Source organism: Nostoc sp. CALU 546, assembly GCF_048836525.1.
On record NZ_JAWJTF010000040.1, the window covers coordinates 1 to 57,671 of the forward strand.

Here is a 57,671-nt window from a genome sequence, read left to right on the forward strand (position 1 = left end):
TTTGTTATGTGTGCCCGAAAAGCCATTTGTGTCTACTTTTGCCAAAAATAGCGTACTGATTGGGTGTTGTTCACCCGCCAGGGATTGTAAATCCCTGACTAATTGCTCAAGTCTACTGAAGTAGACTGAAAATTTTTGCGCTATGAAGTCCTCTTCAGAGGACTTTAGCGTACTGAGATTGGGTGTTGTTCACCCGCCAAAGATTGTAAATCCCTGGCGGACGTGCGGTTTCGCGTTAAGTTGACACCAGTGGCGTCTCGCCCGCCCTAAGCAAAACTGACTTGACAAAAACTTTGGGTACTTCTGGAACTCTAGCAAGGCAAAATGAAATCAATATAATAGCCAGGACAGGAGCAACATTGCAATTAAAAGAGTCCGCCAGAAGTTTTCGCAACGTTTTTGTTGCTCAGACTTCCTTTCGGTGGTAGATTTTACCCTGATGATTTTCTGGCTATACTAGTGACTTAAGCCGATTGATTGACAAATTTCATCTCCCAGCATGAAACATACAAAAACTCTAAACTTTGGACATATATTCAGTGTGCATTTACTTTTAAGTGACACAACAATATTGTCTGGTATTGGAGAAAAGTAATTTTCTTGGGGGACTAAAAAAAGTTTATCAATCAATCACTAGAGTGAATATACATCAATCAAATATCTTCCGAGTAAGCACCTATGAAAGAAGAATTGATAGCCAGAGTTGTGCAGGTATTGCAAATTAATATGAGATGGATGACTTGGAATTTATTTCTGGCTTTTATACCTTTGGCTTTGAGTGTGTGGCTATTTCGCATGAGACGCGGTGGCACTTGGCTTTGGTGGCTAGGATTCTTAGTTTTCTACGCTTTCTTACCAAATGCACCATATTTGTTGACCGATGTAATTCATTTGATAGATGATATCCGCACGATTCAATCGGTTTGGATAATTACTTTAGTCCTGATTCCTGTATATTTGCTAGTAATTCTCGGTGGATTTGAAGCTTATGTAATATCGTTAATTAATTGGGGTCACTACTTACATCGCATCGGTAAAAGCCAGTGGATTTGGCGCGTTGAGTTGATTACTCATTTTCTGTGTGCGGTTGGTGTCTATTGGGGACGATTTTTACGTTTCAACAGTTGGGATTTTATTACTCAACCGGATGCTTTACTTACCAAAGGGGTAGAAGAAATTCTTGGGAAACAGCCCTTGGTGATTATTGCTATCACCTTTGTGGTACTTGCAGGTTTGTACTGGATTATGAAACGAGTAACTTTAGGTCTTGGTCAACGAGATAGTAGAATAGGGATAAACTCAGAACGCGCAAACTCTAACACGCCAAACATTTGATAAATGTGGCTATTTTGGCTTTTAAATTTTGGGTTTTAATTAGTAATTCTCAAACATGAATATTGCCTATCAAAAGAAAGATGCAACTAAAGCCTCCTTGAGGTGAAATAAACTCAGAGGCAAAGGTTGAACTTCAACCGTCGCCATCTGAGAATAACGTCCCATCAGATCATTTAATATCGATGGTCTGATGCATCTGATCAGGTTGATAGGAGGGATATAATATGCAATTAATTTCTAGAGAGGAGATCAAGACATTAATAGAACAACCAAAAGGAAATTGTGTTTCAATTTATATGCCAACACATCCAGTCGGGGCAGAAGTGCGACAAGACCCCATTCGCTTTAAAAATTTGCTCAAGGAAGCGGAGAATCGTTTAATTGATGCGGGTTTGGAACAGAAAGAAGCGATCGCATTGCTAGAAAAATCCCATGAAATTGATACCCAAGAGTTTTGGGAGCAAAAAGGAGAGCAAGGGCTGGCGATTTTTATTTCTGAAAATATTTTTCGCTATTACACGCTACCAATTGATTTTCAAGAGTTGGTCGTGGTTACAGATCGATTTCACATCAAGCCACTGCTGCCAATTTTAAATGGCAATGGTCGCTTTTATATCCTGGCTTTGAGCCAACAAGATGTCAGGTTCTTTGAAGGAACACGCTACAGCGTCAATCAGGTGGAAGTAGAAAATCTTCCTAAAAGTCTAGATGAAGCTTTGCAAAAAGACGAGACTGCTAAAGAAGGTCAGTTCCGGCTTGCAACATCAAGAGGGGGAACCGCCAATTCCTTTTCGCAACCAGGTACGTTTCACGGACAGGGAAGCCCTGAAAAGGATAAACAACAAGAATACATACTACAATTCTTTCAGATTATTGATGGCGCATTGCACGAAAAACTAAAATTGCAAAAAGCCCCTTTGGTACTGGCTGGGGTAGAGTATCTCTTGCCTTTATATAGACAGGCAAATACTTACCAGCATTTGATGGATGAAGCTATCACTGGTAATCCAGAAATTCTCAGCGCCCAAGAGTTACATGACCAAGCTTGGCCAATTGTCGAGGCTGATTTCCAAAAGTCGCAGCAAGAGGTTTTGGAGCAATTTCACGAATTCTTTGGCGGTGATACTGGTAAAGCATCAAACAACCTCAAAGAAATTGTCTCAGCGGCTTATTACCAACGAGTCGATTCCTTACTAGTTGCAGTTGGTCAGCAACAGTGGGGTTTATTCGATCCGACCTCAGAAACGGTTTATTTGCATCCAGAAAAAGAAACTGGTGATGAGGATTTGTTGGATTTTGTTGCTGCTCATACTTTATTAAACGGTGGTACGGTTTACGCTGTTCCCTTTGAACAGATTCCATATAGCACAGCCGTTGCGGCGATTTACCGATATTGAACATTTTGATGGTGTTGTATAAAGTTGAATGTGCTGTATACAACACCAATGATAACTATTATTGCTCGTTGTATAATAACAAGGTAAAATGACCAAGATTCTACTTAATATACTTTAATTTATAGATTCAGGAGACCGACTTTTGAACAGGCTGCAACGATTAACCCTTAACGGATTCAAGTCTATTAAGGCTATTGATATTGAGTTGCGCCCTTTAAATATTTTGATTGGAGCAAATGGAGCAGGCAAAAGCAATCTCATCTCGTTCTTCAAGATGCTTAATGAGATGATGGCTGGACGCTTCCAACAATATATTGGTATGTCAGGGCGTGCTCAGTCGCTCTTGCACTTTGGGCCCAAGATAACTCCTCAGATAGAAGCAAAACTGGAGTTTGAAGTCGAAAACGGGGTGGATACCTATGATCTGCGGTTATTCCATGCCGCAGGTGATACGCTGATCTTCGCCCAAGAGACATTGAGCTTTCTGCAAATGGGTTGGACATCCCCAAGGATTGACCAGTTGGGTGCAGGTCATCAGGAAACAAAAATTAGTGAAGCAGCAGAGGAAGGTAAACAAACAGCCAGGACGCTTAAGTACTTGCTTGATCGTTGCCGTGTATATCACTTTCACGATACATCTTCTACGGCAGAAGTGCGGCAATCTTGCTACGTTGGCGATAACCGATGGCTCATGCCTGATGCCGGAAATTTAGCTGCATTACTTCTGAATTTCCGCGAAGACAATTTTTCAGTTTATCAACGTATTATCGGAACAATCCGTTTAATTGCACCATTTTTCGATGACTTTGTTCTTGAGCCAGATGCATCTAATCGTGTCATTCTGAATTGGCAAGAAAAGGATTCAGATCGGGTATTTGGACCCCATCAATTTTCAGATGGCACTTTACGCGCTATGTGTCTGGCAACACTACTCTTACAGCCAGAGGATAAACTACCAAAACTGATTGTTGTTGATGAACCAGAACTAGGTCTTCATCCCTATGCTCTAAATGTTGTGGCTGGCTTGTTTAGCAAGGCTTCGCTTCATACGCAAATTCTTATCAGCACCCAATCTAGTTCTTTCTTGGATAATTTTGATCCTGAAGATGTGATTGCGGTCAACCGAGAGGGTAAAGAGTCACAATTCAAGCGGCTCAATCCCACAGAATTAGAAGCTTGGCTCGACGAGTACACTCTGGGAGAAGTCTGGGAGAAAAATATCATTGGCGGAGGACCGCATTGATGGTGCGCCTCTACCTATTTGCTGAAGGACAAACGGAGCAGACATTCGCCGATAACATCCTTAAACTATATCTTGCTCAACATAGTGTTTTTATGGACAAGATTATGTTGATTGCTCATGCCAGAAAGAAAGGTCATGTGCATCGCGGTGGTGGTCGAAAGTACAAGCCTATGAAGGATGACATCGTGCGCTTTCTCAATCAAGAGAAAGGCTCTAAGGTGTTCTTTACTACGATGATTGATTTGTATGCTATTGCTCCTGATTTTCCTGGATTGGCTGAAGCTGAGAGTCTGCGCCAAAATCCTGTACAACGGGTCGAATTTCTAGAGCAACGCTTTGCAGAGGATATCGGTGATTACCGATTTATCCCGTACATTCAGTTACATGAATACGAGGCATACCTTTTTGCTGATCCAACGTGCTTTAAATATCTTGATGCTCTTCGTACAAGGGAGATTGAGGCTCTCCAGGTGATCGCTAATCAATATGAAACACCTGAGTTGATCAACGACGGACAGCAAACAGCTCCCAGTAAACGCATCATCGCTCAGTTTCCTGATTATGGAAAAGCGAAGTCTGCTTTTGGGCCACAGTTGGCTGAACAAATAGGACTAGAAGTAATTCGGAGTAGGTGTCCCCACTTCAATACATGGCTGTTACAGCTAGAATCATTAAATAATTACCGTAACAATTCTGCTGAGATAGTCTAAGTGATTGACTTACTCTTGCGTGAGGCTAATTCATACTTTCAATCAGCAACGCCAAAGTTAAAATTGCTGAACTCAAAACTTTAGCAGAAAATTTCCAAACTCATGGTCGCCATTTATAACGCGGAACCCATTGAAGGACTTCTTTAGCAAGTTGGGTGTTAATCAAGGCTTTGTAAGGTTCATTTTCATATTCACCACCTCCGCGCCAATCCACTTCAGGTAGTAGAGATTGAGCCATTTCTTTACTAGTTTGATGCGCCGAAGAAATGTCATCAGCGCATAGTAGCAAGGTAACATGACCAGGATTAGGACAGTGTAAAGCGTATCGTGCTGCTTCTGCTGCGTCTCTCACATCCAGAAAAGCGCCGTATTCCCAAAACGGATTCCACTCAAAATCGGGATTAGCTTGCCGATTAGAAATAATAAAATCGTAAGTTTCTTCATCAAAGACACCAGGTGGTCGCAAACAAATAGTTGGGATACCTGTGCTATCGGTAAAATATCTGCACATTTCTTCACTAAGCCGCTTGGAAACTGCATAAGGGGTAGTTGGATAACAAGGATGATAGTCATCCAAAGGAAGATAATCCGGTTTTCTTTCACCTTTAAAGATTCCTAATACATCAACACTGCTGAAGAAAACAACACGTTTGAGTTTTGCCTCTGCTGCTGCTCTTAAAACATGCCAAGTTCCGAGAAGATTGACTGACATTATTTCATCCGGCGTATCTTCAGAATTTCCAAGTAGTGCTGCAAGATGAATAACTGCATCACAGCCAACAAGTGCTGAACTAATTTCATTTGAATTCAGAATATTATGACCATTTGCTATATCAAAGCCAATCACTTCACATCCGTCAGCACGCAAAACTTTTTCAACAACTGAACCAATCATTCCTGCGTTGCCAGTAACTAATATTTTCATAACACTCAGGAGTATTTATCATATTTACTAATATGTATACTTATGCCAATTCAATTAATGCTTCAACACATCCTTGGGTAAAAGACGCGATGAATCGCGTCTCTACAAATGGTTTATTTGTTGCATTCTTTTTTAAAATTGGTGTTATGATTAAAAACATTTTCAATTTTTATATAACTCTGCTAATTTTAGATTTTTCCTTCAATCCAAAATTGAATCACTCTTAACTAATGCAGTTTTCGTCGTGCTGCTGCTAAAATCAGACGTTGTTCGGCACGAGCGATCGCTTGATATGTTCGCTCCACTGCTTCTGGTTCCACGGAAATGGAAGTAATACCCCATTCCACTAACTTATCGATGATTTCTGGATAGAGGGCTGGTGCTTGACCGCAGATTGAACAAGGGATACCGGCAGTTTGAGCCATTTGGATCAGTTGAGCGATCGCACTCATCACTGCTGGATGACGTTCGTTAAATACTCTTGCTAGCTGTCCTTGTTCTCGATCCACTCCAAGCAATAATTGGGTCAGGTCGTTTGTACCAATAGAAATTCCAGCTACACCTGCTTTGACATATTCTGGTAATAAAAATAGGACGCTTGGCACTTCTGCCATTATCCATAATTGAAATTGCGCCACCTCAGTTAAAAAAGCTTGCTCAACTTTACGACGACAAAAGACAAATTCTTCCACAGTCCGCACAAAGGGCAATAGTAGGTTGACATTGCTGTAGCCAGCTTGCTGTACATTCGCCAAAGCTTTCAGTTCCAACTCAAATACTGCGGAATTTCGTAAATAACTAAAAGTGCCGCGTTCACCTAACATCGACTGGGACGAAGATTCTAAATTATCACTCAATGATGGTAAATCCTGCGATCGCCAATCTAAAGAACGATAAAATACTGGTCTTGGTGCAAAGGCACGCGCAAACTGCATAATTTGCTCAGACCATAGCTCTAATAATTCTGGCTGACGCCCGCTTAAAATCCAACTATTAGGATGTTGCCCATTCAATATATTTAGTGCCATCAATTCTGAGCGTAACAATCCCACCCCATCCACAGGCAAGCTTTGCACTTGTTCTACTAAAGTGGACTGACTTAAATTAACCAGTAGTTGGGTAGCAATCATAGGTAGATGAAACGTAACAGCAGGATGGGGGACTTTTGGCTTGGGGTGATGGGGGGAAAGAAGATTTTCTTCTCTTCCTTTCTCCATCTCCTCCTTTGAATCTCCTTTGATCCGATAAACTTCTCCTCTGTCGCCATCAAGCAGCAGTCGTTCGCCAGTTTGAATTAAAGTGGTGGCAGATGTGGCGTTTACTACTGCTGTGATACCTAATTCTCTCGCCAGAATTGCAGCATGGCTGGTTAATCCCCCTTGTTCTGTGATAATACCAGCAACTTGTTGCAATAATGGCAACCAATCAGGTGTAATCGTTGGTACTACTAAAATCACTCCCTTGGGTAGTTGTTCGGGTTTCTGTTGCGGATTAATAATTACCAGGGCATTTGCCACAACACGTCCCCCGGCTGCTCCTAGTCCCCGAATGAAGTGTAAGTGGGGAATTACAGATTGGAGAGGACTAACTTGTGTGATGTAGAGTTTGCCAGATGTATTGTGCCCAGCAATAGTCCATTTAATGGTGAAGGTTTTACCCAGTTCACTCACCAGTTGAGTTCCTAGAGCAATTATTTGTTGTAAGTATTGTTCTTGTAAAGAGTACTGTTTTTGTTGCGCTTCCTGAATTAGATAGGTACTCAGACAAGTGTGATCTGTTGTTAGCACTGAGTTCGGCACGGGTTGCGAAAAAGCTCTAGGCGTTGCATCATCAACACCATAAGCCAGCATTTTATTGCCTAGTTGTTGCTCCAGCACAACCCCACTTTCTTGTTGAATGTAGTAGATATCTGGTTGGACTTCACCTTGAGCGATCGCAATTCCTAATCCCCAAGTAGCCTCAATTTCCCACCCAGAAGGCTTTGCTGTGAGCGAGCCACTGGCGATCGCATTCTCAACAGGTTGCACCAAAACGGCGAGATTAGTTTGTTGCAGATTAATTCCTGAATGCTGCCAATATAATAAACTTCTCGCCCGAAATATCTGGCTCCAGGTACGCTTTAGGGCAAAAGCGATCGCTTCGGGTTCGCACTCACAAAACACCGACTCCAGCAACCCAGATATATTCTTCATCCCTGGGTTAGCAGTTGATACTGCCAAAGTCGGTCGAAGAATCAAACAGCCAGTTTGCCATTCTCTAGCTGCTTGGAAAATTGTACTTACCCACTCTTGTGGCACAGTCGCAGTCAGAATTTCTTGGCGCAAACGACTAGCCACCTGCTGAAGTTGACGCCAATTAGTGACATCCAGGTGTAATGAAGAATGGGGTAAGTCAGCCACTAATGACTCTGAACTATTGAGATTTTCGAGAAATTGTCGTAAAGTTTCCGCTGAAACCACAAAACCAGGCACTACCGGATAGCCACGCTGGATAATTTTGCTCAAGTAAAACGCTTTGTCACCTACCTTGGCGCGGTCTTGTAATTTAATTTGGTCTAGCCAGTAGAGTTTATCCACTCAATTTGTTAGTTGTCAGTTGTCTATTTGTAGCCATAGCTATTTCCTCCTGGTACATTATCAGCCGTCAATCCACTGACTACTGAATCAGCACTCCTCAATAAGAATAGTTTCCAGCATTTACGTTGAATTTACCGATTTTGTTAGTGGCTAATTGCTAGTTACACGATGTATTAAGTAAGTCGGCGAGAAAAAAACAAACTACATTAAGTAATGTAAAATTTAATTGAAGTAGCTTGCAGTGGGGACTTTAGCCCTTAAGAGAGGACTAAAGTCCCCACTGCAAACCTTGAATTATTCACGCCGTTCTACTTACTGTAATTCCACTCCTTTGGAAATCAAATTTTTGCCTTCATTTTGCCTCCTTTCCCTAAAACTGGCACTTTAGTTCTTTTACGAGATTGTATATGGCAGGATCATATTTAATTATTAAATGTATGGGTTAAATCTAGCAATTTAAGGTAATATCTTATATTGTCAGTTCTTTTAAATAGCCCAAAAACTATTTAATAAACTTAAAATTCATGTAGTTTGCCTAAATTATGATCACTGCCATAATTTCGCAATGCAAACCTCAATTTATTGACAGAAAGAATATATTACTGAAAAATAATCCTAACAATGGAAGATATTAATTTAGCAGATTAAAAAACATTACTGAATTGATAGAATCCAAATACGAGATAGGCTATTGCACTAAACCCATTGGATTAAACTCCATTAATAAAAATATTACCAGTTAACCTAGTATATAGAATACTCTATACCAGACTAAGCATTGTCAAACACTTACTACCTTGCAACTAATGATTGGCTGAATATAAGCTTCCGGCTATGCATTGCATTGCTTGTTGGAGCAATAATCGGCTTAGACCGCGAAATTAAACGCAAACCAGCCGGTTTAAGAACTCACATGCTGGTGAGTTTTGGTTCAGCTATTTTTATTTTGACAATTATGCAAACAGGAGGACTACAAACCAGTCCTGATGAAGTTAGTCGGGTGATTGAGAGGGATGCAATTAGCCGGGTGATTCAGGGGATTGCAACTGGTGTAGGATTTCTCGGTGCTGGAGAAATTGTCCGCCAATCTTCTCAAGAATCACAGCGACTTGAAATTCACGGACTCACATCAGCAGCAGCGATTTGGGTTTCGGCTGCTTTGGGAATTGCTGCTGGCTGCGGTTTATGGCAGTTAGGATTAATCGCTTCTCTACTTACTTTTGTAGTTCTCAACGTTTTTAAAAGGTTAGAATAATTCAGAATTTATCGAACAGAATTCAGGAGTCAGGAGTCAGAATTCAGTTGGGTATTCTGTACGACTGGCGGATAGCGCCGGCGGCAAGCGAGTCTTGTCTGCGACACGCTACGCGAACGAGCGTCGCGTCTTGATTCTGACTCCTGAATTCTGACTTCTGAATTCTTATTCAAACATTACTGTTGGATTATTTCTCCTGATTTCACAAAAAGAATTTGTGAGGACTTCAACCATTGCGAATCAAAAGAACCCAAGTGAGTGGTAGTAATTAGGGTTTGAAAGCGATCTTGAATAGCATCAAGTAATTGATTTTGACGGGATAAATCGAGTTCGGCAAGAACATCATCAAGTAATAGCAATGGTGGCTCTTTGACGACTTCTTCAATTAATTGCAATTCGGCTAATTTTAAGGCTAGAACCAGCGTTCGTTGTTGACCTTGAGAACCGTATTGACGAGCGGGTGTCTGGTTAATAGTTAATTCTATTTCGTCGCGATGGGGGCCAACAAGGGTAGTGCCTTGGTGCATTTCAGCGATCGCTCGCTGCTGAATTTTTGCTAAAAAAGCTTGTTGCACTTCCTCTAGACGGTTATCTTCTAAGGGAATATTCGGCACGTAATTAATTTGCAGAACTTCTGTACTGCCGCTAATACTGGCGTGCCAAGCACTTGCAATAGGAGCTAATCTTTGAATGGCGCGATCGCGTCTTCTAATTACCCTAGTTCCTGTGGTCGCTAACTGTGCATCCCACACCGCCAATTCTGAGTGTAGAGATGTTGCATCCAAGGTTTCTACATGGCGTTTTAAAAAGGCATTGCGCTGGCGTAACACATGGTTATACTGCTGCAAAATGTGAGCATAAACTGGTTCGAGTTGAATTAAGAGTGTATCTAACCAGTTGCGACGACCTTCCGGGCCGCCGCGTACTAAGTCTAAATCTAAGCTGGAAAATTGGACTGCATTGAGAACTCCGAGAAAATCCATTTGACGGCGGATAGACTCGCCATTGATAGCAACGCTACGGCGACCATTGCGCCGGAGAGTTAAGGTCAGGTCACTAACGCCTGTTTGTCGCTCAAGGGTGGCATTAATTTGGGCTATGGCTTCCCCTTCTTGAACCAAATCGCGATCGCGGGCCATTCGGTGCGATCGCAATGTCGCCAGCAACTCCACCGCCTCCAACAAATTCGACTTTCCCTGAGCGTTATTACCTACCAAAATTGTTTTGGCAGCAGTAAACTCAACCTTTTGGTCTTGATAATTGCGAAATTGTCGGAGGTTTAGAGTTTTGAGGTACATGGTGAAGATTGGGCATGGGGCATTGGAGACGAGGGAGACAAAAGAGAAGCACGAGAGCAGAGAAGGGTAGAGGAGAATAGATTAATAACCAATGCCCCATGCCCCATGCCCCATGCCCAATTTACACAGCCTTCTTGCCCATAATCCGCAAAAATATCTTCTCCCCTTCAATCCACACAAACATTAAGGCACTGAAGCCAATACAAACCCCCAATTCTTCTAGAGTCAGGTAGTGAGTACCAAAGAAATCTCGCAGGGGTGGGACGTAAACTAGCATCAACTGCAAAATCGTGGTGACGACAACAGCCGCTAATACAAAGATATTGGAGAAGGGATTCATCTCGATAGTCAGTCGGTTATTGGAGCGAATGGCGATCGCATGGCCCATTTGAGCAATACACAAGGTAGTAAATACCATTGTCTTCCAAGTATCGGGATTTCCTTGATACTCAGGGGCATGGGTATGTTGATAAGCCCACCACATTAAGGCAATGGTGATAATGGCAAATATTATCCCAATGCGAATCATGTAAGAACCTAATCCCCTGGCGAAAATACTTTCGCGGGGACTAAAAGGCGGACGTTGCATTACATCCGGTTCTGGAGGTTCTACAGCTAATGCCAAAGCTGGTAAACCATCTGTCACCAAGTTCATCCACAGAATTTGTAAGGGGGTAAGGGGAACGCCTCCCAAACCAATTAGAGGTGCGGCTGCAATTGTCAGAACTTCACCAATGTTACTGCCCAGGATGTATTTAATAAAGCGGCGGATGTTGGTGTAAACAACTCTTCCTTCCTTGGTGGCGGTAACAATGGTGGCGAAGTTGTCATCAAGTAACACCATGTCACTGGCTTCTTTACTGACATCAGTGCCAGTAATGCCCATTGCAATCCCGATGTCGGCTTGTTTGAGGGCTGGGGCATCGTTAACGCCATCGCCTGTCATCGCTACAAATCGACCCCGGCGTTGCAGTGCTTGGACAATTCGCAGTTTGTGTTCTGGAGAAACTCTGGCATAGATGCTTACTAAGTCAACGTTTTGCTCTAATTCCTGGTCAGTCATCCGTTGCAATTCTTGACCTGTGAGAACGCGATCGCCTTCTTGGGCAATTCCCAAATCAGTAGCGATCGCTCGTGCTGTTAATTGGTGGTCGCCTGTAATCATCACTGGGCGAATACCTGCTTCTCGGCACTCTTGGACAGCTGCCCTGACTTCTGGGCGTGGCGCATCTAGCATTCCCACCAATCCCAGCCAAACCAAACCTTGCTCAGATGTTTCGTCTGAACCTTCTGCTGGGATGTCCGCCAGGGGTTTGTAGGCAAAACCTAGCACCCGTAAACCTTTACCGGCCATTTGGTCATTTTCTGCCAAAATTTTCTGGCGTTGTTCTTCGGTTAAGGGGGCTGAGTGATTACCCAAATGAATTTGAGTCGAACGTGCCAAAATTAACTCTGGAGAACCTTTGGTAAACATTAAGTAAGGCTCAGATTGGAGAAAATTAGCGATCGCTGGGTCAACGCCTCTCGAAGACGCGTCACCTGTGGCGACTCCCTCCACCTGAGAAATCACGCTCATCCGCTTCCGTTCTGAGGAGAAGGGGAACTCCACTACACGAGGTAACTTATTGTTCCACTGGTCTTTTTCGATTCCGGCTTTCCCCGCCAGGGTGACTAACGCCCCTTCTGTAGGATCTCCTAAAATTGCCCATTCGCCTTGTTCTTTTTGCAACACCGAATCATTACAAACAGCACAGGCGACTGACAACGCTGAGATTTCTGGAGACTCCTCTAGGGAAATTGTTTGACCATCTAACTGAAAGTCCCCTGTGGGAGCATAACCTTCGCCGGTGACGCGAAAAGTTTTGTTATTGGTGAAAACCGATTGCACCACCATTTTATTTTGAGTCAGCGTGCCGGTTTTATCAGAACAGATAGTGGTTACAGAACCCAATGTTTCCACTGCTGGGAGTTTGCGAATCAAGGCATTTTGGCGCACCATTCGCTGGGTTCCCAGAGCCAATGTAACGGTAATTACCGCTGGTAAACCTTCTGGTACCACGGCAACCGCCATACTCAAGGAAATTTCCAAGAGTTCTTGGATGTTGCTAAAACCTCTTGCTTGGATCACACCGCCGACGACGACGATCGCCACCAAAATCAAAGAACCCGTAACCAGGACGTTACCCAGTTGAGTCATTCGCTGCTGTAATGGCGTAGGTTCACTTTCCACAGCCTGCAACATAGTGGCAATTTTGCCTAATTCTGTTGTCATGCCGGTGTTAGTCACCAGAACCTTAGCGCGTCCTTGGATAACTTCGGTTCCTTGAAATACTAAATTTAGGCGATCGCCTAAATCTGTTTCTTCGGGCAATTTTAGGGTTGCCTGTTTATTCACAGATTGGGCTTCACCCGTCAATGCCGACTCACGCACTTGTAAATTCGACTGTTCGATCAAGCGTCCATCTGCGGCTATCTGCATCCCAGCTTCTAGCAGCATGACATCCCCTGGGACTAGTTCCTTGGCTGCTATCTCCACAAGTCTGGCGGCGCGGATGACTCGCACCAAGGGAGAGGTCATTTTTTTCAGGGCTGCCAAGGCTTTTTCGGCACGGCTTTCTTGGACGTAGCCGAGTATGCCATTGAGGATGACAATTGCCAAAATAGCGATCGTATCTTTAAATGGCACTTCACCGGGCTTCAAACTGCCAGATTGCAAAGCTATCAGGTCTAAAATCCCGGAAATCAGAGCTACGCCAATCAGCATCAACAACATAATGTTCTTGAACTGATCCAGCAGAATTTCCCAAGTGCTACGGCCAGCAGTTTCTTCGAGTTCGTTGGGGCCGTATTTTTGTAATCTCTGTTGAATTTCTTGGGGTGTTAAGCCACTGTCTGCGTTACTATCGAGCAGGTCTAACGCTTTATCAACTTCTAAACTATGCCAAACGGCGGCACCTTCAGGCAGAGAATTAGCAGACATCGTGTAAGTCACAGGAATAGTTACAAAATTCGATCATAATTTAGTGATGGCAGGAATTCCATCTTCTAAAGTTACATTAAGGCGATCGCCTAGTTGTATGAGTCTATATGTAATTTTTAACATTTGTAAATTTATTCTTTTTTTAAGATAGTATTATTTCTCACGAAAGAGTTTATTGGAACACATTTTACTGATAATTATGAGTAATAGAGCTTTGAAGCTTTGTTACAGAGGATATGCCACAATTAATTTCAGGCTGCCATTGCTTTCATTTACATCCCGTAATCAATAGTTAGGATGCATGGCCCGATTGCATTTCTTCATTTTTAATTTTGTCAAAAGTTGAGCCACTCGCTTGTGTATTTCCTCGCTCAAGCGAACTGGCGTGCCAGTAGGGTTACCCGATTTAGCAAACTTTTCAAGACGAATTTTTAATTTTGAATTGCCCAGGCGTGCTAAACCATTCAAGAAATATGCTTAATATAAGTTTTGCACTCCCCACGACCGCAAGCCAGATGTTTGGGCAAAAGACAATTCGACCGCTTACTGCTGCTACCCTGTGTGGCATTACTTTCATCAAAGATAGGCTACTTGCCATTGACAGTATTAAAGGCCATCTACTGGAGATTGATCCCACCTCTGACAACAGCAAAATTCTCAATCCCCATCAAGTTAAAGAATTTACTGATGTCACTGGTCTAGCTGCGTGGGAAGATACCCTGTGGGTGAGCCGAGAAAATAGTGTTTACTTGTGCAAGCTCAATGCTTTGGGTCTAGAACATTTTGTAACATTGCCTTATCCCGCTGATGGCGTTGCTGTTTGGGAAACAGCAGTTTATGTAAGTTGCCAAAGGCTGGGCTACATTCTGGTTTTTGACCGCGAAACGCGAAAAGAGATTACCAGATTTTATGCTCCTGGAGTTGGGATAGAGAATTTGGCAGTCAACCGAGAAATGCTATGGATTTGCGATCGCACTGAACAATCAGTTTACGCGATGGACAGAGCCACGGGTGAACTGCAATTCAGTGTCCTAACACCATTTGAATGTCCCACAGGTATTGCAATCCATAAAAATGACGAAACAGGACAAGAAAGTATTTACGTTGCCTACGCCACAGAGGAGCCTTATATTCGGGATAATCCCAATGCTGATCCGAGTCATGAGCTAACGTTCCGCGATCGCACTTTTATTCATCCCCTGTATTATCATTACCAGCCAGATAAGTGTTACGCCCTCTCTAATGGTTATCTCATTGAAATGTCTTATGCTGAGGAAATTGCACCCTTAGACGAGGTTTATTTACCTGATGTGGAATGGCGCATCGCCCTACCATCGGAAACTGAGCGTCAAAAGGTGAAACACGTTGAAGCCATTGGTATACCCTTTACCGAAGAAGTGATAGAGGGGCAACGTGTAGCAGTATTTAAATTTGATTCTCTTACCCCAGGAGAACGGCATATATTTGGCTGGAAAGCACTTTTGGAAGTTCGAGGCATTAAATATCGCATCACACCCAGAGATGTGGAAAACGTTCCTGCACTCTCCCCAGAATTGCAAACACGCTACCTAGTGGATGACGACGATTTAGCAATGGATACTACCATTGTTCGCCGTGCTGCTAGAGAAGCGATTGGCTCTGAAACCAATGTGCTGCGGAAAATGTACAGCATCCGCAACTACGTTTACGATCAATTATCTTACGGTATTAAACCTTACATTGACACGCCAGATATCGTTTTAGAACGGGGCGTTGGTTCCTGTGGCGAATATGTCGGTGTCTTACTTGCCCTAGCCCGTTTAAATGGCATCCCCTGCCGTACCGTAGGTAGGTACAAATGTCCTCCCCATAGTGACTTACTAGGAGTGCCACTACAACCCGACTTTAATCATGTTTGGCTGGAGTTCTACGTCCCGAATTTTGGCTGGTTGCCAATGGAATCAAATCCTGATGATGTGGGTGAAGGTGGCCCTTATCCAACGCGCTTTTTTATGGGCTTATGTTGGTATCACATTGAAATTGGCAAAGGTATCACCTTTGAAACCGTGACAAGTCAAGGTGCGCGACTAACCAAAGAAGATATCCCCATCGGTGATTTGGCGATTAATCATATTCGCTTCACAATTCTAAAAGAATTACCAGACTTTTGAATTAGGGTATTGAGCATCCTGGAAAGGCGCTGAAAAAGCGAGTAAGGTGTGTTATGCCGTAGGCATAACACACCTTAATACTCTCTGTTTAACCACAATTTTTGTCTATTTCTAAACTCTTATTCCTATTCAAGTATTCTTCAAATAATTCAAAAAATTTCTGTAGTGCCTCAGAGGTTGTTTGAAAAGTGTTTCGCTGTTATTTTAGGCACTTTAGATCCCTAACCCCCCTTAAAAAAGGGGGAACCGAAGTCAAAGTCCCCCAATTTATCGGGGGATTTAGGGGGATCTAAAACTTTTGATACCGACAAGAGGACTTTTCAAACATCCTCTCAGGCTCATCTACAGAATAGAAAAGGATTATCTTAGACCATGACTGACCTGAGTTAATCCCATATTTTTCTTCAATCCATGATTGAAAACCTTCAAATTCTCTTTCTGGCTCAGTTGGAGGTACACCAACTTCTTCCATTCTCATCTTTTTTTGAACTCTCGTCATGTCTTAAAAACCTTTGAAAAACCATATATTATTTTCTCCCAAACAACTTAGTGGTAAGATTATTGAGATTAATTATCATTAAAGCTTGATAATCGCTAGCAATGACAATCACCTTAACAATCAAAGACTACGAAGAACTATTGAAGGAAAGTAAGGAAGATAGTACATTTGACCCAACATTAGAACCAGATGAACATCTTGATGAAATGCCCAAACATCTCGGTAGAGGTTACTATCGAGCAATTGAAATATATCCTGAACTTTGGCTAATTATTGTTGATAAGGAATACGATCGTGATATTGCCCTGAAAATCCCTGAAAGTAATCATCCTCTCCAGTTTGGTGCTTTAGCTTTAGGGATGTATACAGATACTTATGGGCAGGTTGGGGAAGGATATACGTTTATTTCTGGTGGTGGAATTCAACGTAAAGCTGATTCGTCTTATCGCCATTCCCAAAGGATTTTGGGTGTTGATATCATCATGCCACCTGATTTGCTGAGGACTTTTTTCCCTGGAAAGGATGGGGAAATGCTGCCTCAGTTGCAATTTTTGGGAAAAGAAAGCGATTGGCAAACATTAATTTATCCCAAAACTAATCCAGTTATCCAAAGTGTGGTATTGCAAATTATTAACTGCTCTTATCAGGGAACTACCAAGCGGATGTATTTGCAGGGTAAGGTTATAGAATTGATGGCTTTACAGTTAGCTCCTTTTTTAGAAGATAATAAGGTAAGGCAATTATCACCGCGATTAAAAAGAGATACTATTGCTAAAATTCATTATGCCAAAGAAATTTTACAAGCACGTTTAGAGAATCCACCCTTATTGTCAGAGTTAGCACAAGAGGTAGGTGTGAGCGAGAGTACGCTGCAAAAAGGGTTTCAAATGCAGTTCGGTACAACAGTGTTTGGTTATTTGACGGATCAGCGTATGGAACAAGCCCATCAGCTGTTACACAGTAGTGATTTCACAGTTGCCGAAGTTGCTAACATTGTTGGTTACTCACATTTAGGACATTTTGCTGCTGCCTTCAAACGCAAGTTTGGCATCACACCCAGAGAATGTTTTTTCGGCAAAACTCTTGTTTCGGGACTATAACTATTGTTTTGGGATAGACTCAACTAGTTCAACTCCTCTACACTCTCGTTTATTGCAATTAAGAAATATAAGCAATAAGCAGTATTGTTTAATGGTGTAGGGAGTGGTATGAAAAGTTGGTGTTCTACTTCTGGTAACAAATATTTTACGCTATACTCCCCAAGGGAGTGGCGATCGCCAACCCTCGACATTTATCTTTGGTTAATAGTGAGTGTAGTTGGGATCATCGGTGGCATAGTTCCTCAACCTGAACAGGTATTGGCATCAGAAAAGGAGCAGGATAAAGTTGTCACCAGAATTAAAACACTCAGTGAAACCGAGTTTCCAGCGACTAGTGTCAAACACTTACTTTCGCAATCACCAACTTCTGGCACTCAATCAACTGTAGTAATTACGGGAGTCAAGGCAAATCCCACCGATAGCGGTGTCGAGGTAATTTTAGAGACAACCCAAGGGGAAAAACTGCAAATTGCCAATCGCAGTACGGGTAATAATTTTATTGCAGATATAATTGGTGGGCAGTTGCGTTTACCCAATGGCGATGCTTTCACGTTTAAGTCGGAAAAACCCCTGGCGGGAATTACGGAAATCACAGCTACGAATATTGATGCGAATACCGTGCGGGTAACGGTAATTGGCGAGAAAGCTTTACCTGCGGTTGAGTTATTTGACGATAATGTGGGGTTGATTTTTACAGTTGCATCTACAGCCACAACAGCACAGGAACCAGAACAACCAACCCAAGAAAAGCCAGTAACGGAAACACCCGAAGAACAACCCGCAGCCCAACAGGATGACCCAATTGAATTGGTAGTCACGGCAGAACAGGATGGTTATCGCGTACCAGATACCTCAGTGGGAACGAAAACAGATACCCCATTGCGTGATATTCCCCAGTCAATTCAGGTAGTGCCGCGACAGGTGCTGCAAGACCGTCAAGCAAGAAGCATTACAGACGCATTGGAAAACGTTAGCGGTGTCACCTCAATTTCTAGCTCAGGTTCAAGTAGAGACTATTTTACGATTCGAGGCTTTGAGGTATATTCTAACTCTCTCGTCAACGGACTTCCCGATCCACAAATTACTTCAGATGGCGGCTTTGTCAACGTGGAACGCTTAGAAGTGTTAAAGGGGCCTGCGTCTGTTTTGTATGGCGAAACTGGATTCAGTGGTATTGGCGGTACTGTCAACTTCGTTACTAAAAAGCCATTGCGCGATCCATTCTACGAAGTTAGCGCGACTATTGGTAGTTTTGACGAGTATCAGGGAGCGATCGATTTTTCAGGGCCGTTGAATGATTCTAAAACGGCTCTCTACCGCTTGAATATTGGTTATCGGAGTACTCAGAGTTTCATTGACTTTAACCAAGCTAGAAGGTTTTCTATTGCTCCCAGTTTGAGCTTTAACCTGGGTAAAAATACAGACTTAGTGGTTGAGGGTGATATCAACAGATTGGAAAGAAATGGACAGGGATCAAGCGGATTACCAGCAGTGGGTAGTGTACTGCCGAACCCCAATGGCAGAGTGCGTCGTAGTTTTAACGCCATAGGTCAATTAACAGATAATCTGACAATTCAAGGCAGAATTGGGTATAGCTTAGAGCATCGATTTAATGAGAATTGGAAGCTACGAAATGCCTTCCGCTATGTGTTCGCTAATGATGACGATCGCGGTGGAGTGCCTTATACTATTTCTCCCACTAGTCTAGCGGATGATAATCGCACGCTAAATCGAAGTGCTTCTATTGGCAGTCAATTTTACGATTTCTACTATCTAGATACGAATCTACTTGGTAAATTCAGCACTGGGCCCATCAATCACCAACTTCTATTTGGCTTGAGTTTGAGTCGAAATATAACCGATCTCAGTTTTGAATTTGGCATTCCTGCTGCCCCGGTAGACATTTTCAATCCAGTCTACGATCAAACTGTTGTTTCTAGTGGTCGCAACTTCGTTCAGTTAACAACCAGAGATACGATTGGTATTTATCTCCAGGATCAAATTACTCTGGCTGAAAACTTAAAGCTTCTGCTAGGCGGACGAGTAGATATATTTGATGAGGCCAAAATTGATCGACTTACGGATATAGAAACCAGCCAATCAGACACTGCATTTAGTCCGCGAGTAGGAATTGTTTATCAACCCATTCCGCCCATTTCTTTATATGCTAGTTTTGCGCGATCTTTTGCTCCGACAATCGGTACATCTGCTACTGGAGAAGCATTTAAACCAGAGCGGGGAACCCAGTATGAAGTAGGCATTAAAGCAGATGTGAATGACCGAGTTTCGGCAACCCTTGCCTTCTATGATTTGACCCGTTCTAATGTGACGACAGACGATCCCGATCCTAATACTCCTCCTGGCTTTTCGGTTCAAACTGGAGAACAAAAAAGCCAAGGGATTGAGTTAGATATCAGTGGCGAAATTTTACCGGGATGGAACATTATTGGAGGATATGCCTACACCGATGCTAGAGTCACGAAAGATAATACGATTCCAAGCATTGTGGGCAATCGATTATTTTCTGCTCCTGAACATTCATTCAACCTGTGGACAACTTACAGAATTCAACAAGGTGATTTGCAAGGACTAGGATTTGGATTAGGCTTCTATTATGTTGGAGAAAGAGCAGCAGATTTGGCTAATACTTTCGAGCTTCCCAGTTACTTCCGTACAGATGCGGCAATTTTTTATGAACGCGAGCAATTCCGCACTGCCTTAAATTTCCGTAATCTCTTCAATGTGGATTATTATCAAACTGGGTCTGGAACATTTGTTGATCCAGGCGAACCTTTCGCTGTTCAAGGAACGATTTCATGGAGATTTTAGGTTGTTAAGGAACAGAAACTTAAGAATCTACAATTTTTAATGGTGTGTCACGCCACTCTAACACAAAGGCAGTTTTGCCGCAAAATTGCCTTCCCTACATTTGCACTTTATTTAATCGATATGCCTAAATGCTCACGAGTATTTCTTTGCGCCGCCTCACCTATTTGATACTTTTAAGTATCTTAACAGTGATACTAGTTTCGGCTTGTAACACAACTCATGATATTAATATTACTAGCTATAAACAGTCTGTTGAGAATTGTCGAAACGTGCAACATGTAATGGGTAGCACCTGCATTCCTCGCAACCCTCAACGGGTAGTGACGCTTGATAGTTTTGAAAATACCTGGGCATTAGGTATCCGTGCTATTGCATCGACTCATGTTCCGGGTTTTCCTATGGCGAAATATCTTCAAAGTAAAGTAGAGCAAGTAGAATCTGTAGGAAGTTCTAATAACCCGAATATAGAAAAGATTTTGAAACTTAAACCAGACCTAATTATTTCTGGCTCTGACTTAAAAGGTATTTACAAACAGTTATCTTATATTGCACCTACAGTAGTACTCAATACACCCTATCCCTCACCCCCCTGGAGAGATATGTTAGAAGAACTTGCTACTATTTTGGGCAAAGAAGAAGTTAGTAAGCAATTGATAGATAAGTATTGGCAACGGGTGGAAAAACTTAAGCAAGCTTTGGGCGTTGGCGCAGCCTCTCCAAAAGAGAATCGCCGCAATACTATTAAGGTATCTATTGCAAATACATCTTCAGAATCAGGCATTTGGTCTTATGGAGAGAAGCATTTCTCTGGGTCAGTTTTGAAGGATATTGGTCTGCAACGTCCCAAATCACAAAGGGGAGATTTCTTCTATATAGAAAATATATCCAAAGAAAAAATATTTGATATTGATGGAGATGTTCTCTTCTTTGTATCTTGGGAAAGGGAAGATGATAAAAAGACGTTAAATAAGCTTAAACAAAGTCCTTTATGGTCACAACTCGAAGTTTTTCAAAAAAATAAAGTTTATTTTGTAGGCAGACATTGGCATAGTTCGGATATTTTTGCGATTAATGCCATCCTCGATGATCTGGAAAAATACCTTGTTAACAGTTATCAGTGAACAGTGAACAGTTATCAGTGCAATTGTCGTTGGCGTAGCTTGCGTTCTGCGCTTAGACCGCTCCTCCAGAGCAAACGAAGATAAAGACGTAAATCAGACGCATTGAAATTCCTGATTATAAATACTTGTCAGACAATATTTTCAGGTGTTTACTTGGAATGCGATGTCTACGAAAAGCGAACATTGTAAATTCTCTCTCCCTTTCCCCTATTAGCTATTAACTCTTAAACTGGGCAGTGGATATGATTGATGCTGCTTGAAATCAGCAAACTCACAGATGGAGTTAAATGGACAAAAGCGGCAGTGAGAGCCAGGATTAGGAGGGAAAATTTTACTGAAATTACTACTTTGTTCCTGATATTTTTGCAAGTCGTGTTGGTGCTTGTGAGCAATGTTCGCTAATTCAAATTTTAAGGATTCTAATTCACTATTATTAATGCTAATTAACTCAGACTTTTTACATATTTCTAAATTATAAAATGATGCCACAGCTTCTCGTCCAGGGTAAAGATAACGAGCTGCTAATAAATAAACTAATGCCTGTCGTTGGTCAAAAGCCGACTTACCAGTTTTGAAATCTAAAATATGTAAAGTGCTATCAGACTCAATGAAAACGCAGTCCATAGCCGCATATAAGCGAAAACAATAATCCTCTTGTTCAACTACTATCGGTTTAGGAAAGCCTTCATCACCCGGAGTTAATTGGATAATATCTTTATCCAAAAGCAACGGCGCATCGTGATATTTTTTCAAAATTTGCAGCACGCGTTGCTGGACTTGATCGCTTGAGTTGGCTAATTTAAGTAGCTGTGCAACTCTTTCTACACCATCTGCTTGCTTCAACAGATGCCTGTGATGATGAAATTCATAAACGCCTTTTTGGGCGAGTATCCCAATCCGTTGGGGTGCGGTGGCTTGCGCTAACAGCGCCTTGACTTGTGGTTCGTGTTGCCGTGCCTTGATAAACCCCCGTCTCATCTGGCAATGCCAGCGTTCTTGCCCGGTTGCTGGGGCAACTAGAGACCAAAGGTGATAACTGGCAAAAGGTCGATCGGGGGTTGACATTGCTCAGAAACAGTGAGAGAAAATACGGTGGGGAGAAGTTTAAGCTAAGGCTTTCTTAGAAAAGAACTTCGGAGGATACTTGCTGCTACACACGCTTTGCGGGAAGCTTTAATAGTACTGATAATGTACGGGAGCAAGTGGCAAAAATGAGCGCTAGTAGCAATTCCAGCAAGATAAAATTTGGTACCGATGGATGGCGAGGGATTATTGCCGATGACTTTACTTTTCCCAACGTGCGGAAAGTAACAAGGGCAATCGCCACTTACTTAGAAACAGCCTACACAAAAGATAGACCAGTACTTATTGCCTACGATACTCGTTTTTTAGCTGACCAGTTTGCCCAAACAGCGGCCCAAGTCCTAGCAGACTTAGGTTGGACTGTGAAAATTACTGATCGGGATTGCCCCACACCAGTAATTGCCTACAACGCCCGTCACCTAAATTCCGCAGGGGCGTTAATGTTTACTGCTAGTCATAATCCAGCACCTTACTGTGGAATTAAATATATACCCGATTATGCTGGGCCTGCCACTCCAGAGATTACTGATACTATTGTGGCAAATATAGAAAGTGCATCGGATGAGTTGCCTGGAAGCAACCCATCAGGTTCAATTTCAATTTTCGATCCGAAACCTGATTACCTGAAATTTATCTACACTCTACTTGATGTAGAAAAGATCAGAAGCGCTAATTTAAAGGTAAAGTACGATGCTTTGTATTCTACCTCTCGCGGATATTTAGATGAAGTTTTGCAACATAGTGGCGTTCAGTTAGAAAGTTTCCACGATTGGAGAGATGTTTTATTTGGGGGTGGAATGCCAGAACCCAAAGGAGAACAATTAGTTGAGTTAGTGGAAGCAGTAGTTCGAGATCAAGCTGATTTGGGCTTGGCGACAGATGGAGATAGCGATCGCTTTGGTATCGTTGATGAACAAGGAAACGTCCTCACTCCCAATACTGTACTGCTACTTCTAGCACGTCATTTAATCAAAAACAAAGGTAAAACTGGCGCTATTGTCCGCACTGTGGCGACAACCCACCTGCTGGATAATTTCGCTGCTAAAAATGGGCTGCAAATTTACGAAACAGCAGTTGGTTTTAAATACATCGGCGAAAAAATGCGGGAAACTGCTGTATTAATTGGTGGAGAAGAATCAGGCGGATTGAGTATTATCGGGCATATTCCCGAAAAAGACGGGGTATTAGCCGATATGCTGGTGGCAGAAGCGATCGCCTATGAAGGCAAACCGCTAAGTCAACTTGTCAAGGAAGCGATCGCTGAAGCCGATGGCCCACTTTACAACAACCGCCTAGACTTGCATCTCACAGAAGCCCACAAAACCGCCGTCATCGACTCCTTTACTAAAAATCCACCTACAGAGGTAGCAGGAATTAAAGTCAAGGAAGTGGGGCGTAAAGACGGTATTAAGCTCTATTTAGAAGAGGGTAGCTGGGTTTTACTGCGTCCTTCCGGTACAGAACCACTGGTGCGCGTCTACCTCGAAACCAACACTCCCGAAAAACTCACCCAAATCGCCCAAGAGTTAGAGAGTGCCATTGCTAAACTAGAGGCATAAGAATCAAGAATTAGGAGTTAGGAGTTAGGAGTTAAGAGTTGTAAATTAACAATTCTTAACCTCTAACTCCTTTTAAACAGTTATGAGTTCTAAATTAATAACTCCTAACTTCTCAATCGCGTCTCTGCTCACTTCGATCAAAGTATGAAAACTCTCGCGCCTTTTTTGACATCTCTAGTTATAGCGGTTTGGGTAATTGCGATCGCTATTATTTCAGTCCAAAATGCCACACCCGTATCGTTAAAATTCTTAACATTCCAATCAATTCAGATACCAATGGGTTTAGTGCTAGCTTTTAGTGCCGGTATAGGGTTAATTGGCATGGCACTGCTGCAACCTCTGTGGGGACTTGCTGGTTTTGGGCAGGGTGATTCTCGATTGGAAGACGATGCCGAATTTTTTGTCGATGATGAAGACTTTTGAGGTTTGAAAAAAAACACACAGAAGTACACCAGTTAAGGACTCTTCCTCTGTTAATATGCACGAATGTGCATACAATATATTTAGATGGCGTATCAGTGGGATAGGGATAAGGCAGCAGCTAATCTTCGCAAGCATGGCGTTGACTTTGCTGATGCAGTAACCGTATTTTCTGACGATTTAGCAATTACTATCACAGATGAACGTTTTGATGAAGAGAGATTTATCACTATTGGGATAGATGCTTTCAGTCGAGTTTTAGTAGTTGTGTATACATGGCGCAATGATGAGATTCGATTGATTTCTGCCCGCAAAGCTACGCGCTATGAACAAAAGCAGTATGAGGATGGATAAGTGATGGAAGCTGAGTATGATTTTAGCCAGGGCAAGCGGGGAGCGATTGAATCAACACCAACAGGCAAAACTCGAATTACAATTCGCCTAGATGATGAAGTACTAGCATGGTTTCGTGACCAAGTTCACGCAGCAGGTGGTGGAAATTACCAAACTTTGATTAACGATGCCTTGCGTGAGTACATTCAGCAGCGCCGTGAACCGTTAGAAGATACATTACGGCGAGTATTGCGAGAAGAACTTGAGCGTATTGGAAAATAAGGATATTTTGGCTTCCGTAAGATCGAGAACGGCTATGAGCGCAACTTATAAAGCAGATTTTAATTTGTGGATTGAGCAGACAGCCCAACTATTGCGATCGCATCACTGGCATGAAGTTGATGTAGAACATTTGATTGAAGAGGTTGAAGGCTTGGGCAAAAGTGAACGGCGGGCTATTGCCAGTCAACTAACTCGCTTACTGTTGCATCTGCTCAAGTGGCAATATCAACCCCAGCGTCGCTCAGATAGTTGGCTCGATTCTATCACCGATTCTCGCACCCAAATTGAGTTAGCAATAGAAGATAGTCTTAGTCTTAAGAGTTATCCTACAGAGCAACTTGAGGAAAGTTATCAAAGGGCGCGTCGGCAAGCAGCCAAGCAAACGGGGATACTTGTATCCGTGTTTCCAGAAGAGTGCCCATATTCTGTAGAGTTAGTGTTGGATGAAGACTGGCTACCGGAAGCAAGCGATATTTGATAACTGTAATTGTGACTGTGTGGAATGAAGCGCACTACGCAGCCACTTAATATGCATTGGTGAGTCTTGCAAAAGTTGCTTTTACTTCTTCATCACTGGCAAATTCTCCAGCATCCACTTCAGCAATTCCCTTTTGAATCTCCTCGATTTGCCACTGATGTATCTCTAGATAAACGGCTACCGCCTCATTAAGGATGTAGCTGCGATCGCAGTTGCAATGAATCGCGATCGCATCAAGTGCAGCTTTGCGATCGCTATCTATCTGAAACGTAATATTTTCTTAGCTCATCGTCTTGTGAAAGTTGTATTGCAACACAATGATAGTGGCGATCGCTATTTTATCAAAACGCTTTTAGCCTGAAGATATTGTACTAAAACATGAAAAAAGCCTGTGTTATCAGGCTTTTTTCATGTTTTAGTAGAGCGATCGCATTCTTATAAAATTAAAACGTCCATTCGTGGTCTGGATCATCTAGGGCGGCGCGAACAGAAGCTAAGTTAGCAAGGTCTTTGAAAGGGCTTGATTTAGCTATTTCTGTGATTGAGTTTAAGGTAAGGGCTAGTTGTTCATTATTGCCGGATGCGATCGCATTATCAACGACAGCAAATAAAGCGCGAAAGTTTTCTGCACGTTCATCAAAAGAGCGATCTAGATACGCCATCAGCAACTCTCGCTGGGCATTAATCTTGGTGATTGTTTCGTTTTCCCAAGCATCAATCTCTCGTCTCTTTGTCTGTTCTTGTTCGGCAACTTTTAGGTAATCGGTGTATGCTGAAACCATTTGCTGTAGAGATTCAGCAGGATTAATGACTTCTTTGACTACTACTTTGGTAACTTTCTTGATTGACATTTTTAATTGCCTCCAAGGGTATGGTATTTCGCTTTGATAGTTGCAGTAGCAGCGTTTAGATTCCCTTGATTATCTAGAACAGGGGTTTTCATAATTTCTGCAAGCGCCTTCACTAAAAGCCCTAGCTGCTGGAATTTACTAGCATCCCTGTTTTTGTCAAATGATGGCAAAGATTCAAGTTCATTCAGACCCACAACAGCAAGATTGTTGAGAGACTCAACCAAATCCATCAACTCAGTAATTCGCCGTTTCACTTGCTGCATAAAGTCTTTTGCTGCTTCAATTTTAGTGATTGCTGTGTTAACTTCAGCTTCATATTCCCGTGCTTTTGTCAATGCTTTCTCGCCTTCACCAGCCAGCACAAAGCCTCCAATTAGTACAGCCGGCCCAACAGTGATACCACCCAACACAAGAGAACCAAGAGCCATGCCTCCGCCACCGGCAGCTAATGAGCCACCGCCCAGCCATGCTAGAGTCGCATTCCAGGCGGCAGCACCACTGAGTCCTCCTATAAGTGTTCCAGTACTCGCTACCCCTACAGAGGTAGCAAGACCCATTGCGCCACTGTATCCTGCTGCTGCTGCCCCGATAGCCTTACCGCCACCTTTGAAAAACTGTTCAGCTTCCATTGCGGCAGTTTTGTACTCTTTGATCTGCTGAACTGAAATTCCGTCTAGCCCCTCTAAGAACTCCTTTTCGCTTTGTTTTGCTTTACCAATGTTTCGTTCGATAAAGTCAACAAAACTTCCAATTGTACGCATCATTACATCAAGCTGGAATTGACCATACTCTTCTGCCAGTTCGTTAGTTGCTTCCCAGTCTGTTTTTAATTGGCTGACAGCATCCTCATGACGCTTTTGAGCGCGTTTGCCAATTTCTTTTGCCTCATTCATATCCGCAACGCCCATAGCACCTGCACCTACACCAAAAACAGCGCCAGCTATAGCAACAGCACCTAAGATCAGTGGAATCATGAAATACTCCTGATGTGATTAGTATTTGTCTACGGGTTAAACATAAAAGCAAGGCATCACCTTATACTTATGTTTCCCGGAGATACTAACTAATGAACATTCAGAAGGTGTAAATTTGAGACTGCGATGAATGCAGTTGTCAATCCTTTTCATGTTGAGTGCGATCGCATCTGTGGGAGGCTAACACCTCAATGCAAAGGACAAGCGATGTCTACGACGGGCTACGCCTACGCACTCGACTTGACAATAGAATGTTAGTCGTAGTCTTGTGGAGATGATTGGCGATGAAAATTAAAGCAGTTATCTGGCAGGAAGACGGTGTATGGTGTGGTTCTGTACCTGCCCTACCAGGATGTCACACTTGGGGAGACAGCTACGAACATCTATTAGAAATGCTGCAAGATGCGATTCAAGGTTGCTTGGAAGTTGCTAGTCAACGGGAAGATCAGGTTGATTTAGCATTGTTTTCGTTACAGTACGCAGCTTCAATTTTTCCTGAAAGTGAGGAGACAGTTTAGTGACATTTAATCCCGATGATATAGTCACAGTTGATTTTTCCGGTGTCACTGGTATATTGAGTCCATCCTAAATCATTCGTGAAAAGTTAGATCCCCAACTTCTTTGAGAAGTCGGGGATCTGGACACCAATAATTTTCACAAATTAGATAGGATTACTTACTATACAACAGCATCTAAGTTGGGAAATTTTGGGTTAGAGCTAATTTGTAAACTCAAGTAAAGTACTTGTCTTGTAAGGGTTTCAGAAATTTAAACCAATCAAGCACTTATTCGCTGAAACTCAGACCTAGTAGCGATTTGGGTATCCTTAAGATTTTCTTTACGAATCAGCTCTTAGTTGTAGCTTCAGGTAATCAATAAAGTCCAGAATTTCTGTATCAGTGAGTTGTAGACGCGATCGCTTGCCATATTTCTGCTGCAAATAATCCCTTCCCTGCTCTGGAGTCCAATTTAACTGGGCTAAATATGTGTCACTTTGAGCTATCAAAACTGCATGAATTTCTGATGCTGTTGTATTAGCACATATTTGGATTTCATCTTGATGTAAATTTTGAATACAATTAATTTTTAAACTTACTTTTTGTCCTAAAGCTTGCCAGTCAATTTCCCTGTGTCCATTCCAACTAACACCTATAGAACGATAAGTGATTGGATTATAAATTGCACAAAATACAATTGTTCTCTCTCCAGGACTGACTGCGATCGTCAATGGATGATGCAATTGTTCAGAAGTCAAGGCATCAAGCGAAAGCAACAAACTTTTAGAGAAGTAAGATTCACTTCCTGAGCGGATAACATAAGGTTTATCTGCCAGAATATGCAAATCAGTTTTTTCTGCTTCTCCATGTGAAGTTTCCACTTTTTTGTTAATTTCTATCCCTGTAATCACCCCAGTCAAGGCTCTTTCATAAATTGGGATTTGTCTTGTATCGTCGGATAGCATATACCAGCAGTGATCCGATTCTTTGCTGACAAAGACATATTGAGGTTTTGGGACTGCTCCAAATCCTAATTTAACTTCCATATTTTTAATGCAGGTTTTGGTAAATATATTTATTGAGCAACAAGCCATGACGATTTGCATCATCAAGCAATGAGTTGCTTTATAGATATAATTCCCTAGCCAGGAAGCTAATTAACATTAAGGCAGCGAAAATTAGAAAATTTGGTGAATCTATAACAAAGTTTCTGGATCAACACCTAGCGCATTCAACCTTTCAATTAACATTTTTACTTTTTGTTCTGCTTCCACCCGTCGCTGTTCTTCAAAAGCTGTGCGTTCTTCCGCTTCTCTAATGCGTTCTTCTGGTGTCAGCAATCTTTGCCCTTCTTCGTCATACCAGTACAGCCACTCCCGCACTATACCTTGATAAATTCCCCGTTCTCGCCCAATTCCTAAACCGATTTCCGGTAGCCAAACGGGATTTCCTGACATTAAAATATATTCCCCATCGACTAGGCGATACACTTCCAAGGGTGTCTTTTTACGCCGAAGGGGACTATATACAACGTAGTACAAAATTCCTAATTCTTTAGCATAGAATTCTTTCTTGATGTTATATTCTTCCCGATATATTTGGGAAACAACTTCTAGTGCTAAAATTGGCAGTTGCTTTTCTTCCCATAACACATAACTTAGGCGTAAATCCTCATCAACGAAGCGTTTAACTCCTAAGCTGAGAAATCCATCAGGGACAATAGCTGATTTTTCTGGGTGATAATAAATACCCATATCAACACCAAAGAACCAATCCCAGCGATCGCACCAAACCAAAGCTAGTATCGTTTTTAGCAAGCCGGGAATTAAATTTTGGACTTCATTATCCACAGGGGTGTCATTAGAGTCCGGTAGTTCTTCGGAAGATGGCAAACAATGGAGCGGATTGTAGTTTAACATGAGCGGTTTTGCCAAATCTGATTCTAGATAGATTGTAGGTAATCTATTGATGTGCGATCGCATATCAAAAATCAAAAACCATTTTTAGCGTAGGCGTAGCCCGTCATAGACATCGCCTGATGTCGGGATCATCTCAGTATGTAAATACTTACGAGTGTAAATTTATTACATCAAATTCGTGGTTTTTCGGTACTGACTATCAGAGTATCTAACTGACAATAGCAAAAAAGGGCGGAACATTGTTCACATAGAACATTCCAGAAGTCGCAGAGTATTCAATTTCATGGTTAATTTGGTAGCTGGGCTGAATACCTATACCTACCAAGAGAAAAAATCTTCTCTCAACCTGGACTCCGAAAATGTAGCGCATCTGGAACTTAGCTAATTTTTAGCCCGATATTTGAGTTTTACTTAAGTAACAGATATGTCACTACAGATACATTCACGAGTTTTAATCAAAAACTTCCTAACGGTTTTTTTGCCCTTGTCAGCATTAGTTGGGGGTGTTATCGCAACTATCTACTACCAACAGGTACAAACTGAAAAAGTTGTATTAAAAACTAATGAAATCGGCAAGGTAGATTTACAAACCAAAGTAATCAGTGGAGATTTTCATTCTGTTATCTCAGATTTGATGGTTATCTCTAAACAAAACGAGCTACAAAGAGTTTTAGAGGGAGTGAATGGACAACAACAGGCACTTTCCCAAGAATTCTTATTATTTTCTCGATATAAAAAACTTTACGACCAAATCCGCTTTTTGGATCAATCAGGTAAGGAAGTTGTCAGAGTCAACTTTAACCAGGGTGAACCAGCGATTGTCCCCGAAGAAAAACTGCAAGTTCAAGCCAAGCGCTACTGGTTTAATGACACTTTGCGGTTAAACCAAGGACAAGTATTTGTCTCTCCCCTTGACCTCAACATCGAACGTGGTCAAGTTGAACAACCCCTTAAGCCAATGATCCGCTTTGGTACTCCTGTTTTTGATCGCCGTGGACAGAAACGAGGCGTTGTAATCTTAAACTATTTCGGCGCAAAAATGCTGGACAATTTTAATCAAACTTTTGCTAATGCTTCTAGCCAGGGAATGCTACTGAATGCCGATGGTTACTGGTTAAAAGGGGTGAAGCCTGAAGATGAATGGGGATTTATGTTTCCCGAACGCAAAAACCGCACTTTTGGCAAAGCTTTTCCCCAAGCATGGCAGGAAATTTCTCAAGAAGAATCGGGACAATTCCAAACTGCTGAGGGAATGTTTACTTTTACCACAGTCTATCCACTTGTGGAAGGGCAAAAATCTAGTACGGGAGCCGGACAAGCTTTTGCACCAAGCCAACATCAAATTGGTGCTAAAAAATCCTATTACTGGAAGATTGTCTCATGGGTATCGCCAGAGGCGTTGACGACCAAATCAAACCGATTTTTGAGTCAATTGCTACTGCTATATGCTGGGTTAATAGGACTAATTGGCATTGGTTCTTGGCTACTAGCAAGAGCTAGTGTCAATCGTCAGATGGCCAAGCTAGAGTTAAAACAGTCTGAAGTCCAATTGCGAGAGCTAGTTGAGCGGGAGAAAATTCTTAAAACTCGTCTATCTAGTCAAATTCGTAACTCGCTGGATCTAAATACGATTTTGAGTACAGTAGTGGTTGAAGTTCGGGAACTGCTACAGATCGATCGATGCCAGTTTTTTTGGTGTCATCAAGAAGATGAATCTACTAGCTTTGAACTGAGTCAGCAAGCTTGCGCTCCCGATTTAACAGAACCTTTAGGCTGTTCTCCTATCCAGAACGTGGAATCCCTGAGTGAAGCTGTCATGCAAGGGAATTTGCTTTGCTTTGATGACATTGCGACAGATTCGTGGCTTGATTTCAAGAGTCGGAATTTACTAGTGACATTGGGCTTTAAGTCTCTACTAATAGTTTCAATTCAAACCCAGTCGGGTTGTTTGGGTGTGATTGTCTGCGAACATAGTAGAGAGCTTCACCCTTGGAGTGATGATGAAGTGGAAATTATTCGAGGCGTGGCTGACCAGTTAGCGATCGCTATTGACCAAGCCCAATTGTATAATCAAAGCCGCGCTGCTACTGCTGCTGCTACTGCCCAAGCAGAACAACTCAACCAAGTTTTACACAATCTCAAAGAAACCCAAGCCCAACTAATTCAGACTGAAAAAATGTCGAGTTTAGGTCAATTAGTGGCTGGAGTAGCTCATGAAATCAATAACCCAGTTAACTTTATCTACGGCAATCTGACCCATGTAAATGAATATACACTCGGCTTATTGGAACTGGTAGAACTCTATCAAAAGTCCAATGTTAATCCAACATCTGAAGTACAAGCTCATATAGAAGCGATCGACCTTGACTTTATGACTGAGGATCTGCCTAAAATCCTAACTTCAATGAAAATGGGAGCTAATCGCATTCGTGAAATCGTTCTATCCTTGCGGAATTTTTCTCGACTTGACGAAGCGGATATGAAACCTGTCAATATTCATGAAGGTATTGATAGCACACTACTGATTTTACAAAATCGCCTCAAACAAACCTCTGGAAATGCCGGAATTGAAATAATCAAAGAATATGGTGATATTCCTTTAGTAGAGTGCTATGCCGGACAACTGAATCAGGTATTTATGAATCTGATCAGTAATGCCATTGATGCTCTGGATAGTTATAACAGTAAGCGAACTATTGAGGATATAGAAGCTAAACCCAGCCAGATTGTAATTCATACTCAGTTACGCGACTTGGATCGCATAACTGTACAAATTGCGGATAATGGCCCTGGTATGACCGAAGTAGTTAAGCAAAGATTATTTGACCCTTTCTTTACCACAAAAGCCGCAGGTAAAGGCACTGGATTAGGATTAGCAATTAGCGCTCAGATTATCACAGAAAAACACAACGGAGCTATTTGGTGTATTTCGGAACCCGGACAAGGAGCAGAGTTTTGGGTAGAAATTCCGATTAATCAAAGTTCTAAACTAGCTACTGCAAGTACTGCGACTCTATCCAGAATTTGATGCTATTCTGGACAAATGAAAAATGACATGACTAGTGATAGCGAACGCGCTGATTTTGATAGCCCTTGGAAAGAAATTCTAGAAGCTTATTTTCCCCAAGCCATGCATTTCTTTTTTCCAGAAACTTCTGCATTAATTGATTGGGAGCGTCCATATCAATTTCTAGATAAAGAATTTCAACAAATAGCTCGTGAAGCCGAACAGGGTAAGCGATATGCTGATCAATTAGTCAAAGTTTGGCCAATCCAAGGGGAAGAACTTTGGTTATTAATCCATGTTGAAATTCAGGCGCAAAAAGAAGATAATTTTTCTAAGCGGATGTTTACCTACAATTTTCGCATATTTGACCGCTTTGATCAACCAGCAATTAGCCTTGCAATTCTCTGTGATTCAAACCGCGAATGGCGACCAAACAATTACAGTTACAATTATCCCAATACTCGCTTAAATTTTGAATTTGGTAGTATAAAACTTTTGGATTACGAAAATCGCTTTCACGAGTTAGAAAATAGCGATAATCCATTTGCGACTGTCGTCATGGCGCATTTGAAAATGCAGCAGACACGCTCATCACCTGAACAGCGCAAAATCTGGAAATTTAGCTTAATTCGCAGACTATATGATTTGGGCTTAGAAGAGCAGGATATTCGTAATTTGTATCGATTTATCGATTGGGTTATGATATTACCAAAGGCATTAGAAAATCAATTTTGGGAAGAGTTTAAACAATTTGAACAGGAGCGGACTATGAGATATGTAACTACAGGTGAGCGCATCGGCTACGAGCGCGGAAAAGAAGAAGGGAAACAAGAAGGGAAACAAGAAGGGAAAAAAGAAGGTGAACAACAGCTTATTTTAAGGTTACTAAAAAGACGCGTGGGAGAATTATCACCACAATTGCAAGAACGCATCCAATCTCTTTCTTTAAATCAGTTAGAAACCCTTGGTGAAGCTTTGTTAGATTTTACTGCTATAGAAGATTTACTTAACTGGTTGCAAACAAATCAATCAGTTTGAAATCTATTTTTATGAAGATTGAGCAGGAGCGGACTATGAGATACGTAACTACAGGTGAGCGCATCGGCTACGAGCGCGGAAAACAAGAAGGTGAACAACAGCTGATTTTAAGGTTACTACAAAGACGAGTGGGAGAACTATCACCAGAATTGCAAGAACGCATCCAATCTCTTTCTTTAAATCAGTTAGAAAACCTTGGTGAATCTTTATTAGATTTTACTGCTATGGAAGATTTATTTAACTGGTTGCAAACAAATCAATCAGCTTAAAATCTATTTTTATGAAAATTATGAAAAACACCTCTACTCGCTTACCCCATAGAGTATTTTTTTAACTTAGTTCAATGAGTAACAAAAAGGGCGGGTTTTGTACCCGCCCTCGAAGCAATAAATATTTAAACTAAACTAGCGATCGCAACTTAATTACCAATTTCCGGCGCACTCAAAGAAACCTTTAGTGTTTCGTCTTTTTGTTGTGCTAATGTCGGCACGGAATCACGCAATCTTGCCGTCAATTGTACAGTTGTAGCGTCATACATTTGAGTCAGCAATTTGGGATAGAAACCAATACCAATAATTGGAATTAACAAACAGGCAATGATAAATACTTCACGGGGTTCGGCATCTATCAAAGCTTGGTGAGAAACTAATTCCTCGTTCTCTTTACCGTAGAAAATTTCTCGCAACATCGACAGCAGATAAATCGGAGTTAAAATCACTCCCACTGCCATCAAGAACACCACGATCACTTTGAAGGTAGAGCTATAAGCATCGCTAGTAGCAAAGCCCACAAACACCATCAATTCTGCCACGAAACCGCTCATCCCTGGCAATGCCAAAGAAGCCATCGAACAGGTGGTGAACATGGCGAAAATCTTCGGCATTCTCTTCGCAACACCGCCCATTTCATCCAACATCAGGGTGTGGGTGCGATCGTAAGTTGCGCCAACCAGGAAGAACAAACTCGCCCCAATTAACCCGTGGGAAACCATTTGTAATACTGCCCCACTCAATCCCAAATCGGTGAAGGAGGCAATACCAATCATCACAAAGCCCATGTGAGAAATTGAGGAGTAGGCAATTTTTCGCTTTAGGTTGCGCTGGGCAAAGGATGTCAAGGCAGCGTAGATGATATTAACTACCCCCAAAACTACCAACACTGGTGCAAAATAAGCGTGGGCATCGGGGAGCATTTGAGCATTCATCCGAATTAAGGCGTAACCACCCATTTTCAGGAGAATACCTGCTAATAACATGTGTACGGGGGCTGTAGCTTCACCGTGGGCATCAGGTAGCCAGGTGTGCAAGGGAATAATCGGCAATTTGACGGCGTAGGCAATCAGGAAGCCAGCATAGAGGGCTAGTTGAAAATTCAGGGCGAAATCTTTTAAGGCGATCGCTCTCATGTCGAACGTCACCGTATCGCCGTAAAATCCCATTGTCAGGGCAGACAGCAAAATAAACAGCGAACCGCCGGCGGTGTATAAAATAAATTTGGTCGCTGCATACTGCCGTCTTTTACCTCCCCAAATCGACAGCAGAAAGTATATCGGTACCAGTTCCAGTTCCCACACCAGGAAAAACAACAGCATATCCTGGACAGCGAACACGGCGATCTGACCGCCATACATTGCCAAAATCAAGAAGTAAAATAGCTTGGGCTTGAAGGTGACAGGCCAAGCTGCTAAAATCGCCAGCGTGGTAATGAATCCAGTCAAAATAATTAGGGGCATGGATAAGCCATCAGCCCCTACTGACCAATTCAAACCCAATTGTGGTACCCAGGGGTAACTTTCCACCAACTGCAAATCTGGATTGGAGAAATCATACCCAGTATAAAAAGCGTAAACAATTAGTGCAAAATCTATCAGCCCTACGACGAGGGAGTACCAGCGCACTGTTTTGCCTTCTTTGTCAGGGATGATGGGAAGAAGTAGCGACGCGGCTATTGGCAACAGAATAATCGTCGTCAGCCACGGGAAATTAGCTGTATTCATCACAATTTGTCTGCTATCAAAATCATGTTTGGCAAAAAGTCACTAGTTATTAACTAACAGCTTTTTCGGTATTTGGTCTTCCTCGTTAGGTTGATTTAATAAAAATAAAGAAAGATGAAGGTAGGTAAATCTATATCCTTGCCTTCATCTTTATACAACATAGTTATTGCCTAATCACTAATTGATACGCTATGTAAAACGTATGTAGAGACGTAATATATTACGTCTCTACGTTAGGTGACACCAAAGACAATTACTAAGCCCAAAACCGCCCCAAATACAATCAAGGCATAGAATTGAGCGCGACCGTTTTCTAGGTACTTCAGACCTTCACCGCTAACAAGGGTGAAAAAGCCTGTGAGGTTAACAGCACCATCGACAACGCGGAAGTCAACTTCCATAACTTGTCTAGCTAGGCGACGCAAGCCGAGGACAAAAACCCGATGGTAAATGTCATCAAAGTACCACTTGTTGAGGGATAGTTCGTAAAGTGGTTTGATTTGAGCAGCGATCGCAGCTGGGTCAATTTTACGGCGCAAATACATCAGCGAAGCCAGGGTAATCGCAATTAAAGAAATTCCGACTGAAGCACCCGCCATGATGTAAAATTCCGTCGGATTGAACTCGGCAGCCTTTTCTATAACTTCGGAGAGAGTTTCGCTAGGAGGAAAGATAAACTCTTCAAAATAATTGGCGTAAGGAGTTCCCACCAAACCAATCAAAATCGAAGGCACAGCCAACAGTGCCAACGGCAGCGTCATTGTCCACGGCGATTCGTGGGGGGAGTCGCTGTGATGCCCGTGGGAGTCATGGGAATCATGCTGCTGACTAGTTGCCGCTAATTCTCCTTTCTTCATCGCCCCAGGCCCAAAATTCGGGGCTAGTTCTTCTGACTCTAATTCCAGGACAATTGTGGCCGCAGCTTTCTTGAGTTTTTCCTTGATTTTCTCGTCAGTACCCCGGAATTTGCCTTCAAATGTCATGAAATACATTCTAAACATATAGAAAGCAGTAATCCCGGCAGTTAGCCAGCCAATCAACCAGAGGAGTGGATTAGCCTCAAAAGCCTTACCCAGAATTTCATCTTTTGACCAGAAGCCAGCAAAAGGCGGAATACCAGAAATTGCCAAGCAACCAATCAAAAAGGTAATTGATGTGACGGGCATATACTTTCGCAGTCCACCCATCAGCCGCATATCTTGAGCTAAGGCGGGGTCGTGTCCAACGACACCTTCCATACCATGAATTACTGAACCTGAACCCAAGAACAGCATCGCTTTGAAATAGGCGTGGGTCATCAGGTGGAATAGTCCAGCACTGTAGGAACCTATTCCCATTGCCATCACCATGTAACCAAGTTGGGAAATGGTGGAGTAAGCCAAGCCCTTTTTGATGTCGTTTTGGGTAATGGCAATGGTTGCCCCCAAAAACGCCGTAAACGCCCCAGTATAGGCAATGACATTCATTGCGGCTGGAACGTCTTCAAATACTGGGTACATCCGGGCAATGAGGAAAACACCCGCTGCCACCATTGTTGCCGCGTGAATCAAGGCAGAAATGGGGGTGGGGCCTTCCATTGCGTCTGGTAGCCAGACATGGAGAGGGAATTGGGCTGATTTTGCAACTGGCCCTAAGAAAACTAAAATCGCAAACAGGACAGCGAGAAAATTGCTGATAGAACCTGATTCGACGAGTTGGGCGAGGCGATCGCCCATGATATTAAAATCAAAGCTTCCTGTTGCCCAGAACAGCCCTAAAATGCCGAGTAACAAACCAAAGTCGCCTACGCGGTTGGTTACAAAGGCTTTTTGTGCCGCATCGGCCGCTGACTTGCGATCGTACCAAAAACCGACCAGCAAGTAGGAACACATTCCCACCAGTTCCCAGAATATATAAATCTGTACTAGGTTGGGGCTGACCACCAGACCTAACATTGAGGAGCCAAACAAACTGAGATAGGCGTAAAACCTCACGTAGCCGGGATCGTGAGCCATGTAGCCATCGGTGTAAACCATGACTAAACAGGCTACCGTTGTGACAATCACCAGCATTAGGGCTGTCAGGTGGTCAATAGTGTAGCCCATGCTCAGGTGAAAATTGCCAGCGGCCGCCCACTCAAAGGTGCGGAGATAAGCCGGGTGTCCTTGAATTTGACTCCACAACAAGGCAAAGGATAGCCCCATAGCTGCTGCCATCATGGAGATAATCACCACAGCGTTAAGCTGCCGTAGGCGGTTTGTCACCTGATTAAACGAGATTAACCCTAGACCGACCAGCATTGCCCCAAAAAGAGGGAACACCGGAATCAGCCAGGCATACTGATAGATTACTTCCATCACTGACGCCTACTTTTAGAATTCTTGAATAGCGTGTCGGAACTGTTAATAATTGTGACACACACCCTTTAGCATAAAATAACCCACCCAAAGGTCATTGGGTGGGGTGTTAAGCATGGTTTTAGATTTGGTCACTCGTCATTGGTCATTTGTCACTCGTCATTTATCATTGGTCATTTGTCATTTGTCCTATGCCTCATGCCCCATGCCCAATGCCCAATACCCAGTATCCATCAAGCTGAACGACACTCTAAGTCCACTGTTTTGGAACTTTTGTACATTTTGGGGTAATTGCTGTAGCTGGCTTTAATCTCTTCTAAAGCTAGACGTAAATCTTCTCTGCCGCGAAAGCATTCCAAGCGATGGCGAATGGTACCATTTTCAATCAATAGTAAAGTGGGTAGTGATTTTAGCCTATAAGTAGTAGACAATTTAAAATTTTGATCGGCGTTAACGCTAACTAATTTAATTTCTTCCCCGCATTGGGCTTGAAATTGCAACAACAGTGGGTGGATAATCCGACACAAGCCACACCAGGGTGCTTCAAAATTAACTAAAACAGGAATAGGAGATTCTAAAACTTCTTGAGTAAATGTCCGCTCACTAACCGACAACACCATGACGCCTCTTGGATTATTAAGGTTTTTATATCAAACTAGCTATCACCACTGAATTCAGTGGTGCTGAGTTCCGAGTCCTGTTCGCAGTAGGGGGCATTTAACCCGTGCTGAGTATAAGTCCATAACTAAAGTTAGGGGATTGAATGAGGAACTCGTTTCTTTTTCTTCTAGAGTACAAGGGGGCTTGGGACTAATTACCAAGCAATGAATACTAAATTGCTTGATTTTACTCAGGACTCAGGACTCAGCACTCAGCACTAACTTCGGTGAAGGATTGGCAAATCACTAACTGCCGATAGATGCTTTTAGGACACCAACTTTCAGGACACAGAATAATTAGATAAAAATTGAGCATAATGTGTCTCTGACAAAAAAGCTAACGTAGAAATAGCGTTGGCTTTTTTTGATGTTAAATTCCTGACTACCGTGGCTGCCTGGGGATTGACTGAATCTGCCATTAACTCCCAAGGAAAGGCAATTGACTAATGACTACCGACATAGAATCTTAAGCTGACTGAATGCACCCCCACTGATAGATATTTGAATTTATCCTACATTGATTTGGGGTAATTGATAAGCTTAAATTTCTATCTATTTCGGATTTTCTGCTGACACTGGGGATCACCTGAATTTACCATGCTATCCTACTGGTTGCTTCCAGTAACAGAGGGTGCGACCACCAAAGCAAAGCTATAAAAATGGCAACTCCCAAATAGGCAGGACGTAGAAATTCCTGCCATTTGAGAGATTGACGCCCGTCAATAATTGCTTTAAAGGGAATAATTGAAGTCCGCTGTTTGGCAAGTTCAAAAGTTTCCCCATAGCGATCGCTCAAACGGCGATCCCCGTGCCAAACCCCAAACAAGTGATGTAACACCAATCCAATGGAAGTCACAAGAGTAAAGGTAGTACCCAACCATAGAGTATGGGCAACACACCAAATTATTTGTCCTACCATCTGGGGATGACGGGTAATCCGAATAATTCCTGTTTCGTAGAGATGAACTTGGGGCTTTTGAATGGCAGCAATTTCTAGTAGATTGAAGGTAGCAGGATATAAAAACAAAAACGAGATTGCTGACAGCAGCCAAACAAATTCTCGTACTCCAGGCACTCCTTGTACCTGCCAAAGTTGCAAACCATCATAGCGGTGCCCAAAAAAGTAAATAATTAATATCACAGCCAACGGTAGGCTGACTAATGCAAAGAGAATGCGATAAAGCCTTGGGCCAATATACTTTTCTGCCCAAGGACGCAAAGCAGCGCCTCCACTGTGAGCGATCGCAAAAACTATTTGTAACCCCAGTATGACAAAATGACTGGGTGTCAACCAAGAAATCAGCAGCATATACACCGGTGAAGTAATTTAAAGAAAATTGAATTCAGTACAACCAATACCACAAAGTATTCAAAAGGGGACTTTAGTCAAGATGTTGTGCTACTGTCTTTTTCGAGTCAAGCCTTCAAGTTCAATATGCAACAAATCATGTCCGGCTGATTGCTGCCAAACCGGATTCATTGCGTGCATCTGCTCCTTTAAAAGTTTGTGGGTTGAGCCTTATGTCTGACCTTCCTTTCACTTTAGATCAGTTACGTATCCTGAAAGCGATCGCTGTTGAAGGAAGCTTCAAGCGTGCCGCTGATAGTCTTTATGTCTCACAGCCCGCCGTGAGTTTGCAAGTGCAAAATCTCGAACGGCAACTCGATGTCCCCTTATTCGACCGTGGAGGACGACGCGCCCAATTAACCGAAGCCGGGCATCTACTCTTAAGCTACGGTGAAAAAATCCTCAGCCTGTGTCAGGAAACTTGCCGTGCGATCGAGGATTTACAAAATCTCCAAGGCGGTACTTTAATTGTCGGTGCTTCTCAAACCACCGGCACTTATCTTTTACCCAGAATGATCGGGATGTTTCGACAAAAATATCCCGATGTGGCGGTGCAATTACACGTCCACTCCACCCGACGGACTGCTTGGAGTGTCGCTAACGGACAAGTTGATCTAGCGATTATCGGCGGTGAAATTCCTGGGGAACTGTCGGAATCTTTAGAAGTTATTCCTTACGCTGAAGACGAACTAGCGCTGATTTTACCTGTCTTTCATCCCTTTGCCAAACTTGAAAAAATCCAAAAAGAAGACCTATATAAATTACAATTCATTGCCCTAGATTCCCAATCGACTATCCGCAAAGTAATTGACCAAGTGCTAGCACGCTGTGAAATTGATACCAGACGTTTGAAGGTGGAAATGGAATTGAATTCCATTGAAGCCATTAAAAATGCTGTCCAATCTGGTTTGGGGGCTGCCTTTGTCTCAACAAGTGCGATCGCTAAAGAGTTACAAATGGGCGTTCTCCACTTTGCCAACATTGAAGGCGTCGTTGTCAAACGGACACTGTGGCTGATTTTTAATCCCAATCGCTATAGATCCAAGGCCGCAGAAGCCTTTAGTCAAGAAATTTTGCCCCAATTTGCTAACCCAGGATGGAATCAAGATGTGTTAAAATTAGCACAAAAAAACATAGTGTTAACTACATTAGAGATAGCAACACCCATCTCCTCCAGCGAAGAATAAAATTAGGTCATTTGACCAAATAATTCGTAATGACGCTCGCGGACTCGCTACCGCTGCGCTAACGTAATTCGTAATTCGTAATTATTAACCTATCGCTGTTCGTGCAGGGTGCTGTAGGCAAGCCAAGGGTTTAACATCAGAAAAAAAAGTTCCTGTTCCTCATTAAGAAATTTAGTTTCTCTGTAAGCTGAACTAATTACGAATTACGTTGCTTGCTTCTCGCTTTCTCTACGAGACGCTACGCGAATGGCGAGTATTATAAATTACGAATTATTTTGACTAATCACGAAAATGGAAGTTTACTGCACTCGTCCACGTTGTCCACGACCGCAAAACTATTTTTCTGATTTAGATGATGTTACGACACTGAAAACAACCCAGCAAAAGTATTGCACTACCTGTGGAATGCCACTGATGCTAGATGGTCGATACGTGCCAACGAAGCTGCTGGGAAGGGGCGGGTTTGGAGCGGCCTTTTTGGCACGCGATCGCCGAATACCGGGAATGCGTCAATGCGTAGTTAAGCAGTTCCAACCAGCGGGAAATTTAACCTTAACTCAACTGCAACAAGCACAGTTGATGTTTGAGAGAGAAGCAGAAGTTTTAGCACAACTTGGTAACGATCACGATCAAATTCCTGACTTATTTGCCTTCTTTCCAGTGATAGTTAATAGCTTGCAAGCAGGAGAGCAAGACCAATTTTTTTACTTGGTGCAAGAATACATTAATGGGCAAAACCTAGAGGAAGAATTAGTTCAACAGGGCAAATTTTCTGAGAAGCAGGTGTTAGAGGTATTGCAAGAAATCCTGAAGGTATTAGAGTTTGTCCATGACAGAGGCATTATCCACAGAGACATTAAACCTTCTAACATCATGCGTCGTCGTGATGGTAAACTTTTTTTACTAGATTTTGGCGCAGTTAAACAAGTCACAAATGCTGCATCTGGTTCTGCGGCTTCTTCCACAGGAATTTATTCTATGGGATTTGCACCACCTGAGCAGATGGCTGGGGGTCAAGTATTCCCATCTACAGATTTATACGCTTTAGCTGTAACTCTGATTACCTTGTTAACAAATCAGGAAGCAATTCAACTATTTGATGCCTATAGCAACCAGTGGAAATGGCGAACACAAGTTAGTGTCAATCCTCGCCTTGCTGACATTTTAGACAAGATGCTCCTACCTGCCGCTAATCAGCGCTTCCAGTCAGCCCAGGAGGTTCTAGTTGCACTTAACTCACAGGCGGCTCAAGCCTCTACACAACTTAACTCACCCTCTGTAACCCTCCCGCCACAACCACCCAAAAGTTCCAGTCCTGTCGTCCCCCGTCGTCCACCAAGTCAACCAGCCTTTTCTACACTGGAATTATTGGGTGGGGCGGCGTTTAGTGGATTTGAGGGTGCATTGATCGCGATCGCTCTCTTCAGTCTCGTAAAAGACCTAATAATTACTTTAAGTGTTGCGTGTGTAATTTTAGGGATACTGACATTTGCTCAAACCAGACGGTGGATTGAGAAGTTCGATTTATTAATTATTCCGGCAATTACTTTTGCGATTATTTTTTTTCTCCCCTTTTTACGAGGGGTTCTTGGGATTCAGGAGGTAGTTTTTTTAGCAGTTGCCGCAGGCTTAGTAGCCATTTCACTGACAGCCGTATTTCGACTTATTTATAAATTATTATCTCTCTTACTTTAAAAACTCCTGGTGCTAACAGCCACATAATGTCTCAGAAAAACGAAACACTTAGTCTTTTTTTAGCCGTTATCATCACTATTGGTTTAATATTTGGTGGTCTATGGTTTCTTATGGAACGGTGGGCGCAATTGAGTGGAACTGTTTCTAAACCTTCGGAGACTGGTAATACAAGTAATCCCATAAACCAGTTTGTCAACAGATGTAACGTGGCAAATCTTCCAGAGGGGACATTTAACTATGGTGGTAGCACAACCTGGGCACCCATCCGTAAAGACGTAGACTTCGTACTACAAACTCAATGCCCTCGGTTTATTTTACGCTACACTCAACCTCCTTCAGGTCAAGCAGGATCGGGAACAGGCATTCGGATGTTGATAGATAATCAACTGGCTTTTTCTCAATCTTCTCGCTCAGTGAAAGCTGAAGAAAATACAGAAGCTAAACAAAAAGAATTTAGTTTGAAAGAAATACCAGTGGCGATTGATGGCATTGCGATCGCAGTTAACCACAATCTCAATATCCCTGGTTTAACTGTCGCCCAACTCAAAGACATCTACACAGGCAAGATTACTAATTGGCAACAGGTAGGTGGGCCAAATTTACCAATTACAGTCTACTCTCGCAGCAAAGAAGCTGGGGGAACAGTAGAATTTTTTGTCGAAAATGTTTTAAATAAAGGGAATTTTGGTATCAACGTTAGTTACATTGGCACGACTACAGAAGCAGTACGAAAAGTAGCAGTGAATACTGGCGCAATTTACTATGCTTCGGCCCCAGAGGTTGTACCCTTTCAAGGGTAGGTATTTAAAAATCAGGCAGTAGAGAGGGTGATTTGAGAGACATGGAGTTGTGGAGTCAAGGAAGGCCAAGGTTCAGGGAAAAAGCTACCTTGAGGTAGGGGAAGACGATTAAGAACGGCAGCCTTAATCACTAAAAATCCACGACGGAAACATGAGAGACAACGATGGAAGACACTATTTTTCAAATTGCGTCGTGCAACGTGGGTTTGTGGTAATTCGTCTAAACTACTAATAGGCAAATTGGCATCAATAGCACCTCCAACACTAACCTGCCATAAAGTAGCGATTGCGATCGCTAACCAATGTCTCTCGGCTCGTTTGGTATCTGTCATTTTAGTTTGATGCCAAGCAAAACCACCTCTTTTACCGTCTTTAAATAGACATTCAATCCAAGAGCGCATCGAATACCAACAAGCATCCGCAACTTCGGGTTGTAAATCGGTGAGAATTAACCAAGGTTCGGCATAGCCCTCGTCATGACGGGCTAACAATGTACATTCAATCGGGTTACTTTTGAAACAAGTTACCAATGACTCAAATGACTGACCAACTTCTCGAACAAGAGTATTTAGAGGTAGCCAAGAAACAGTACCTTTAATTTGAAACTGCCCCTGAAGGTTAATCCGCATAAAAGGATGCCAACCACAGTTCAAGATTTGTTGATACAACCACTCAGCATAAAGCCCTCTATCTGTGGTGACAATTACAAACCAATCTGGTGGTACAGTTTTGTCTATATGGCGAAATAATTCTTCCCAGTGAGGTTTCCAACTTCCAGGAATGGTAGCTTCAACTATTTTCCAGGCAATTGGAATTCCACAGCCACGGTAAACAATGCTAATTGCTAATACAGTAAAGCGATCGCTTAAAGTTGAAGCATCTGCTGCCAATGCTAGACGTTTTTCACCTTTAGGCCAAAGACTTAGAATCCAAGATAGTAGTGGACTAAAACAAGATGTCACATCCAATGAAGTTCGACCAGTTTTTGTTTTATCTTCTGCGTCTCGATACCATTCCCGCAGTTGCTGACGTATAGTATTCTCCTTTTTACCCAGTAGTTCTGCTAAAAATACTGAAACCGTTGTCAGTCCACTTGATTGGGTCATTACTATCCCAAAAGTCCACATTGCCAGTACAACAGCTTGAGGTTTTGTGAGATTTGGCATTTTTTCAATTACTTTTCTAGTCCATTCTCTTAATTCCTCGCTTTTTCCTACTTGCATTCACCCTCCTGCACCCGTAGTAATTCTGCTGATAAAAGCTAGATAGTATTTTACCTGCAAAAATACGCCTTTATTAAATACCTACCCTTGAAAGGAGGTTGTACCCCAGTGTACGATTAAATCCCTACCACTAGGGCGGACAAGTGGTCAATTTGTGCCTCCCTACCAAGAACCCTTTGTACCTCAATCTGAATGTCCTAGTAGGCGTAATCAGTTGAATACTCAGGTATTTCGTAGTGGAGATTATGCAATTACCCGCAATTTATTTGTAATCGTTAAACAGAATGGTCAAACAGATCAGCAAGCTGGCGAAGCTTATGCAAATTGGCTGCTGACATCTCAAGGTCAAGAACTAATCGAAAAAGCTGGATTTGTCAGAATTAAATGATCAGAATGTTTAGATTTAGCTAAATAATCAAATAATAAACATATTTACTTTATTCAAATTTGTTCATGTCACAAAAGAATGAAACCACAATTTTAGCTTTGGCTCTGCTGCTGACAGTTGGAATAGTTGGCAGTGGTTTTTGGTGGTTTACTAACAACTCTGGGGTCAAAATTGGTAATACCATCACTCAAAACCCAGAACCAGAAAGCAAAGACCGCATTAGTTTTGGGGAACAATCCTTTACTCAGGGTGACATTTCTCCAGTTAAAAAAGAAGGAGTACAGGCGATCGCTAATAAAAGTTATGACAAAGCGATCGCCAATTTCACAGCCGCCCTAAAACTCAACCGTAACGATCCAGAAGCACTGATCTTTCTTAACAATGCCCGGATCGGTTCTTCCAAGAGTTACACTATTGCGGCTTCTGTACCATTCGGCACTGACCCCAATGTTTCTTTAGAAATTTTACGTGGTGTTGCTCAAGCCCAAAATGAAATTAATACATCTGGTGGAGTCAAGGGAGTGCCGTTGAGGGTAGGGATAGCTAATGACGACGACAATCCAGAAATAGCCAAACAAATTGCTTCTAGCCTAGTTAGCAATTCTGAAGTCTTAGGTGTAGTTGGGCCCAATACTAGCGATTCCACCTTAGCCGCAGGTACTATTTATACCTCTGGAAAACTTGTAGCAATTTCTCCTACCAGCACATCTGTCAAAATTTCTAACTTTAGCCGCTACGTTTTTCGCACGGTTCCCAGTGATTTTATGGCTGCGAGAAGTTTAGCCAACTACATGGTGAGAACCTTGCAGAAAAAAAATGCAGTGGTTTTCTTTAATTCTCAGAGTAACTATAGCCAGTCTTTAAAGTCGGAGTTTGTTTCATCTGTTTCCCTAGAGGGTGGACAGGTATCTAGCGAATTTGACTTATCCAAAGCGGATTTTAGTGCGGCTAAAAGTGTAGAACAAGCAACTAAGCAAGGCGCAGAAGTAATGATGCTAGCTGCTAACGCTGAAACTCTCGATAAAGCCCTGCAAGTAGTTCAGATTAACCAGAAACGGTTAACTCTGTTAGGAGGAGATGATGTTTACACCGTTAAAACTTTAGAAATTGGCAGAGAGCAAGCTGCGGGAATGATAGTGGCAGTTCCCTGGCATATTGAGGGCGATCGCAAATCAGATTTTCCTCAGAAATCGCGGCAGTTATGGGGTGGTGATGTGAGTTGGCGAAGCGCCCTCAGTTATGATGCCACTGTGGCTCTAATTGCGGCATTAGAAAGTAATCCCACGCGATCGGGAGTCCAACAAGCACTCTTGTCATCTGAATTTTCTACCAGCGGCGCTTCTGGCACAATTCGATTTTTAGCATCAGGCGATCGCAATGCGCCAGTCCAACTTGTAAAAATTGTTCCTGGTTCTCGCTCCCGCACTGGCTATGACTTTGAACCAGTGCGTTAATCAGCAATAAAAAATTAAAAATTAACCAATCGTTAACCTGGAAAAACCCTCAAGATGAGAAATTGAGCTTTATGGGGAAAATTCTTAGTATCAACTAACAACTTATCCTCACCACATATTTGGGTCTGAAGCTTCGTGCTTCTAGAACGGCTTTAAAGTAATGAGTAAGGAGTAATGAGTAATGAGTAATGAGTATTTACTTATTACTTATTACTTATTACTTATTACTCCTTCTTAAGAGCGCCTTTAGGTCGGTGAGGATGTCAACAACATTCAAGCCTTGAGAAAAGAGACGATTAATCCAGAGAAAATTTATTATACCTTGGCATCTATTGTAGTAAGAAGTGAGGATTTGTCAGCATTTTTAATAAAACACCCGTCTTCCAAAATACAATCTCAAGTAGCAAGCACTTATCAAGTCAAGCACTTATATTGAATGGACACGCGGGTAATCATACTATGTCCCAAAAAAATGAAACAACTATTCTTGTATTATCCATCCTAATCACCGTCGGGCTAATAGCTGGCGGTTTTTGGTGGTTTACTAGAAAATCTGGTGTCGAGCTAAATACAATTAATTCTGGTAACACCAAAACGCCCCAAACCGGATCGGAACAACCTAGTGGCAATACTTTCACTTCAGTAAAGGATGTTCCTACAGGATTATTCAATTACGGTGGCAGTACATCTTGGGCACCGATTCGATTGGTAGTTGATTCAGCAATTCAAGCCGCGCGGCCAGAGTTACGGCTGCGCTATGTAGAACCCAGCACTGCATCTCCTGGTTCTGGTACTGGCATCCAGTCGTTAATAGATGGTCAACTAGCCTTTGCCCACTCCTCCCGACCAGTTTTAGATCAGGAATTAAGTCGTGCCCAGCAGCGTGGGTTCAGTTTAAAACAAATTCCTGTGGCAATTGATGGTTTAGCAGTTGCAGTTAATCCCAACCTGAATATCCCAGGACTAACGATAGAACAGTTAAAGTCAATTTACACAGGCAAAATCAATAATTGGAGCCAGGTGGGCGGCCCCAATATCCCGATTAAGCCCTATTCTCGCCGCATTGCTGATGGCGGTACAGTGGAACTTTTTGTCCAAGACATCTTGGGTGGTCAAGCTTTCAGCTCCAATGTGGAATTTATCTCCACAACCACCCAAGCCTTGCAAAAATTAGCTGGTAGTCCTGGTAGCATCTACTACGCTTCTGCCCCAGAGGTGATTCCTCAATGCTCAATCAAAGCCTTGCCGTTGGGGCGGACGCAAGGGCAATACATTGCTCCATACCAAGAACCTTCTGTCCTCCCGTCTGAATGTCCTGGTAAACGGAACAAGTTGAACATTGAAGCTTTCCAATCAGGAAAATACCCGATTACCCGCAATCTGTTTGTGGTGGTCAAACAGAATGGTCAGACTGAGCAGCAAGCAGGTGTGGCTTATGCCAACTTACTGCTGACTGAGCAGGGACAGGAAATGATTACCCAAGCAGGGTTTGTCAAAATTCGCTGACTCCTGCGATCGCTTCCAATAGGGCGTAGCCCCATCGCACTCAAGACAGAGTGGCGGAAATCGCCGCTCTGAACTCTACCTTAACCAGCTCTATTAATCGATTCCGCTGGCAAGCAGATTAGATTATCCCCTTGAGTCAGGATTAAGCCACGTTGACGCAGCTTACCCATCAAGCGGGTGACGGTGACACGAGTAGAACCAATCGCGCTACCAATTTGGGCATGGGTGAGGGGGAAGGGCAGAGCATAGCCGCGAATCACATCAGGATCAGTGTCGCTCATAGCTGGCTCTCCATATTCCTCAATTAACAATGTGAGAAATCCTAAGAGTCGGTCAATTGTGCGGCGTTGTCCCAAGGCACTCAGCCACAGCAGCTTACGCTGGTGCTGATACCTAAAGGCATCCATAACTTCGCGACGGAAGTGAGGCCAATTGTCTAAATCGTGCCAGTACATCCACAGCACCGCAGTTTGATCAACATGGGCGTAAGCCTGGAGTGTGAATGGTGATTGAGCAACAATTTCAAATGGCTGTCCCGCTCCCACAAAACCCAAGAACGCTTCTTCTGGAGTTCTGTTAATTCGTCGAGACGTTAGCTGACTAGCAGTCGCACTAACTTGTGCGGTTCCTACCATGCGGATCGCACCCCTTTGCACCAAATACAGCAATCCAGGCCGGGCTGGAATGCGCTCATCTTTGCTAAAGGTGCGGCAGCGGTAGTGTTCTTGAGCCCAGTCAAGAATGCGTTGCCAAGTCAAAAAAGGCCGTGATGCCTCAGAAAAGGAGGATGGAGATTGCATAGGTAACAAAGAGCGTTCGGCTGAAGACAAAGACGTAAATAAAAGGGTGCAAGGAGTGTCTTTGTGTTGGCGAGGCAGGCTTAACGCCTAACAGCGCCAGCCAATCCAAAGAATAGAAAGCAAATTACTCTCTACTCTTTTGTTATACTTCCTACTGTACAATGATGGTAGTAAAGTTTACTTACTATTTATCGATTATTCATCAAATTTTATCCTCTTCTCATTTTTCTTCATCTAAATTAAATTTATACCGCAAGACAGATGACAGAAATGTAACAAATATATCTTACATGATGACTTAAGAAATATTACGTGCATTATAAATTACCAATTAGCAGATATACGTCAATCAAGCAGCTAATTTACAGTTATTTAATAAATTCACTAAGCATTGATACTTATAAAGCAGAAAATCAATGCATAAAAGATGAGAAAATTCCTCTACATAAAGGTAGAGATGATAATAGAGTTTTATACACCTCAAGTGTGTCCCTACGACTATCAAAATCTCAGAATCGAAAAGCGATGGAGCTTGCCAGTGCGATCGCTTCAGATATATCAGGAATCTGTGGCGACGTTTTTAGTGTCCAAATAGTTCCCCCTGGTTTGATACATTTTGAATTAACTCACTCAACATTAGCGACTTGGTTACAAAGTCTCGTAGCCGGGAGTTTGGGGGGATTGGGGATTGGGGACTGGGGACTGGGGACTGGGGGTGATGGGGGTGATGAGGGTGATGAGAGGACAAGGGGACAAGGGGGACTACTAAAGCCAATCCCCATTACCCCTTATCCCCAGAGGGGGCCCCGAGTTCCCCAATCTCTAATCCCCAATCCCCAATTTGCTGTTCAATATGCTCACGCACGCTGCTGTTCCCTAGTGCTTTTAGCTCATCGAGAGGGGTTGATTAAACTTAGAGAACCAGTTCCAAATACTAGTCCAGCTTTTTGGGATCTTATCTCTCCTAACCCTCTACCTTGGCTTAATTGTGACGGAGTACTGCGGCTAAATCACCCAGATGAACGGCGGCTAATTGGCGAGTTAATACAAGTGATAGACGATATGGAGTGCCCTGATGTTAACGGTTCTGTGAAATGGGAAAAAGTGGCGCTGAATTTGAGCCAAGCTTTTGAAAAGTTCTGGTCTAATTGCCGGATTTGGGGTGAGGTAAAAATTAAATCACCAGAGCTAGCCCAAGCCAGACTCGGATTGCTCATGGCTACTCAGTCAGTATTAAGATTTGTCCTAGAGGAAAACCTGGGTGTTTTTGCGCCTTTGGAGTTATAAATCAGTAATGTCGCTTAGGTAAAAATAAAAACTTTAATATAGCTATTGACTCAATGCACTACCTCGGCTACATTAGCAGGTGTGTGAGGAGCGAACCAGCTAGGGCACCGAGACGAAACACGGCCAGTCGTCGGTGTCCTTTCTGATTTATATGGGTTAGGTTTAAAAAAGTTCCCTCACTACAGTAAAAACTTTTCAATTGCTACTGCTGCCCCATCTTCTTCTACGCTAGGAGCTACCCACTTAGCGATCGCTTGTACTGCTGCTGGTGCGTTGCCCATAGCTACACCAAGTCCAACGTACTCCAGCATTTCCACATCATTGAAGTTATCACCAATCGCCATAACATTGGCTAACTGTAATCCTAATAATTCTTCGGCTAGGTAACGTACAGCTGTCCCCTTATTTACAGAGGCGTTCGTTGCTTCAAAAAAGGTAGCAACAGATGTTGTCAGATAAAGTTCAGCGGGTGTGTATTGGCGGCGCAAATTTCCTAATAGCTTGTCGATCACATCAGTGTCATCACACAAAGCAAGAATTTTGGTCGGTTCATTCGTTAAGGCTTGACGCAAATCACCCACAGGAATCGGCGTAATACCAGAACGTTCTGCATACATTTGGGTTTCTCTGGTTAACTCACGGACGTATAGCTGATCATTGATGTAAAAGTGGACAGATAGAAGCGATCGCAACTCAGGTTGTTCAAAATAGTCGAGTAACTGGTGGGCGATTTCTCTGGAAACAACCCAATGGCGATGAACTTTTTGGGTGATCGGGTCTTGAATCCAGGCTCCCTGATAAGCCATTAATGGTAAGGTAGAGCCGATGTCTTGGTGAAAGTGCAAAGCTGAACGATACATTCGACCGGTAGCGATCGCCACTTGAATTCCTCGTGCTTGCGCCGCAATAATAGCTTGCTTAACACCTGTACTAATGGTGTTAGAGTGTCCAGCGATCGTGCCATCTATATCCAAAACTAGTAGTTTAATGTCTTTTGCAACAGCCTGATGATCGGTAGATGCCAAATGTGTGGCAGATACTTTCTGCATAATTTCCTAGATTTTAACTTCCAGTAAGAGGTTAACAGGCTCTAGCGACCAGTGGGGAATAGTAGAAAAAATTGGCTTCTCTAGTCAACCAAATCAACAACCAAATTTTCATACTGTGAGGATGCTGAGTCACACAATGAAATTGTTAAAATTCTGGCTAATAGGCGCAATAAAAAACCCGATTCTCGAAAAAATCGGGCATTTTCATTTAAATTAAATAGACTGACTGATAAATGGAATGGTAAAAACCTACCTATTCAAAAAAATCTATGAATTAGGCATCTTGAGCCAGCTTTTTTTGCGTTGTGACAACAAACAAAGCCCAGCAATTAAACCAACTCCAAGTGTGGCAGAGGGTTCAGGTACTGATTTAGCCTCATCGTAGTTATAAGTTACTTTGATACCTGATTTGGCATAAGTATCAACATAGGATCTAATGTTGCCCGATCCTGCAACTACTGATTCAGCTAAAGCTGTGAACAAAAAGTCTATGTTGCCATTACCAATGAATGACTGCAAGAATTGCGTATTAGTGAAAGACTGTATACCCGATTGTGTGGCAGTTAAGTTAGAAACAGTCTTTCCAGAGGTGCCACTATAATCAGTGGTACCATCATATTTAGCAGTTTGGTAACTGTAACTATATCCTGGATTGAGTGCAAATAGAGACTGATTATTTAGTTGTAAGCTGAATTCACTGGTGAGATTTAATGCCACCAGGCTCGCAGTTTGACTCCTATTTTCAAAACCTGCATTTCCAAGGATGTCGCCAGTAAATTCTATTGTTACACCTTGAAGAGTGCCTAAAGATGAGTCAAACTTTTGGACGCTCAGGGATGCTTCAATGATATCCGTCAAATCGTAATCAAGGGAACTACTGTACGAGAGAGAAGCTGCATTAGCTACTCCAGAAGTCGCAACGATTCCTGCCAAAGTTGTGGCAGCAGCCAGAGTGTTGAATAGTTTTGTTGTCATGATCGGAGATGCTTTTCTGAAACGAATCATTACGGGATTACTAACTTATTTCTAACTCTGAAAATCTGCTTGTAGTCTTGATGAATACACGTAACTTTATGTAAAGTTATTATGTTTAAGTTCCTTCGAGAAATAGACTTTTTGATTGATATATATAAAGTTTTGCTAAGGCAAAGAGGCTTTTATAGGGTAATATTATGTCGAAAGATTAAGCGAGTTTTTGTTGGTTCCTGAAAAGTAAGCTAGGTCAACCTAATTAAATATAAAATGCTCAGGAGATAGATTCCCGACTTCTGGTGATAAGTTGGGGATCTGGTTACTATCTGGTTAGTATGTTTATACTCACGTACTTAATTGGGCTAGTATCCCTGCTAAAAGTTGGTTCTACTTGGCTTCCGTACTAAAGCTGCGAATACGTAGACATTGCTTTGTCTAAAATAATATCAATACCGATTGGTACGCAAAAATCGCGCTATTGTCGCCAAAGCCAAGCTAAACGAGCATCTGAAATTGCTAACTATGTGACAAGGCTTCTGGCTAAAATAGGGCTATGTCTGAAACTTTCAATTCTGCAACTGCAACACGCCCCACGTTCATCCTCGTAGATGGACACTCCTTAGCTTATCGTTCATACTTTGCTTTCGCCAAAGGGCGAGATGGAGGACTGCGTACCAAAACGGGGATTCCTACCAGTATATGTTTTGGTTTTGTAAAGTGCCTGTTGGAGGTAATGGCAACACAACAGCCTCAAGCAATGGCGATCGCTTTTGATTTGGCTGAGGCAACTTTTCGCCACGAAGCCGACGAGACTTATAAAGCCGATCGCCCGGAAACGCCAGAAGACTTCATTCCCGACTTAGCAAACCTGCATGAGTTGCTGAATGGCTTCAATCTACCCTTTTTCACTGCCCCTGGTTTTGAGGCTGATGATGTTTTGGGAACCTTAGCACAGCGAGTAACTGCGGCTGGGTATAGGGTGAAGATTTTAACTGGCGATCGCGATTTATTTCAATTGATCGATTCTGACAAAGAAATTACTGTTCTGAATTTTAGTCCAGATGCTCTAAAACGCTCCACAAATAGCATCACAGAATTTGAAGCAGAACAAGTCAAAGAGAAAATGGGCGTTTTACCTTCACAAATTGTTGATTTCAAAGCTCTTTGTGGTGATAAATCAGATAATATTCCTGGTGTCAAGGGAATTGGGGAAAAAACAGCAGTGCAACTGCTGAATACATACGGTTCACTTGAAAATGTTTATGCTGCCTTAGATGAAATTAAAGGTGCAACTCAGAAAAAACTGGCAGCAGGTAAAGAAGATGCCGAGAAGTCTCGCTATTTGGCAACTATAGTTTTAGATGTTCCGATAGAATTTGATTTAGAAGATTGCAAATTAAAAGGGTTTGATACAAGCGTCTTATCACCAATTTTAGAAAAATTAGAATTTAAGTCTTTTTTAGGCAGGATAAACGACCTTCAGCAGCGTTTTGGTGGCAAAGTTGAAGAAAAGCAAGAAACTAAAACAGACGTAAATAATTCCAAGTCTACTAACTCAGAATTCAGTGGTGATGAAGATAATGATTTGTGGTTTTTCAGTGCTAGTGATACAGCAGCAGTTCCACAACAATCGACTTCTCCAATTACACCACGTATCATCAATACCGAAGCTAAATTAACTGAGTTAGTGAAAATTTTGCAAAAATTCACTAATCTAGAAACACCCGTTGCTTGGGACACTGAAACTACCGCTTTAGAACCAAGAGATGCTGAGTTAGTAGGAATTGGTTGCTGTTGGGGAACGGAACCAGATGAGGTGGCCTATATTCCTGTGGGGCATAAAACTGGAGAAAATTTGCATAAAGATTTGGTGTTAGAAGTATTACGCCCAATTCTCGAAAGTGCGGATTATCCAAAAGCTTTACAAAATGCCAAATTTGACCGCTTAGTTCTCAGGTGTCAAGGAATTAACTTGGCGGGAGTGGTGTTTGATCCCATGCTGGCAAGTTACATTCTAAATCCAGATTCAAGTCATAATTTGATGGATTTGTCGCAGCGATATTTGGGATTGATAGCTAAAAGTTATTTAGATTTAGTTCCTAAAGGCAAAACTATCGCTGATATAGATATTCCCGCCGTAGCTGACTACTGTGGGATGGATGCTTATTCTACCTTTGGCTTAGTCCCGAAGTTGCGTGAGGAACTGGATAAATTTCCAGCTTTGTCTAAGCTATTAGTGGAAGTTGAGCAGCCATTAGAAGCGGTTTTAGCCCAAATGGAATATACAGGCGTTCGGATTAATTCAGCTTATTTGCAAGAACTTTCGCAGCATTTAGAAACAGAGTTAGCTAGGTTAAAAGAGCAAGCAACTGAAATAGCTGGGGAAAATTTTAACTTAGGTTCTCCTAAACAATTGAGCCAAATTTTGTTTGAAAAGCTGGGGTTAAGCACCAAACATTCTCGTAAAATACAAACGGGCTTCTCTACAGACGCAGCAACACTGGAAAGACTTCAAGAAGATGATAACACTGGGTTTGTTGAGGCGATTATTGAGTATCGCACTTTATCCAAATTAAAGTCTACTTATGTTGATGCATTACCTGCATTGGTGCGTCCAGATACCCAGCGAGTGCATACTGATTTTAATCAAGCAGCAACATCAACGGGTAGGTTATCTTCTTCTAACCCGAATTTGCAAAATATTCCCATTCGTACAGCTTTTAGTCGCCAAATTCGGAAGGCATTTTTGCCTGAACCTGGTTGGTTAATGGTGGCTGCTGATTACTCACAAATTGAATTACGAATTTTGGCTCATTTGAGTCAAGAGCCGATATTAGTGCAAGCATATCAGCAAAATGAAGATGTTCATACTGTGACGGCGCGGTTAGTATTTGAAAAAGAAAATATCACCTCAGAAGAACGAGGGATGGCAAAAACTATCAATTTTGGCGTGATTTATGGAATGGGTTCTCTCAGATTTTCGCGCTCAACTGGGATAGATAAAAACATTGCCAACGAGTTCATTAAGCGGTTTAATGAACGATATCCTAAAGTTTTTGGATATTTAGAGCGAGTCAAAAAAGAAGCGATCGCACTTGGTTATGTAGAAACTATTTTCGGTCGTCGTCGTTATTTTGATTTTACTAATAACAGTTTACGTAAATTAAAAGGCAGTAATCCAGAAGATATTGATCTGAGTAAATTGAAGAATTTAGGTGCTTATGACGCAGGTTTACTACGCTCTGCTGCTAATGCACCAATTCAAGGTTCTAACGCTGATATTATCAAAATTGCAATGGTGAGATTGCATGAGGTTTTGAAGAACTATCAGGCGCGTTTGTTGTTGCAAGTTCACGATGAATTAGTGTTTGAAATTCCCCCTGATGAGTGGGAAGAATTACAATTACAAATTAAATCGGTGATGGAAAATGCAGCGCAGTTGAGTGTGCCTTTGCTTGTAGAGGCGCGTGTTGGTGACAATTGGATGGAGACAAAGTAAGTTTAACTGGGGATTGGAAAAATTACATTAATAATTCGTAATTCGTAATTCAACTGATAGCATCATTAGTAATTACGAATTACGAATGCTAATGTTATACCATTCCTACTCATATAAGGAATTTTAATATGCATCGTCGTTGGCTGCTATCAGCTTTAGCAATTTTGTTGAGTATAGTTTTAGTTGCTTGCACCACTGCAAATACTCAGCAACCACAAATCAAAGTGGAAAATACCACTGAGGCGACTAACACGAACTCTCAACAATTACCAAAAGGTTCAGCAAAAAGAGTGGTTGCTCTTTCTTCTCTTTCTGCTGATATTATCTCTCGACTAGATGAAACAAAAATTGTTGGAATCACTGGTAGTAAATTATTTAATAATGACTCTAGATTTAAGGATATTCCCCGCGTTAGTGAAGGTCAAAGTCCACCAAATTTAGAAAAAGTGGTAGCACTGAAGCCAGATTTAGTTATTGGTGCTGAAGGTTTTTCTAATATCCCAATTCAAAGACTTCAGCAACTAGGAATTCCGACTTTGCTCACTAAGGTGAATAGCTGGGAATCTCTAGAAGAAGTTACTAAAACACTTGCTAAATCAATTAATGCTGATCCTCAGCCTTTGTTAAACCGTTACCAAACTTTCTTACCAGATAAACCAACTCAGAGTCCTTCTACTCTAGCACTGGTTAGTCGTCAACCAATTTTAGCGCCAAATAAAAACAGTTGGGCAGGGGATTTGCTAGCGAAGTTTCAGGCGAAAAATGTAGCCGCAGATTTACAAGGAAAAAGTCCAGTTGGTGGCTATGTAACGCTTTCGGCTGAGAAAGTTTTAGAAGCAAATCCAGAGGTGATAATTTTAGTTAATCCTCCGCAAGGAAATTCTGAAGTAGCGCTTTTAGATTCTTTGAAAAAGGAAGCTTTTTGGCAGAAATTGCAAGCAACTAAAAATAACCGAGTTTATGTGTTTGATTATTTTGGTCTGGTAAATCCAGGTAGTATAGATGCAATAGAAAAGGCTTGTCAGCAGCTTAGGCAAGCATTGTTTGCACCACAGGAAACTTAATCTTCTTACTTGGCAACACTCAACTAAAGGGTGTTCAGCTTTACTAACAACTCTCAAAACTAGTTATTTACAGTGTTGTTGAAGAAGAGATACAGCTAATTCAAAACTATTAGGTTGAGTTTGTACTGCATAGGCTTCTCTTTCTAAATCTTGTCGTTTGGCATCAGTATAGCGTCTAAAAAATGGTTGAGCATAATTGCTTGGCTGAATGTCTAAACCTAAAGTTTTTATTTTTCCTTTTCCGGCACATACCTGTGCTGCATGAACAGTTTCATGGATTAGTGTTTGAGTCCCAATATGTAACTCAAACACTACGGGATTAATCCAAATTTTTTTGTCAGCTTCTCTTAGTAACCCATAAGCTCCTCGCTTTGGTGGTAGTGCAATGATTACCTGAAATCCTTTCTTTTCTAATTTATTTTTTAAATCTAAAAATTTTGTTTCAGGATTGGGTATTTGAGAAAGCAACAGTAAGAAATTTAATATAAAAGTTTTGCTCATTTACTTTTTTGATTACACCAATTCAATTAATGATTGCAACACATCCTT

General features: G+C 42.2%; 46 protein-coding genes and 2 pseudogenes. 29 read left to right on the forward strand and 19 right to left on the reverse strand.

The genetic code is table 11. The features are described 5' to 3' along the window. Positions 1-678 precede the first annotated feature (678 nt). From RRG12_RS20065 to RRG12_RS20080, 4 genes are all read left to right on the forward strand, one after another. Complete coding sequence (locus RRG12_RS20065) at positions 679-1,335, forward strand: DUF1361 domain-containing protein (RefSeq protein ID WP_420760474.1); 657 nt, start codon at positions 679-681, stop codon at positions 1,333-1,335. A gap of 224 nt (positions 1,336-1,559) precedes the next feature. Continuing rightward, positions 1,560-2,732 (forward strand): hypothetical protein, encoded by a 1,173-nt coding sequence (locus RRG12_RS20070; protein WP_420760475.1) that lies wholly within the window; start codon positions 1,560-1,562, stop codon positions 2,730-2,732. A gap of 142 nt (positions 2,733-2,874) precedes the next feature. Further along, positions 2,875-3,975 carry an AAA family ATPase gene (locus tag RRG12_RS20075; RefSeq protein ID WP_069068637.1) on the forward strand — a complete coding sequence of 367 codons (1,101 nt, stop codon included), beginning with the start codon at positions 2,875-2,877 and terminating at the stop codon, positions 3,973-3,975. Next, entirely contained in the window at positions 3,975-4,685 is a 711-nt protein-coding gene (locus RRG12_RS20080; protein ID WP_069068636.1) for a DUF4276 family protein, read from the forward strand. Before RRG12_RS20075 ends, RRG12_RS20080 begins: the two co-directional genes overlap by 1 nt. Before the next feature lie 100 nt (positions 4,686-4,785). On the opposite strand, the gene RRG12_RS20085 is transcribed toward RRG12_RS20080, so the two are convergent. Both RRG12_RS20085 and RRG12_RS20090 read right to left on the reverse strand, forming a co-directional pair. Further along, complete coding sequence (locus RRG12_RS20085; RefSeq protein ID WP_069068635.1) at positions 4,786-5,610, reverse strand: NAD-dependent epimerase/dehydratase family protein; 825 nt, start codon at positions 5,608-5,610, stop codon at positions 4,786-4,788. Positions 5,611-5,837: 227 nt separating this feature from the next. Then, entirely contained in the window at positions 5,838-8,186 is a 2,349-nt protein-coding gene (locus tag RRG12_RS20090; protein WP_420760476.1) for a putative PEP-binding protein, read from the reverse strand. A gap of 778 nt (positions 8,187-8,964) precedes the next feature. Between RRG12_RS20090 and RRG12_RS20095 the strand changes: the two genes are divergently transcribed. Further along, a complete protein-coding gene (locus RRG12_RS20095) occupies positions 8,965-9,441 on the forward strand; it encodes an MgtC/SapB family protein (protein WP_420760477.1) in 477 nt (158 codons plus the stop codon). A gap of 176 nt (positions 9,442-9,617) precedes the next feature. On the opposite strand, the gene recF is transcribed toward RRG12_RS20095, so the two are convergent. Both recF and RRG12_RS20105 read right to left on the reverse strand, forming a co-directional pair. After that, complete coding sequence (recF, locus tag RRG12_RS20100) at positions 9,618-10,739, reverse strand: DNA replication/repair protein RecF (protein WP_420760478.1); 1,122 nt, start codon at positions 10,737-10,739, stop codon at positions 9,618-9,620. Positions 10,740-10,860: 121 nt separating this feature from the next. Next, positions 10,861-13,719 carry a cation-translocating P-type ATPase gene (locus tag RRG12_RS20105; RefSeq protein ID WP_069068630.1) on the reverse strand — a complete coding sequence of 953 codons (2,859 nt, stop codon included), beginning with the start codon at positions 13,717-13,719 and terminating at the stop codon, positions 10,861-10,863. A gap of 473 nt (positions 13,720-14,192) precedes the next feature. On the opposite strand from RRG12_RS20105, the gene RRG12_RS20110 reads away from it, so the two are divergent. Then, on the forward strand, positions 14,193-15,869 hold the full coding sequence (locus RRG12_RS20110) for a transglutaminase domain-containing protein (protein ID WP_420760479.1): 1,677 nt from the start codon (positions 14,193-14,195) through the stop codon (positions 15,867-15,869). A gap of 289 nt (positions 15,870-16,158) precedes the next feature. Here RRG12_RS20110 and RRG12_RS20115 read toward each other — a convergent pair whose 3' ends face one another. Further along, a complete protein-coding gene (locus tag RRG12_RS20115; protein WP_069068629.1) occupies positions 16,159-16,368 on the reverse strand; it encodes a hypothetical protein in 210 nt (69 codons plus the stop codon). Between the two features lie 101 nt (positions 16,369-16,469). Here RRG12_RS20115 and RRG12_RS20120 point away from each other — a divergent pair, with 101 nt between their 5' ends. The 3 genes from RRG12_RS20120 (at position 16,470) to RRG12_RS20130 (ending at position 21,418) form a co-directional block, all read left to right on the forward strand. Beyond that, entirely contained in the window at positions 16,470-17,468 is a 999-nt protein-coding gene (locus RRG12_RS20120; protein WP_420760480.1) for a helix-turn-helix transcriptional regulator, read from the forward strand. A 108-nt stretch (positions 17,469-17,576) separates the two neighbouring features. Continuing rightward, on the forward strand, positions 17,577-20,297 hold the full coding sequence (locus tag RRG12_RS20125) for a TonB-dependent siderophore receptor (RefSeq protein ID WP_420760481.1): 2,721 nt from the start codon (positions 17,577-17,579) through the stop codon (positions 20,295-20,297). Between the two features lie 188 nt (positions 20,298-20,485). After that, positions 20,486-21,418, forward strand: coding sequence for an iron-siderophore ABC transporter substrate-binding protein (locus tag RRG12_RS20130; RefSeq protein WP_420760482.1), 933 nt, complete (start codon positions 20,486-20,488; stop codon positions 21,416-21,418). Between the two features lie 210 nt (positions 21,419-21,628). Here RRG12_RS20130 and RRG12_RS20135 read toward each other — a convergent pair whose 3' ends face one another. Continuing rightward, the gene (locus RRG12_RS20135; protein ID WP_069068627.1) at positions 21,629-22,483 is read right to left on the reverse strand and encodes a PD-(D/E)XK nuclease family protein; all 855 of its coding nucleotides are present in this window, start codon (positions 22,481-22,483) and stop codon (positions 21,629-21,631) included. 146 nt (positions 22,484-22,629) lie between these two features. Between RRG12_RS20135 and RRG12_RS20140 the strand changes: the two genes are divergently transcribed. The 6 genes from RRG12_RS20140 to RRG12_RS20165 all read left to right on the forward strand — a co-directional run bounded on the left by RRG12_RS20140 (position 22,630) and on the right by RRG12_RS20165 (position 25,934). Next, the gene (locus RRG12_RS20140; protein WP_420760483.1) at positions 22,630-24,060 is read left to right on the forward strand and encodes a phosphoglucomutase/phosphomannomutase family protein; all 1,431 of its coding nucleotides are present in this window, start codon (positions 22,630-22,632) and stop codon (positions 24,058-24,060) included. Positions 24,061-24,204: 144 nt separating this feature from the next. Beyond that, positions 24,205-24,483, forward strand: coding sequence for a LapA family protein (locus RRG12_RS20145; RefSeq protein WP_420760484.1), 279 nt, complete (start codon positions 24,205-24,207; stop codon positions 24,481-24,483). 84 nt (positions 24,484-24,567) lie between these two features. Next, positions 24,568-24,834 (forward strand): BrnT family toxin, encoded by a 267-nt coding sequence (locus RRG12_RS20150; protein ID WP_420760485.1) that lies wholly within the window; start codon positions 24,568-24,570, stop codon positions 24,832-24,834. A 3-nt stretch (positions 24,835-24,837) separates the two neighbouring features. Further along, positions 24,838-25,095 carry a BrnA antitoxin family protein gene (locus RRG12_RS20155; protein ID WP_109007450.1) on the forward strand — a complete coding sequence of 86 codons (258 nt, stop codon included), beginning with the start codon at positions 24,838-24,840 and terminating at the stop codon, positions 25,093-25,095. 34 nt (positions 25,096-25,129) lie between these two features. Then, complete coding sequence (locus tag RRG12_RS20160; protein ID WP_420760486.1) at positions 25,130-25,573, forward strand: DUF29 domain-containing protein; 444 nt, start codon at positions 25,130-25,132, stop codon at positions 25,571-25,573. A gap of 217 nt (positions 25,574-25,790) precedes the next feature. Beyond that, positions 25,791-25,934 (forward strand): hypothetical protein, encoded by a 144-nt coding sequence (locus RRG12_RS20165; RefSeq protein WP_420760487.1) that lies wholly within the window; start codon positions 25,791-25,793, stop codon positions 25,932-25,934. Between the two features lie 82 nt (positions 25,935-26,016). Here the strand turns inward: RRG12_RS20165 and RRG12_RS20170 are convergent, their stop codons facing one another. Together RRG12_RS20170 and RRG12_RS20175 are read right to left on the reverse strand one after the other, a co-directional pair. Continuing rightward, entirely contained in the window at positions 26,017-26,424 is a 408-nt protein-coding gene (locus tag RRG12_RS20170; RefSeq protein ID WP_420760488.1) for a hypothetical protein, read from the reverse strand. A gap of 2 nt (positions 26,425-26,426) precedes the next feature. Next, a complete protein-coding gene (locus tag RRG12_RS20175; protein ID WP_420760489.1) occupies positions 26,427-27,398 on the reverse strand; it encodes a hypothetical protein in 972 nt (323 codons plus the stop codon). 126 nt (positions 27,399-27,524) lie between these two features. Here RRG12_RS20175 and RRG12_RS20180 point away from each other — a divergent pair, with 126 nt between their 5' ends. Both RRG12_RS20180 and RRG12_RS20185 read left to right on the forward strand, forming a co-directional pair. Beyond that, on the forward strand, positions 27,525-27,656 hold the full coding sequence (locus RRG12_RS20180) for a hypothetical protein (RefSeq protein ID WP_420760490.1): 132 nt from the start codon (positions 27,525-27,527) through the stop codon (positions 27,654-27,656). Positions 27,657-27,682: 26 nt separating this feature from the next. Then, the gene (locus RRG12_RS20185) at positions 27,683-27,916 is read left to right on the forward strand and encodes a type II toxin-antitoxin system HicB family antitoxin (protein WP_420760491.1); all 234 of its coding nucleotides are present in this window, start codon (positions 27,683-27,685) and stop codon (positions 27,914-27,916) included. Positions 27,917-28,236: 320 nt separating this feature from the next. Here the strand turns inward: RRG12_RS20185 and RRG12_RS20190 are convergent, their stop codons facing one another. Next, positions 28,237-28,941, reverse strand: coding sequence for a hypothetical protein (locus RRG12_RS20190; protein ID WP_420760492.1), 705 nt, complete (start codon positions 28,939-28,941; stop codon positions 28,237-28,239). A 150-nt stretch (positions 28,942-29,091) separates the two neighbouring features. Continuing rightward, positions 29,092-29,814, reverse strand: a complete 723-nt coding sequence (locus RRG12_RS20195) for a Uma2 family endonuclease (RefSeq protein WP_420760509.1) — start codon at positions 29,812-29,814, stop codon at positions 29,092-29,094. A 424-nt stretch (positions 29,815-30,238) separates the two neighbouring features. Between RRG12_RS20195 and RRG12_RS20200 the strand changes: the two genes are divergently transcribed. Genes RRG12_RS20200 through RRG12_RS20210 form a run of 3 tightly spaced genes read left to right on the forward strand, consistent with a single transcriptional unit; the run spans position 30,239 to position 34,128 of the window. Then, positions 30,239-32,842 (forward strand): ATP-binding protein, encoded by a 2,604-nt coding sequence (locus RRG12_RS20200; protein WP_420760493.1) that lies wholly within the window; start codon positions 30,239-30,241, stop codon positions 32,840-32,842. Between the two features lie 27 nt (positions 32,843-32,869). Next, positions 32,870-33,859 (forward strand): Rpn family recombination-promoting nuclease/putative transposase, encoded by a 990-nt coding sequence (locus tag RRG12_RS20205; protein ID WP_420760494.1) that lies wholly within the window; start codon positions 32,870-32,872, stop codon positions 33,857-33,859. A 35-nt stretch (positions 33,860-33,894) separates the two neighbouring features. Further along, positions 33,895-34,128, forward strand: coding sequence for a DUF4351 domain-containing protein (locus RRG12_RS20210; protein ID WP_420760495.1), 234 nt, complete (start codon positions 33,895-33,897; stop codon positions 34,126-34,128). A gap of 149 nt (positions 34,129-34,277) precedes the next feature. Here the strand turns inward: RRG12_RS20210 and RRG12_RS20215 are convergent, their stop codons facing one another. From RRG12_RS20215 to RRG12_RS20230, 4 genes are all read right to left on the reverse strand, one after another. Further along, positions 34,278-35,855 (reverse strand): NAD(P)H-quinone oxidoreductase subunit 4, encoded by a 1,578-nt coding sequence (locus RRG12_RS20215; protein WP_420760496.1) that lies wholly within the window; start codon positions 35,853-35,855, stop codon positions 34,278-34,280. 233 nt (positions 35,856-36,088) lie between these two features. Beyond that, positions 36,089-38,191, reverse strand: a complete 2,103-nt coding sequence (locus tag RRG12_RS20220) for an NAD(P)H-quinone oxidoreductase subunit 5 (protein ID WP_420760497.1) — start codon at positions 38,189-38,191, stop codon at positions 36,089-36,091. Between the two features lie 233 nt (positions 38,192-38,424). Then, positions 38,425-38,811: a thioredoxin family protein gene (locus tag RRG12_RS20225; protein ID WP_069068611.1), complete on the reverse strand. Its 387-nt coding sequence runs from the start codon at positions 38,809-38,811 to the stop codon at positions 38,425-38,427. Between the two features lie 631 nt (positions 38,812-39,442). Next, a complete protein-coding gene (locus tag RRG12_RS20230; RefSeq protein ID WP_176726913.1) occupies positions 39,443-40,159 on the reverse strand; it encodes an NnrU family protein in 717 nt (238 codons plus the stop codon). A gap of 212 nt (positions 40,160-40,371) precedes the next feature. Here RRG12_RS20230 and RRG12_RS20235 point away from each other — a divergent pair, with 212 nt between their 5' ends. The 3 genes and pseudogenes from RRG12_RS20235 to RRG12_RS20245 form a co-directional block, all read left to right on the forward strand. Then, positions 40,372-41,385, forward strand: a complete 1,014-nt coding sequence (locus RRG12_RS20235; protein WP_069068610.1) for a LysR family transcriptional regulator — start codon at positions 40,372-40,374, stop codon at positions 41,383-41,385. 291 nt (positions 41,386-41,676) lie between these two features. Continuing rightward, positions 41,677-43,080 (forward strand): protein kinase domain-containing protein, encoded by a 1,404-nt coding sequence (locus tag RRG12_RS20240; protein ID WP_420760498.1) that lies wholly within the window; start codon positions 41,677-41,679, stop codon positions 43,078-43,080. Between the two features lie 26 nt (positions 43,081-43,106). Continuing rightward, a pseudogene (locus RRG12_RS20245) lies at positions 43,107-43,865 on the forward strand (substrate-binding domain-containing protein); the annotation flags it as partial. 26 nt (positions 43,866-43,891) lie between these two features. Here RRG12_RS20245 and RRG12_RS20250 read toward each other — a convergent pair. Then, positions 43,892-45,103, reverse strand: a complete 1,212-nt coding sequence (locus RRG12_RS20250; RefSeq protein WP_420758009.1) for an endonuclease — start codon at positions 45,101-45,103, stop codon at positions 43,892-43,894. A gap of 94 nt (positions 45,104-45,197) precedes the next feature. On the opposite strand from RRG12_RS20250, the pseudogene RRG12_RS20255 reads away from it, so the two are divergent. The 3 genes and pseudogenes from RRG12_RS20255 to RRG12_RS20265 form a co-directional block, all read left to right on the forward strand. Then, positions 45,198-45,491, forward strand: a pseudogene (locus RRG12_RS20255) (phosphate ABC transporter substrate-binding protein); the annotation flags it as partial. A gap of 65 nt (positions 45,492-45,556) precedes the next feature. Beyond that, positions 45,557-46,945, forward strand: a complete 1,389-nt coding sequence (locus RRG12_RS20260; RefSeq protein WP_420760499.1) for an ABC transporter substrate-binding protein — start codon at positions 45,557-45,559, stop codon at positions 46,943-46,945. Positions 46,946-47,404: 459 nt separating this feature from the next. Then, positions 47,405-48,451 carry a PstS family phosphate ABC transporter substrate-binding protein gene (locus RRG12_RS20265; RefSeq protein WP_420760500.1) on the forward strand — a complete coding sequence of 349 codons (1,047 nt, stop codon included), beginning with the start codon at positions 47,405-47,407 and terminating at the stop codon, positions 48,449-48,451. An 80-nt stretch (positions 48,452-48,531) separates the two neighbouring features. Here the strand turns inward: RRG12_RS20265 and RRG12_RS20270 are convergent, their stop codons facing one another. After that, complete coding sequence (locus RRG12_RS20270) at positions 48,532-49,251, reverse strand: Crp/Fnr family transcriptional regulator (protein WP_069068606.1); 720 nt, start codon at positions 49,249-49,251, stop codon at positions 48,532-48,534. Positions 49,252-49,776: 525 nt separating this feature from the next. Between RRG12_RS20270 and RRG12_RS20275 the strand changes: the two genes are divergently transcribed. Then, positions 49,777-50,538 (forward strand): DALR anticodon-binding domain-containing protein, encoded by a 762-nt coding sequence (locus RRG12_RS20275; protein WP_420760501.1) that lies wholly within the window; start codon positions 49,777-49,779, stop codon positions 50,536-50,538. A 179-nt stretch (positions 50,539-50,717) separates the two neighbouring features. Here the strand turns inward: RRG12_RS20275 and RRG12_RS20280 are convergent, their stop codons facing one another. Then, positions 50,718-51,587 (reverse strand): Cof-type HAD-IIB family hydrolase, encoded by an 870-nt coding sequence (locus RRG12_RS20280; protein WP_069068604.1) that lies wholly within the window; start codon positions 51,585-51,587, stop codon positions 50,718-50,720. A gap of 267 nt (positions 51,588-51,854) precedes the next feature. Further along, entirely contained in the window at positions 51,855-52,562 is a 708-nt protein-coding gene (locus RRG12_RS20285) for a choice-of-anchor E domain-containing protein (protein WP_069068603.1), read from the reverse strand. Positions 52,563-53,112: 550 nt separating this feature from the next. Here RRG12_RS20285 and polA point away from each other — a divergent pair. Both polA and RRG12_RS20295 read left to right on the forward strand, forming a co-directional pair. After that, a complete protein-coding gene (gene polA, locus RRG12_RS20290) occupies positions 53,113-56,058 on the forward strand; it encodes a DNA polymerase I (protein WP_420760502.1) in 2,946 nt (981 codons plus the stop codon). Between the two features lie 128 nt (positions 56,059-56,186). Next, entirely contained in the window at positions 56,187-57,122 is a 936-nt protein-coding gene (locus tag RRG12_RS20295; protein WP_420760503.1) for an ABC transporter substrate-binding protein, read from the forward strand. A 63-nt stretch (positions 57,123-57,185) separates the two neighbouring features. Here RRG12_RS20295 and RRG12_RS20300 read toward each other — a convergent pair whose 3' ends face one another. Next, positions 57,186-57,623: a hypothetical protein gene (locus tag RRG12_RS20300; RefSeq protein WP_420760504.1), complete on the reverse strand. Its 438-nt coding sequence runs from the start codon at positions 57,621-57,623 to the stop codon at positions 57,186-57,188. Between the last annotated feature and the right edge of the window lie 48 nt (positions 57,624-57,671).

What these genes read in the sequence shown, in the direction of transcription:
- RRG12_RS20065 (WP_420760474.1), top strand. Translation starts at nt 679, where the DNA reads ATGAAAGAAGAATTGATAGCCAGAGTTGTGCAGGTATTGCAAATTAAT.
- RRG12_RS20070 (WP_420760475.1), top strand. Translation starts at nt 1,560, where the DNA reads ATGCAATTAATTTCTAGAGAGGAGATCAAGACATTAATAGAACAACCA.
- RRG12_RS20080 (WP_069068636.1), top strand. Translation starts at nt 3,975, where the DNA reads ATGGTGCGCCTCTACCTATTTGCTGAAGGACAAACGGAGCAGACATTC.
- RRG12_RS20085 (WP_069068635.1), bottom strand. Translation starts at nt 5,610, where the DNA reads ATGAAAATATTAGTTACTGGCAACGCAGGAATGATTGGTTCAGTTGTT.
- recF (WP_420760478.1), bottom strand. Translation starts at nt 10,739, where the DNA reads ATGTACCTCAAAACTCTAAACCTCCGACAATTTCGCAATTATCAAGAC.
- RRG12_RS20105 (WP_069068630.1), bottom strand. Translation starts at nt 13,719, where the DNA reads ATGTCTGCTAATTCTCTGCCTGAAGGTGCCGCCGTTTGGCATAGTTTA.
- RRG12_RS20110 (WP_420760479.1), top strand. Translation starts at nt 14,193, where the DNA reads ATGCTTAATATAAGTTTTGCACTCCCCACGACCGCAAGCCAGATGTTT.
- RRG12_RS20115 (WP_069068629.1), bottom strand. Translation starts at nt 16,368, where the DNA reads ATGACGAGAGTTCAAAAAAAGATGAGAATGGAAGAAGTTGGTGTACCT.
- RRG12_RS20120 (WP_420760480.1), top strand. Translation starts at nt 16,470, where the DNA reads ATGACAATCACCTTAACAATCAAAGACTACGAAGAACTATTGAAGGAA.
- RRG12_RS20125 (WP_420760481.1), top strand. Translation starts at nt 17,577, where the DNA reads ATGAAAAGTTGGTGTTCTACTTCTGGTAACAAATATTTTACGCTATAC.
- RRG12_RS20135 (WP_069068627.1), bottom strand. Translation starts at nt 22,483, where the DNA reads ATGTCAACCCCCGATCGACCTTTTGCCAGTTATCACCTTTGGTCTCTA.
- RRG12_RS20140 (WP_420760483.1), top strand. Translation starts at nt 22,630, where the DNA reads ATGAGCGCTAGTAGCAATTCCAGCAAGATAAAATTTGGTACCGATGGA.
- RRG12_RS20145 (WP_420760484.1), top strand. Translation starts at nt 24,205, where the DNA reads ATGAAAACTCTCGCGCCTTTTTTGACATCTCTAGTTATAGCGGTTTGG.
- RRG12_RS20150 (WP_420760485.1), top strand. Translation starts at nt 24,568, where the DNA reads ATGGCGTATCAGTGGGATAGGGATAAGGCAGCAGCTAATCTTCGCAAG.
- RRG12_RS20155 (WP_109007450.1), top strand. Translation starts at nt 24,838, where the DNA reads ATGGAAGCTGAGTATGATTTTAGCCAGGGCAAGCGGGGAGCGATTGAA.
- RRG12_RS20160 (WP_420760486.1), top strand. Translation starts at nt 25,130, where the DNA reads ATGAGCGCAACTTATAAAGCAGATTTTAATTTGTGGATTGAGCAGACA.
- RRG12_RS20165 (WP_420760487.1), top strand. Translation starts at nt 25,791, where the DNA reads ATGAATCGCGATCGCATCAAGTGCAGCTTTGCGATCGCTATCTATCTG.
- RRG12_RS20170 (WP_420760488.1), bottom strand. Translation starts at nt 26,424, where the DNA reads ATGTCAATCAAGAAAGTTACCAAAGTAGTAGTCAAAGAAGTCATTAAT.
- RRG12_RS20175 (WP_420760489.1), bottom strand. Translation starts at nt 27,398, where the DNA reads ATGATTCCACTGATCTTAGGTGCTGTTGCTATAGCTGGCGCTGTTTTT.
- RRG12_RS20180 (WP_420760490.1), top strand. Translation starts at nt 27,525, where the DNA reads ATGAATGCAGTTGTCAATCCTTTTCATGTTGAGTGCGATCGCATCTGT.
- RRG12_RS20185 (WP_420760491.1), top strand. Translation starts at nt 27,683, where the DNA reads ATGAAAATTAAAGCAGTTATCTGGCAGGAAGACGGTGTATGGTGTGGT.
- RRG12_RS20190 (WP_420760492.1), bottom strand. Translation starts at nt 28,941, where the DNA reads ATGGAAGTTAAATTAGGATTTGGAGCAGTCCCAAAACCTCAATATGTC.
- RRG12_RS20195 (WP_420760509.1), bottom strand. Translation starts at nt 29,814, where the DNA reads ATGTTAAACTACAATCCGCTCCATTGTTTGCCATCTTCCGAAGAACTA.
- RRG12_RS20200 (WP_420760493.1), top strand. Translation starts at nt 30,239, where the DNA reads ATGTCACTACAGATACATTCACGAGTTTTAATCAAAAACTTCCTAACG.
- RRG12_RS20205 (WP_420760494.1), top strand. Translation starts at nt 32,870, where the DNA reads ATGACTAGTGATAGCGAACGCGCTGATTTTGATAGCCCTTGGAAAGAA.
- RRG12_RS20210 (WP_420760495.1), top strand. Translation starts at nt 33,895, where the DNA reads ATGAGATACGTAACTACAGGTGAGCGCATCGGCTACGAGCGCGGAAAA.
- RRG12_RS20215 (WP_420760496.1), bottom strand. Translation starts at nt 35,855, where the DNA reads ATGAATACAGCTAATTTCCCGTGGCTGACGACGATTATTCTGTTGCCA.
- RRG12_RS20220 (WP_420760497.1), bottom strand. Translation starts at nt 38,191, where the DNA reads ATGGAAGTAATCTATCAGTATGCCTGGCTGATTCCGGTGTTCCCTCTT.
- RRG12_RS20225 (WP_069068611.1), bottom strand. Translation starts at nt 38,811, where the DNA reads ATGGTGTTGTCGGTTAGTGAGCGGACATTTACTCAAGAAGTTTTAGAA.
- RRG12_RS20230 (WP_176726913.1), bottom strand. Translation starts at nt 40,159, where the DNA reads ATGCTGCTGATTTCTTGGTTGACACCCAGTCATTTTGTCATACTGGGG.
- RRG12_RS20235 (WP_069068610.1), top strand. Translation starts at nt 40,372, where the DNA reads ATGTCTGACCTTCCTTTCACTTTAGATCAGTTACGTATCCTGAAAGCG.
- RRG12_RS20240 (WP_420760498.1), top strand. Translation starts at nt 41,677, where the DNA reads ATGGAAGTTTACTGCACTCGTCCACGTTGTCCACGACCGCAAAACTAT.
- RRG12_RS20250 (WP_420758009.1), bottom strand. Translation starts at nt 45,103, where the DNA reads ATGCAAGTAGGAAAAAGCGAGGAATTAAGAGAATGGACTAGAAAAGTA.
- RRG12_RS20260 (WP_420760499.1), top strand. Translation starts at nt 45,557, where the DNA reads ATGTCACAAAAGAATGAAACCACAATTTTAGCTTTGGCTCTGCTGCTG.
- RRG12_RS20265 (WP_420760500.1), top strand. Translation starts at nt 47,405, where the DNA reads ATGTCCCAAAAAAATGAAACAACTATTCTTGTATTATCCATCCTAATC.
- RRG12_RS20270 (WP_069068606.1), bottom strand. Translation starts at nt 49,251, where the DNA reads ATGCAATCTCCATCCTCCTTTTCTGAGGCATCACGGCCTTTTTTGACT.
- RRG12_RS20275 (WP_420760501.1), top strand. Translation starts at nt 49,777, where the DNA reads ATGGAGCTTGCCAGTGCGATCGCTTCAGATATATCAGGAATCTGTGGC.
- RRG12_RS20280 (WP_069068604.1), bottom strand. Translation starts at nt 51,587, where the DNA reads ATGCAGAAAGTATCTGCCACACATTTGGCATCTACCGATCATCAGGCT.
- RRG12_RS20285 (WP_069068603.1), bottom strand. Translation starts at nt 52,562, where the DNA reads ATGACAACAAAACTATTCAACACTCTGGCTGCTGCCACAACTTTGGCA.
- polA (WP_420760502.1), top strand. Translation starts at nt 53,113, where the DNA reads ATGTCTGAAACTTTCAATTCTGCAACTGCAACACGCCCCACGTTCATC.
- RRG12_RS20295 (WP_420760503.1), top strand. Translation starts at nt 56,187, where the DNA reads ATGCATCGTCGTTGGCTGCTATCAGCTTTAGCAATTTTGTTGAGTATA.
- RRG12_RS20300 (WP_420760504.1), bottom strand. Translation starts at nt 57,623, where the DNA reads ATGAGCAAAACTTTTATATTAAATTTCTTACTGTTGCTTTCTCAAATA.